The sequence below is a fragment of the Lysobacter arseniciresistens ZS79 genome (genome assembly GCF_000768335.1).
GTDB classification, from domain to species: Bacteria; Pseudomonadota; Gammaproteobacteria; order Xanthomonadales; family Xanthomonadaceae; genus Novilysobacter; species Novilysobacter arseniciresistens.
In genome coordinates this window covers 112,798-169,234 of sequence record NZ_AVPT01000003.1, presented here as the reverse complement: position 1 = coordinate 169,234, position 56,437 = coordinate 112,798, and the positions used below count along the sequence as shown (strand labels likewise).

The 56,437-nt window shown below is 70.9% G+C and carries 50 protein-coding genes and 1 riboswitch (2 of these 51 running past the window's edge); of the genes, 27 read left to right on the top strand and 23 right to left on the bottom strand.

Annotated features, from left to right (window positions below):
- Positions 1-451: the final stretch of a uroporphyrinogen decarboxylase gene (gene hemE / locus N799_RS03120; protein ID WP_036207658.1), read on the top strand. The gene continues 629 nt to the left of window position 1, outside the view; 451 of the gene's 1,080 nt are visible here — the last part of the coding sequence; its start codon lies beyond the left edge, outside the window; the stop codon is at positions 449-451.
- A 30-nt stretch (positions 452-481) separates the two neighbouring features.
- Here the strand turns inward: hemE and N799_RS03115 are convergent, their stop codons facing one another.
- On the bottom strand, positions 482-4,075 hold the full coding sequence (locus N799_RS03115; protein WP_238978705.1) for a hybrid sensor histidine kinase/response regulator: 3,594 nt from the start codon (positions 4,073-4,075) through the stop codon (positions 482-484).
- Between the two features lie 161 nt (positions 4,076-4,236).
- Between N799_RS03115 and N799_RS03110 the strand changes: the two genes are divergently transcribed.
- The 3 genes from N799_RS03110 to N799_RS03100 are packed head-to-tail and all read left to right on the top strand — an operon-like array spanning position 4,237 to position 6,055.
- Complete coding sequence (locus tag N799_RS03110; RefSeq protein WP_036207653.1) at positions 4,237-4,920, top strand: YceI family protein; 684 nt, start codon at positions 4,237-4,239, stop codon at positions 4,918-4,920.
- Positions 4,917-5,489 (top strand): cytochrome b, encoded by a 573-nt coding sequence (locus N799_RS03105; RefSeq protein ID WP_036207650.1) that lies wholly within the window; start codon positions 4,917-4,919, stop codon positions 5,487-5,489. The genes N799_RS03110 and N799_RS03105 overlap by 4 nt, the downstream gene beginning before the upstream one ends.
- Entirely contained in the window at positions 5,489-6,055 is a 567-nt protein-coding gene (locus N799_RS03100; protein WP_036207647.1) for a YceI family protein, read from the top strand. Before N799_RS03105 ends, N799_RS03100 begins: the two co-directional genes overlap by 1 nt.
- Here N799_RS03100 and N799_RS03095 read toward each other — a convergent pair.
- Entirely contained in the window at positions 6,021-6,305 is a 285-nt protein-coding gene (locus N799_RS03095; protein WP_052101126.1) for a glutaredoxin family protein, read from the bottom strand. The two genes, N799_RS03100 and N799_RS03095, sit on opposite strands and share 35 nt — an antisense overlap.
- A gap of 114 nt (positions 6,306-6,419) precedes the next feature.
- Here N799_RS03095 and N799_RS03090 point away from each other — a divergent pair, with 114 nt between their 5' ends.
- Positions 6,420-7,817, top strand: a complete 1,398-nt coding sequence (locus tag N799_RS03090) for an L-serine ammonia-lyase (protein ID WP_036207644.1) — start codon at positions 6,420-6,422, stop codon at positions 7,815-7,817.
- Here N799_RS03090 and N799_RS03085 read toward each other — a convergent pair.
- Genes N799_RS03085 through metX form a run of 3 tightly spaced genes read right to left on the bottom strand, consistent with a single transcriptional unit; the run spans position 7,804 to position 11,305 of the window.
- Positions 7,804-9,015, bottom strand: coding sequence for a homoserine dehydrogenase family protein (locus tag N799_RS03085; RefSeq protein WP_036207641.1), 1,212 nt, complete (start codon positions 9,013-9,015; stop codon positions 7,804-7,806). The two genes, N799_RS03090 and N799_RS03085, sit on opposite strands and share 14 nt — an antisense overlap.
- Entirely contained in the window at positions 9,012-10,232 is a 1,221-nt protein-coding gene (gene metB, locus N799_RS03080; protein WP_036207638.1) for a cystathionine gamma-synthase, read from the bottom strand. The genes N799_RS03085 and metB overlap by 4 nt, the downstream gene beginning before the upstream one ends.
- Positions 10,229-11,305, bottom strand: coding sequence for a homoserine O-succinyltransferase MetX (gene metX, locus N799_RS03075; protein WP_052101162.1), 1,077 nt, complete (start codon positions 11,303-11,305; stop codon positions 10,229-10,231). The genes metB and metX overlap by 4 nt, the downstream gene beginning before the upstream one ends.
- A 68-nt stretch (positions 11,306-11,373) precedes the next feature.
- Positions 11,374-11,494, bottom strand: a riboswitch (SAM riboswitch).
- Positions 11,495-11,605: 111 nt separating this feature from the next.
- Between metX and N799_RS03070 the strand changes: the two genes are divergently transcribed.
- Both N799_RS03070 and N799_RS03065 read left to right on the top strand, forming a co-directional pair.
- On the top strand, positions 11,606-12,739 hold the full coding sequence (locus tag N799_RS03070) for an NHL repeat-containing protein (RefSeq protein WP_036207633.1): 1,134 nt from the start codon (positions 11,606-11,608) through the stop codon (positions 12,737-12,739).
- A gap of 10 nt (positions 12,740-12,749) precedes the next feature.
- Positions 12,750-13,751 carry a peptidoglycan DD-metalloendopeptidase family protein gene (locus N799_RS03065; RefSeq protein ID WP_238978703.1) on the top strand — a complete coding sequence of 334 codons (1,002 nt, stop codon included), beginning with the start codon at positions 12,750-12,752 and terminating at the stop codon, positions 13,749-13,751.
- On the opposite strand, the gene N799_RS03060 is transcribed toward N799_RS03065, so the two are convergent.
- Positions 13,673-14,758, bottom strand: coding sequence for an HDOD domain-containing protein (locus N799_RS03060; protein ID WP_152597790.1), 1,086 nt, complete (start codon positions 14,756-14,758; stop codon positions 13,673-13,675). The genes N799_RS03065 and N799_RS03060 overlap by 79 nt on opposite strands.
- A 177-nt stretch (positions 14,759-14,935) precedes the next feature.
- Here N799_RS03060 and N799_RS03055 point away from each other — a divergent pair, with 177 nt between their 5' ends.
- The 4 genes from N799_RS03055 (at position 14,936) to N799_RS03040 (ending at position 19,487) form a co-directional block, all read left to right on the top strand.
- Positions 14,936-16,540: a peptide chain release factor 3 gene (locus N799_RS03055; protein WP_036207628.1), complete on the top strand. Its 1,605-nt coding sequence runs from the start codon at positions 14,936-14,938 to the stop codon at positions 16,538-16,540.
- An 81-nt stretch (positions 16,541-16,621) separates the two neighbouring features.
- Positions 16,622-17,032: a hypothetical protein gene (locus N799_RS03050; RefSeq protein ID WP_152597789.1), complete on the top strand. Its 411-nt coding sequence runs from the start codon at positions 16,622-16,624 to the stop codon at positions 17,030-17,032.
- Positions 17,033-17,111: 79 nt separating this feature from the next.
- On the top strand, positions 17,112-17,450 hold the full coding sequence (locus tag N799_RS03045) for a hypothetical protein (protein ID WP_152597788.1): 339 nt from the start codon (positions 17,112-17,114) through the stop codon (positions 17,448-17,450).
- 12 nt (positions 17,451-17,462) lie between these two features.
- Complete coding sequence (locus tag N799_RS03040; RefSeq protein ID WP_081974665.1) at positions 17,463-19,487, top strand: AsmA family protein; 2,025 nt, start codon at positions 17,463-17,465, stop codon at positions 19,485-19,487.
- Positions 19,488-19,513: 26 nt separating this feature from the next.
- On the opposite strand, the gene N799_RS03035 is transcribed toward N799_RS03040, so the two are convergent.
- Genes N799_RS03035 through mtgA form a run of 3 tightly spaced genes read right to left on the bottom strand, consistent with a single transcriptional unit; the run spans position 19,514 to position 21,725 of the window.
- Positions 19,514-19,942, bottom strand: a complete 429-nt coding sequence (locus N799_RS03035) for a CBS domain-containing protein (protein ID WP_036207808.1) — start codon at positions 19,940-19,942, stop codon at positions 19,514-19,516.
- Positions 19,902-20,945 (bottom strand): glycosyltransferase family 2 protein, encoded by a 1,044-nt coding sequence (locus N799_RS03030; RefSeq protein ID WP_036207620.1) that lies wholly within the window; start codon positions 20,943-20,945, stop codon positions 19,902-19,904. The genes N799_RS03035 and N799_RS03030 overlap by 41 nt, the downstream gene beginning before the upstream one ends.
- Positions 20,946-20,963: 18 nt before the next feature.
- Complete coding sequence (gene mtgA / locus N799_RS03025; protein WP_052101117.1) at positions 20,964-21,725, bottom strand: monofunctional biosynthetic peptidoglycan transglycosylase; 762 nt, start codon at positions 21,723-21,725, stop codon at positions 20,964-20,966.
- 54 nt (positions 21,726-21,779) lie between these two features.
- On the opposite strand from mtgA, the gene hslO reads away from it, so the two are divergent.
- The 4 genes from hslO to N799_RS03005 all read left to right on the top strand — a co-directional run bounded on the left by hslO (position 21,780) and on the right by N799_RS03005 (position 28,344).
- Positions 21,780-22,709 (top strand): Hsp33 family molecular chaperone HslO, encoded by a 930-nt coding sequence (hslO, locus tag N799_RS03020; protein WP_036207617.1) that lies wholly within the window; start codon positions 21,780-21,782, stop codon positions 22,707-22,709.
- A 105-nt stretch (positions 22,710-22,814) separates the two neighbouring features.
- Positions 22,815-23,681, top strand: a complete 867-nt coding sequence (locus tag N799_RS03015; protein ID WP_036207615.1) for an XOO1806 family protein — start codon at positions 22,815-22,817, stop codon at positions 23,679-23,681.
- 394 nt (positions 23,682-24,075) lie between these two features.
- On the top strand, positions 24,076-26,964 hold the full coding sequence (locus tag N799_RS03010) for a TonB-dependent receptor plug domain-containing protein (RefSeq protein WP_036207613.1): 2,889 nt from the start codon (positions 24,076-24,078) through the stop codon (positions 26,962-26,964).
- A gap of 84 nt (positions 26,965-27,048) precedes the next feature.
- On the top strand, positions 27,049-28,344 hold the full coding sequence (locus N799_RS03005; protein WP_036207611.1) for an aspartyl/asparaginyl beta-hydroxylase domain-containing protein: 1,296 nt from the start codon (positions 27,049-27,051) through the stop codon (positions 28,342-28,344).
- A 60-nt stretch (positions 28,345-28,404) separates the two neighbouring features.
- Here the strand turns inward: N799_RS03005 and N799_RS03000 are convergent, their stop codons facing one another.
- Both N799_RS03000 and N799_RS02995 read right to left on the bottom strand, forming a co-directional pair.
- Complete coding sequence (locus tag N799_RS03000; RefSeq protein ID WP_052101114.1) at positions 28,405-30,186, bottom strand: phosphoenolpyruvate carboxykinase (GTP); 1,782 nt, start codon at positions 30,184-30,186, stop codon at positions 28,405-28,407.
- Between the two features lie 65 nt (positions 30,187-30,251).
- Positions 30,252-30,842 carry a TetR/AcrR family transcriptional regulator gene (locus tag N799_RS02995; protein ID WP_036207800.1) on the bottom strand — a complete coding sequence of 197 codons (591 nt, stop codon included), beginning with the start codon at positions 30,840-30,842 and terminating at the stop codon, positions 30,252-30,254.
- 191 nt (positions 30,843-31,033) lie between these two features.
- Here N799_RS02995 and N799_RS02990 point away from each other — a divergent pair, with 191 nt between their 5' ends.
- Entirely contained in the window at positions 31,034-33,502 is a 2,469-nt protein-coding gene (locus N799_RS02990; protein WP_036207609.1) for an acyl-CoA dehydrogenase, read from the top strand.
- Positions 33,503-33,614: 112 nt separating this feature from the next.
- On the opposite strand, the gene N799_RS02985 is transcribed toward N799_RS02990, so the two are convergent.
- The 3 genes from N799_RS02985 to N799_RS02975 all read right to left on the bottom strand — a co-directional run bounded on the left by N799_RS02985 (position 33,615) and on the right by N799_RS02975 (position 37,552).
- Positions 33,615-34,865, bottom strand: a complete 1,251-nt coding sequence (locus N799_RS02985; protein WP_081974671.1) for an NTP/NDP exchange transporter — start codon at positions 34,863-34,865, stop codon at positions 33,615-33,617.
- Between the two features lie 124 nt (positions 34,866-34,989).
- The gene (locus tag N799_RS02980; RefSeq protein WP_036207605.1) at positions 34,990-36,918 is read right to left on the bottom strand and encodes a M48 family metallopeptidase; all 1,929 of its coding nucleotides are present in this window, start codon (positions 36,916-36,918) and stop codon (positions 34,990-34,992) included.
- Between the two features lie 40 nt (positions 36,919-36,958).
- Positions 36,959-37,552, bottom strand: a complete 594-nt coding sequence (locus tag N799_RS02975) for a LemA family protein (RefSeq protein WP_036207603.1) — start codon at positions 37,550-37,552, stop codon at positions 36,959-36,961.
- Between the two features lie 72 nt (positions 37,553-37,624).
- Here N799_RS02975 and N799_RS02970 point away from each other — a divergent pair, with 72 nt between their 5' ends.
- A complete protein-coding gene (locus tag N799_RS02970) occupies positions 37,625-39,061 on the top strand; it encodes a serine hydrolase domain-containing protein (protein ID WP_052101109.1) in 1,437 nt (478 codons plus the stop codon).
- Positions 39,062-39,185: 124 nt separating this feature from the next.
- On the opposite strand, the gene N799_RS02965 is transcribed toward N799_RS02970, so the two are convergent.
- Positions 39,186-39,725: a hypothetical protein gene (locus N799_RS02965; RefSeq protein ID WP_036207601.1), complete on the bottom strand. Its 540-nt coding sequence runs from the start codon at positions 39,723-39,725 to the stop codon at positions 39,186-39,188.
- 125 nt (positions 39,726-39,850) lie between these two features.
- Here N799_RS02965 and N799_RS15610 point away from each other — a divergent pair, with 125 nt between their 5' ends.
- Entirely contained in the window at positions 39,851-40,087 is a 237-nt protein-coding gene (locus tag N799_RS15610; RefSeq protein WP_160279951.1) for a hypothetical protein, read from the top strand.
- A gap of 434 nt (positions 40,088-40,521) precedes the next feature.
- Here N799_RS15610 and gcvH read toward each other — a convergent pair whose 3' ends face one another.
- From gcvH to N799_RS02935, 6 genes are all read right to left on the bottom strand, one after another.
- Positions 40,522-40,917 (bottom strand): glycine cleavage system protein GcvH, encoded by a 396-nt coding sequence (gene gcvH, locus N799_RS02960; protein ID WP_036207598.1) that lies wholly within the window; start codon positions 40,915-40,917, stop codon positions 40,522-40,524.
- A gap of 100 nt (positions 40,918-41,017) precedes the next feature.
- A complete protein-coding gene (gene gcvT, locus N799_RS02955) occupies positions 41,018-42,139 on the bottom strand; it encodes a glycine cleavage system aminomethyltransferase GcvT (protein WP_036207596.1) in 1,122 nt (373 codons plus the stop codon).
- 94 nt (positions 42,140-42,233) lie between these two features.
- Positions 42,234-42,671 carry an NfeD family protein gene (locus tag N799_RS02950; protein WP_036207593.1) on the bottom strand — a complete coding sequence of 146 codons (438 nt, stop codon included), beginning with the start codon at positions 42,669-42,671 and terminating at the stop codon, positions 42,234-42,236.
- 3 nt (positions 42,672-42,674) lie between these two features.
- Positions 42,675-43,631: an SPFH domain-containing protein gene (locus tag N799_RS02945; protein ID WP_036207591.1), complete on the bottom strand. Its 957-nt coding sequence runs from the start codon at positions 43,629-43,631 to the stop codon at positions 42,675-42,677.
- Between the two features lie 66 nt (positions 43,632-43,697).
- The gene (gene hemP / locus N799_RS16110) at positions 43,698-43,928 is read right to left on the bottom strand and encodes a hemin uptake protein HemP (RefSeq protein ID WP_036207588.1); all 231 of its coding nucleotides are present in this window, start codon (positions 43,926-43,928) and stop codon (positions 43,698-43,700) included.
- 92 nt (positions 43,929-44,020) lie between these two features.
- The gene (locus tag N799_RS02935) at positions 44,021-44,989 is read right to left on the bottom strand and encodes a potassium channel beta subunit family protein (protein WP_036207585.1); all 969 of its coding nucleotides are present in this window, start codon (positions 44,987-44,989) and stop codon (positions 44,021-44,023) included.
- Positions 44,990-45,284: 295 nt separating this feature from the next.
- Between N799_RS02935 and N799_RS02930 the strand changes: the two genes are divergently transcribed.
- The 9 genes from N799_RS02930 (at position 45,285) to N799_RS02890 (ending at position 55,124) form a co-directional block, all read left to right on the top strand.
- Entirely contained in the window at positions 45,285-45,887 is a 603-nt protein-coding gene (locus tag N799_RS02930) for a TMEM165/GDT1 family protein (protein ID WP_052101107.1), read from the top strand.
- Between the two features lie 54 nt (positions 45,888-45,941).
- Complete coding sequence (locus tag N799_RS14275; RefSeq protein ID WP_160279950.1) at positions 45,942-47,075, top strand: GGDEF domain-containing protein; 1,134 nt, start codon at positions 45,942-45,944, stop codon at positions 47,073-47,075.
- Positions 47,076-47,177: 102 nt separating this feature from the next.
- The gene (locus tag N799_RS02920) at positions 47,178-48,476 is read left to right on the top strand and encodes a NupC/NupG family nucleoside CNT transporter (RefSeq protein ID WP_036207583.1); all 1,299 of its coding nucleotides are present in this window, start codon (positions 47,178-47,180) and stop codon (positions 48,474-48,476) included.
- Between the two features lie 11 nt (positions 48,477-48,487).
- Positions 48,488-49,441, top strand: a complete 954-nt coding sequence (locus N799_RS02915) for a ribokinase (RefSeq protein WP_036207580.1) — start codon at positions 48,488-48,490, stop codon at positions 49,439-49,441.
- A gap of 90 nt (positions 49,442-49,531) precedes the next feature.
- Positions 49,532-51,640 (top strand): TonB-dependent receptor, encoded by a 2,109-nt coding sequence (locus tag N799_RS02910; protein WP_036207577.1) that lies wholly within the window; start codon positions 49,532-49,534, stop codon positions 51,638-51,640.
- 19 nt (positions 51,641-51,659) lie between these two features.
- Positions 51,660-52,793 (top strand): PepSY-associated TM helix domain-containing protein, encoded by a 1,134-nt coding sequence (locus tag N799_RS02905; protein ID WP_152597787.1) that lies wholly within the window; start codon positions 51,660-51,662, stop codon positions 52,791-52,793.
- 90 nt (positions 52,794-52,883) lie between these two features.
- Positions 52,884-53,222, top strand: a complete 339-nt coding sequence (locus tag N799_RS02900; RefSeq protein ID WP_036207782.1) for a YegP family protein — start codon at positions 52,884-52,886, stop codon at positions 53,220-53,222.
- Between the two features lie 44 nt (positions 53,223-53,266).
- Positions 53,267-54,265 (top strand): tRNA dihydrouridine synthase DusB, encoded by a 999-nt coding sequence (gene dusB / locus N799_RS02895; RefSeq protein ID WP_036207574.1) that lies wholly within the window; start codon positions 53,267-53,269, stop codon positions 54,263-54,265.
- A gap of 25 nt (positions 54,266-54,290) precedes the next feature.
- Positions 54,291-55,124 carry a class I SAM-dependent methyltransferase gene (locus tag N799_RS02890; RefSeq protein ID WP_036207572.1) on the top strand — a complete coding sequence of 278 codons (834 nt, stop codon included), beginning with the start codon at positions 54,291-54,293 and terminating at the stop codon, positions 55,122-55,124.
- Here N799_RS02890 and N799_RS02885 read toward each other — a convergent pair.
- On the bottom strand, positions 55,118-56,188 hold the full coding sequence (locus N799_RS02885; protein ID WP_036207568.1) for a metal-dependent hydrolase: 1,071 nt from the start codon (positions 56,186-56,188) through the stop codon (positions 55,118-55,120). The two genes, N799_RS02890 and N799_RS02885, sit on opposite strands and share 7 nt — an antisense overlap.
- Before the next feature lie 53 nt (positions 56,189-56,241).
- Positions 56,242-56,437, bottom strand: the 3' portion of a protein-coding gene (locus tag N799_RS02880; RefSeq protein WP_036207565.1) for a UDP-2,3-diacylglucosamine diphosphatase. 626 nt of this gene lie beyond the right edge of the window; the window shows 196 of its 822 coding nt (coding positions 627-822); the start codon falls outside the window, past its right edge; it ends in the stop codon at positions 56,242-56,244.

The window sequence follows — 56,437 nt, the reverse complement described above, 5'->3', positions numbered from 1 at the left end:
CTGGGGCGGCGTGCTGTCGCCGGCGATGTACCGCGAGTTCTCGCTGCGCTACCTGACCCGCATCGCCCGCGAGCTGGAGCGCGGCGACGGCGACGGCGACGCGCGCGCGCCGCTGATCCTGTTCGGCAAGGGCAACGGCCTGCACGTGGCCGACCTCGCCGCCAGCGGCACCGACGCGGTCGGGGTCGACTGGACCATCGAGCTGGGCGAGGCCGCGCGCCGCACCGGCGGCCGGGTCGCGCTGCAGGGCAACCTCGACCCGGTGACGCTGTACGCCAGCCCCGAGGCGATCCGCAGTGAGGTCGGCCGTGCGCTCGACAGCTACCGCGACGGCAACGGCGGCTCGCGCGAAGGCCACGTGTTCAACCTCGGCCACGGCATGTCGCCGGACATGGACCCGGACCACGTGGCGGTGCTGGTGGAGGCGGTGCACGCGCTCAGCGCACGCTGAGGCGGCACTGCGCCGGAGCCGCGCGGTCCGTCAGGACGCCGGCCCGGCCTCCACCACCAGCCGCGCAAGCTCGCCGTCGCCTTCGAGCACCTCGCGCAGCATCGCCCCGGTCACCGGCTTGCGCAGGAAGGCGTCGAAGCCGGCAGCATGGGCCAGCAGCTCGACCTCCGCCTCGGCGCGCGCGGTGATCGCCACCAGCCGCGCATCGAAGCCCTGCCCGCGCAGTTGCCGCGCCAGCGCCAGCCCGTCCATGCCCGGCAGGTCGAGGTCCAGCAGGGCGACGTCGAAGCGCTCCGTCGCGACCTCCGCCAGCGCCGCCAGGCCGTGCCCGGCGTGCACCACCCGGTGGCCCTGCGCCCGCAGCAGGCCGCTGACCACCTCGGCCACCATCGCGTCGTCCTCGACCAGCAGGACCGTACGCGCCGAGGACGTGGCCGGCGGTTCGACCCCGGGGGCCGCGGCCTCGCCGGGTTCGGCCACCGGCAGCGGCAGCCATACCTCGAAGCACGTGCCTTCGCCGGGCGCGCTGTCCACCGTGATCGTTCCGCCCATCGCCGCGGCCAGTTCCTGGCAGATCGCCAGGCCCAGCCCGCTGCCGCCGTAGCGGGCGGCGGTGCGCGCGCCATCGGCCTGCTCGAAGCGACGGAACAGCCGCGCCTGCTGCTCGGCGTTGAGGCCGGGGCCGCTGTCGGCGACCCGCAGCAGCACGCCGTCGCGCGCCTGCCCGCCCACCTCCAACGCGACCCAGCCCGAGCCGGTGAACTTGACCGCGTTGCCAAGCAGGTTGAGCAGGATCTGCCGCACCCGTACCGGGTCGCCGCGCAGGCCGCGCGGGGCGTCGGCGGCGACATCGAGCCGGAACTCCAACCCCCGCGCGCGGGCCAGCGGCGCGGTCAGCGCGGACACCTCGCGCACCAGCGCGCGCAGGTCGAACGGCTGCTCCGCCAGTGCCAGCTTGCCGGACTCGATCCGGGCCAGGTCGAGCGCGTCGTTGACCAGCCGCAGCAGGTGCTCGCCGGCGCCGCGGATCGACTCGGCGTAGTTGCGCTGCAGCGGTGCCAGCGAGGTATCGAGCAGCAGCTCGGTCATGCCGAGCACGCCCGTCATCGGCGTGCGCACCTCGTGGCCGAGGGTGGCGAGGAAGCGGGTCTTGGCCAGCGACGCCTGCCGCGCGACCTCGTGCTCGTGCTGGGCGCGGCGCCAGACCTCGCGCTGGCGCAGGCGTGCGCGGTAGCGGTCTGCGGCTGCCCACAGCAGCAGCACCAGCAGCCCCAGCACGCCGGCCGCGGCCCAGCCGGTGCGCCACCACGGCGGCTCCACGGTGAATGCCAGCACCTGCTCGGCGGCGGCGTTGCCGGCGGCGTCGAACGCCCGCGCGTGCAGCACGTGGTCGCCCGCCGGCAGGCCCGCCAGCACGCGCTCGCCGCTGGCGCCGTGCGACACCCAGCCCTCGTCGTAGCCTTCCAGCCGGGTGAAGTAGCGGTTGGCGCTCGGGTCGTCGAACGACAGCAGCCGCAGTTGCACACGCAGCTCGCGGTCGCTGGCAGCAAGCCGCGGCGGTGCCGTGCGGTCGAGCGTGACCCAGTCGCCGCCGCGGCGCACCTCGACCCGGTCGAAGCGCAGCGCCGGCTCCCGCGCCGGCGGGTCGGGCACGCGGGTATCGACCATCACCACGCCGCCGTCGGCCAGCGCCGCGGTCAGCACGCCGTCGTCGGACAGCACCAGCGCACGCTCGACGAACTCCTGGCTGGTCAGGCCGTCGGGCAGGCCGAAGCGGCGCACGTGCTCGCTGCCCGGGTCCCAGCGGAACAGGCCGCGCTTGGTCGCCAGCCAGACCCGGCCGTCGCGGTCGACCTGCAGCCCCGACGCCTCGGCCGCAGGGATGCCCTGCGCGGTATCGACCCGGGCGGTACGCCGCCACGCCGCGCCGGCACGCTCGTAATGCTCCAGGCCGGACAGGCGCTGCAGCCACAGGCTGCCATCCGCGGCGAAGTCCAGCGCAAACACGCGGTCTTCAAGCTCGATGCCCGGCACCTGCTCGAAGCGGCCGCCCACCGGGTTCCATCGCAGGACACCCTTGCCGTTGGCGACCCACAGATGGCCATCGGGATCGAACGCGATCGCCTCGTTGTCGCCAACGCCCAGGCCCTGGTCGGGTCCGGCATGCACGGTCTCCAGCACCTCGCCGGTGGCCGGATCGCGCCGCTGCATTCCTGCACCGGCGAACGACACCCACACGCTGCCGTCGGGCGCCTGCGCCAGCAGGTCGGCCGGGCCGCCCAGCGATGCATCACCGCCTTCCGCCGTCCACTTCCACAGCTGCTCGCGCTCCGGGTCCATCCGCACCAGTGCGCGCCGCTGGCCCAGCCACACGGTGCCATCGGCCGCTTCCAGCAGGGACAGCGCCGGAAGGCCGCCGAGGCGGTCCTGCAACGCCGCGGCGAGCGGCCTCACGACGCCGTCAGGGCCGATCCGCTCCAGCTGGCCACGCTCGCCCGCCAGCCACGCGCCGCCGCCACGCGCCACCGCAACCGCGACGTACAGCCCGGCGGTCAGGCCATCCTCGATCCCGCGGAACTGCGCGATCCGCCGCCAGTCCGGCGGCAGGTAACCGAGTCCGACGCCGGACACCGGGAACCACATGGCGCCGTCGGGCTGGCCGAGCATCTGGTACATCGGCAGCACCGGGCCCTTGGCACCGATCGGCACCGGCACCGGCACCGCGCCCGCCGCCGCACGCCACAACTGCCGGTGACTGGCCAGCCACAGCTCGCCACCGCGGCCGGCCAGCACCCCGAAGACGGCGTTGGGGTACTCGAACATCACCGACCACGCCGGCTGCCGCCAGCGGCGCTCGGCGGTCAGTTCGAACAGGCCGGTGCTCGCGCCGACCCACAGGCTGTCGCCGACCGGCGTTGCCGAAAATATCGTCGGCGTCGGTTTCTCGCCCGGCAGCGCGACACGCTCGAATCCGTCGCCGGTCCAGCGTGCCAGCCCGGCGGTGGTGCCGACCCACAGGTCACCGTGGGCGTCGACGCTGAGCGACAGGACGATGTCCGACGGCAGGCTGCGCGGGTCGCCATCGACCGGCATGTAGCGGGTGATGCTGCCGTCCGGGTCGAGCCGGTGCAGGCCGCCGCCGAAAGTCCCGAACCACAGTGCGTCGCCCTGGCTGGTGATCGCCCAGACCTCGTCGCTGCCCATCGACTGGTGGGTCGCCTGGCGGTAGTGGCGGAAGCCGTCGCCGACGCGGGGATCCAGAACGCTAAGGCCGCGGCCTTCCGGCGCGACCCACACGCAACCGTCGGGGTCGACGTGCAGCACGGTGACGTAATTGCCGGGCAGTGACGACGGGTCGTCTGGTACGTGGCGCCAGACCCGCATGCCGATGCCGTCGTAGCGGGCCAGGCCATCGTTGGTGGCCAGCCACAGGTAGCCGTCGGCGTCGCGCGCGAGGCTGTTGATGTTGCTCGACGGCAGGCCGTCGGCGACATCGATGTGGCGCAGGGTCGGGATCTCCGGTATCGACGGCGCCGGTGATGGCACGGCACTCCACGCCGGTGCCGACACCGCGGCCAGCAGCAGTCCCGCGGCCACCGCCGCCATACGGTTCGCAACGCGCATCGTCCCCTCCATGGTCGTGCCGCGGCCAGGCCGCGTCCCCGCCGACAGCGTCGGTGATCGCGCCGCCCGCGGCAAGTCGCCGGGGTGGCTCGCCGCCGGTGCAACGCTGCGTAATGCCGGCCGCACGACGCGTCACGCTGGCTGCGCCTAGAATCCCGGCCATGCACGCCGCTCCCGCTCCGACCGCATCCGGCCTCGCGCTCGCCCTGCTCCTGCCGGCGCTGGCGTGGAGCACGGCCACGCCGGCCGCCGAACCCGCCGCGTGGAAGCTCGACCCGGTCCACACCCGGGTGATGTTCGCGGTGTCGCACGCCGGCTTCTCCAAGGCGATCGGCACCGTCTCCGGCAGCGAGGGCGGTCTGCTCTACACCCCGGGCGACTGGAGCGGCGCGCGGCTGGTGGTCGAAGTCCCGCTCGCACGGCTCGACCTCGGCGACGCCGACTGGAACCGCGCCGTCCTCGCCGGCAACCTGCTCGACGCCGCGGACCACCCGACCGCGCGCTTCGTATCGACCACCGTCACCGCCCGCGACGACGACCACGCCGAGGTCTGCGGCCAGCTCACCCTGCGCGGCGCCACCCGCCCGCTGTGCCTGGACGTCACCGTCAACGCGGTCGAGCGCCACCCGATGCCACCGTTCCGCCGCACCGCCGGGTTCTCCGCCACCGCCACGCTGGACCGCAGCGACTACGGCATCGACGCGTGGTCGTCGATGATCGGCGACGCGGTCGAACTGCGGATCGAGGCCGAGGCCACCCGCGCCAGCCGCAGCTTCGCCGAGCGACTGTTCGGCACGGCGGACACGCCCCGGGCCGAAACCGCACCCACAGGGGAACAACGATGAACTGGAAGAACACGCCCGAGCGCTGGGGTCCCGTCAGCCAGCTGCTGCACTGGCTGATCGTGGTGTTGCTGGTGGTGCTGTCGGTGGTGGGGCTGTCACTGGACAGCCTGCCGAAGACGCCGAAGTACTTCTGGGTCTACGACCTGCACAAATCCACCGGGCTGACCCTGTTGGCGCTGGTGGTGCTGCGGATCGGCTGGCGGCTGGTGGCCGGCGCGCCGCGGCCGCTGCCGGGCACGGCGGTATGGCAGGCACGGCTGGCGTCGGCGACCCACGGGCTGCTGTACCTGCTGATCCTCGCCATGCCGCTGTCGGGCTGGCTGTACGACTCCGCCAGCGGGCTGCGGCCGCTGCGCTGGTACGGCCTGGCCGAGGTGCCCAAGCTCAGCGCGCCCAACGAGCAACTGGCCGATTTCGGCCACGAGGCACATGAATGGCTGTTCTGGCTGTTGCTGCTGGTTGTCATCGGCCACGTCGCTGCCGCGTTCTATCACCACATATTCCAGCGCGACGACACCCTGCGGCGGATGCTGCCGCGTCGCCGCCGCACCGCTTCCGGAGGTTCCTGATGTCCCGTTCCACGCCGTTCCGCTCCCTGGCGCTGGGCGCCGCCGTGCTGCTGGCCGCCACGCCCGCACTCGCCACCGACTACGTGCAGGCGCCGGGCTCGACCCTCGCCTTCGCGACCCAGTACGACGGCGAGGTGTTCAGCGGCCACTTCGGCCAGTTCACCACCACGCTGAGCTTCGACCCCGCCGACCCGGCCGCCGCGAAGCTCGACGTGGTGATCCCGCTGGCCAGCGCGAGCACCGCCAACGCCGACCGTGACAGCACGCTGCAGGGCGGCGATTTCTTCGCCACCTCGAAATTCCCGCAGGCGCGCTACGTCGCCCGCGGCTTCCGCGACCTCGGCGACGGCCGCTACGCCGCCGACGGCGAGCTCACCCTGCGCGGCACCACCCGTCCGGTGACGCTCACCTTCAGCTTCACCGACGGCGCGCCGGCGCTGCTGGAAGGCAAGGCGACCGTGCAGCGGCTCGACTTCAACGTCGGCGGCGGCGACTGGGCCGACCTGACCCTGCTGCCCAACCCGGTGGCGATCAGCACGAAGGTGCGTCTGCAGCCGGTGGAGTGACGAAGCAACGGACCGCCTCGGCGTCGAACGGCCAGTCCAGTTCACGCCCACTCGGCTCGTCGCGCAGCACCGGCACGCGGATGCCGTAGCGCGCCTCCAGCGCCGCGTCGTCGTCGATGAACACGCTTTCGAACTCCGGCGCGCGCGCCGCGGCCAGCACCTCCAGCGCGAGGTCGCACAGGTGGCAGTCGTCGCGCTGCAGCAGTGTCAGGCGCGGATGGGTGGCGGGCGTGCGGTCGGGTCCGGGCATGCGTCGGTCGGCGGTCTGGCGCCTGAAGCGCCGGCGTGGCGCCGTAGAATATCGGTTTGGCCGCGCGCCCCGCGTCGGCCCCTGACGCCGACCCGCGGTCGGCCGGAGCGCATCGTGGCTGTCAGCACCTTCGACCTGTTCAAGATCGGCATCGGACCCAGCTCGTCGCACACCGTCGGCCCGATGCGGGCGGCGGCGCGGTTCATCGAGCGCTGGCTGATCGAGGGCGGCGCGGGCGACGGCAGCGACCTGGCCCGCACCACGCGCGTGCGCGCCGAAGTGTTCGGCTCGCTCGCCCTCACCGGCCGCGGCCACGGCACCGACAAGGCCGTGCTGATGGGCCTGGAGGGCCACTGGCCCAACCGGATCGACCCCGACATCATCCCCGAGGCGCTGGAGCGCATCCGTTCGACCAAGCGCATCCGGCTGTTCGGCCGCCACGAGATCGGCTTCGACGAGAAGCACGACCTCATCATGAACAAGCGCCAGAAGCTGCCGTTCCACACCAACGGCATGCGCTTCACCGCCTACGACGCCGATGGCAACGTGATCGCCACGCGCGACTACTACTCGGTCGGCGGCGGCTTCGTGGTCAACCAGGACGAGGCGGCCGAGGACCGGATCGTCGCCGATACCACCGAGGTGCCGTACCCGTTCAACTCCGGCGACGAGCTGATCGCCCAGTGCGACCGCCACGGCATCACCATCGCCGCGCTGATGTACGCCAACGAGCAGGTCTGGCGCACGCGCGCGGAGATCGACGCCGGCCTCGACGAGGTCTGGGCGGCGATGAAGTCCTGCGTCGAACGCGGCATCCGCTCCGGCGGCACCCTGCCCGGCGGCCTGCACGTGACCCGTCGCGCGCCGCTGCTGCACGCCGAGCTGGCCGCGCGCCCCGACGCCGCGACCGAGGACCCGCTGACCATGCTGGACTGGGTCAACCTGTTCGCGCTGGCGGTCAACGAGGAAAACGCCGCCGGCGGCCGCGTGGTGACGGCGCCGACCAACGGCGCGGCCGGCATCATCCCGTCGGTGCTGCACTACTACGACCGCTTCGTCCCCGGCGCCAGCCTGCAGGGCGTACGCGACTTCCTGCTGACCGCCGCCGCGATCGGCATCCTCTACAAGGAGAACGCCTCGATCTCCGGCGCCGAGGTCGGCTGCCAGGGCGAGGTCGGCGTGGCCTGCTCGATGGCCGCCGGTGGCCTGACCGCGGCGATCGGCGGCAGCGTCAGCCGCATCGAGAACGCCGCCGAGATCGGCATGGAGCACAACCTCGGCCTGACCTGCGACCCGATCGGCGGCCTGGTGCAGATCCCCTGCATCGAGCGCAACGCGATGGGCTCGGTCAAGGCGATCAACGCCAGCCGCATGGCCATGCGCGGCGACGGCAAGCACAAGGTCAGCCTCGACAAGGTCATCAAGACCATGCGCGAGACCGGCAACGACATGAAGGACAAGTACAAGGAAACCAGCCGCGGCGGGCTGGCGGTGAACGTCATCGAGTGCTGATCCGAAGCACGTCGTCGAGCAGGGCCGCGGCGGTCACCCCGGCACCGGCGCCGGGGCCCTGGATCACCAGCGGCTGCTCGCTGTAGCGGTCCGACCAGATCGCCAGCCGGTTGTCGGTGCCGGCCCCGCCCGCCAGCGGATGGTCGTCGGCCAGCGCCTCCAGCCCCACGCGCGCACGGCCGTGTTCGAGCCGGGCGACGAAACGCAGCTTCGCGCCCTCCTTGCGCGCCTCGGCGAAGCGCTCGCGCAGTTGCGCGTCGAGCAGCGGCAGAGCGGCGTCGACGTCCTCCCGCGCGCAGGCCGCCAGCGCCGCCGGCACCAGTGATTCGACCTCGACCGCGTCGCTTTCCAGCGCATGGCCGGCGGCGCGCGCGAGGATCAGGATCTTGCGCCGCACGTCCTCGCCGGACAGGTCCTCGCGCGGGTCGGGCTCGGTGTAGCCGGCCTCCCGCGCCTGACGCACGAAGCCGGAGAACGGCCGCAGTCCGTCGTAGTGGTTGAACAGCCACGCCAGCGAACCCGACAGCACGCCGGCGATGGCGTGGACGCGGTCGCCGCCGGCGCGCAGGTCACGGATCGAACGCAGCAGCGGCAGGCCGGCGCCGACCGTCGCGGCGTCGCCATACTCGCTGCCACCGCGCACGCGCGCGGCCTGGATCTGCTGCCAGCGCGGCAGCGAGGTGCCCTGCGCGAGCTTGCAGGCGGTGACGACATGGATGCCCTGCGCGAGCCAGTCGGCGTGGTGGGTGGCGACCCGGTCGCTGGCGGTGGCGTCGACGACGATCCGCGTACCGACGCCACCCAGTGCCTGGCCGACGCTGCCGAGATCGCTGGGAGCGAGGCCGGTTCCGCCCGCCGCCCGCAACGGTGCGCCGGCGCCGCCGGCGTCGCGCCAGGGCAAGACCTGGATGCCCGCTCCATCCGCCGCTGCGGGGCCGCGCCGCAACGCCTCGACCAGCGACGTCCAGCCGTTATCGGCGTCCGCCTCGTGCAGCAACGCCGAGCCGGGAGGCGCCGCCCACTGCGAGTTGGCCACGTAGGCCAGCGACAGCCGCCCCGGCTCGTCGCGTCGACCGGCCAGCCGCTGCAGCAGCGCGGTACCGACCTGACCCACGCCCAGCAGCGCGATCCGCGCGGCCCCATCCGCGGCGCGCGCCGCACGCGCGCGGGGTTCGATCTCCCGCGTCGCGACGTTCATTTGGACACGCTGCATTTGCCCGCCACCACGGCCGCCACGCGCTCCAGCGCGGCGGCGATGTCGGCGCGCAGGTCGTCGACGTGCTCGATGCCCACCGACAGCCGCAGCAGGCCGTCGCCGATCCCGGCGGCGGCGCGCGCCTCGGGCGACATCGCCGCGTGGGTCATCGTCGCCGGGTGCGCGACCAGGCTTTCGACCCCGCCGAGCGACTCGGCCAGGGTGAAGCAGTGCAGGCCGTCGATGAATGCGCGCACGCCGGCCTCGCCGCCGTCGATCTCCACGCTGAGCATCGCCCCGAAGCCACGCTGCTGGCGCGCGGCGACCGCATGGCCGGGATGCGACGGGCGCCCCGGGTAGTGCACCGCGCGCACCGCCGGGTGTGCTTCGAGCAGGCCGACCAGCGCGGCGGTGTTCTCCTGGTGCACGCGCAGGCGCGCATCCAGCGTGCGCAGCCCGCGCAGGGTCAGGAAGCTGTCGAACGGCGCGCCGGTGATGCCGAGGCAGTTGGCCCACCACGACAGCCGCTCGTGCAGCTCGGCGTCGCGCGCGACCACCGCCCCGCCGACCACGTCGCTGTGGCCGTTGATGTACTTGGTGGTCGAGTGCACCACCACGTCGGCGCCGAACGCGATCGGCTGCTGCAGCGCCGGCGACAGGAAGGTGTTGTCGACCACCGCCAGCGCGCCGGCCGCGTGCGCGGCCTCGATCACGAAGCGCAGGTCGGTGATCCGCAGCAGCGGGTTGGACGGCGTCTCGATCCAGACCACCGCCGGCCCCTGCGCCAGCGCATCGGCGAGTGCGCGCGGGTCGGTCAGGTCGACCGTCAACAACTCGAACGCGCCCTTGGCGGCCAGCGCGTTGAACAGCCGCCAGCTGCCGCCGTAGCCGTCGTGCGGCACCACCAGCCGGTCGCCGGGCTCCAGCAGCGTGTGCAGCACCAGCGTGATGGCGGCCATGCCGGTGGCCGTGACCACGCCGCCGGCGCCGCCTTCCAGCTCGGACAGCGCGTCGGCCAGCAGGTCGCGGGTCGGGTTGCCGCTGCGGCTGTAGTCGTAGCGGCGCTTGTCGTTGAAGCCGGCGAAGCTGAAGTTGCTCGACAGCACCAGCGGCGGCGTGACCGCGCCATAGGCGGTGTCGTGGTCGATGCCCGCGCGCACCGCGGCGGTACAGCCGTGCGCCGTCGCGCCGGCGGCCGGTCGCAGCAGGTCGACGCTCATGCCGCCACCCCCGTCTCGGCCTGCGCGTCCGTGAGTGCGTCGGCAAGCGCCTCGGCCAGGATCGCCGCGATCGCCGCGCGCTCCTTCAGGAAGGCGTCGTGGCCGTACACGGACTGCAGCACGTGCAGGCGCGTTTCGCCGCGCAGGCGCTCGGCCAGTTCCACCGCGTCGGACACCGGCACCAGCCGGTCCTCGGACACGCCGACCACCGTCACCGGCACCCGGATCGTCTCGGGGTTCAGCGCCTGCAGGTCGATCGATTCCGACAGCCGCACGAACGCGGTCGACGGGACGCGGCTGGCGTAGGTCGCGCCGCAGTGGTCGAGGTAGTCCTCGGCGCCGACGCGCACGCGGCCATCGACCACCGTCGCGGCCTCGAAGCGGCGGTCGAACTCCTCCGGCGTGCGGTAGCTGAGGATCGCCAGCTGCCGCGCCAGCGCGAGCCCGTGGCTGTCGTCGCACTGCAGCGCGCCCAGCGCGACCGCGCGCCGCTGCAGCGCCCGCAGCGCACTGGCGTGCGGATGGGAACGATGGCAGCCGCTGATCGCGACCAGCCGGCCAAGCCGCTGTGGATGGGCCGCGGCGAACTGCAGGCCGACCATCGCGCCGTACGAGCAGCCGACGAAGGCCAGCAGGCGGTCGATGCCGAGCGCATCGAGCAGCGCGGCGATGGCGTCGGCCTGGTCGGCCGGGTCGACCGGCACGTCGAGGCAGCCGTCGGCGGCGAGCCAGTCGAAGGCGAGGATGCCGTGCCGGCGCGGGTCCAGCGCGCGCCCCTCGCCGCACTGGTCGTCCCACCAGCCACGACCCGACAGCGCGGCGCTGGCGGCGACATGGCGGTCGGCCGAGATGCCACCGGCGACGAACACCACCGGCAGCGAGGGGTCGCCGAGGCGCTCGTAGCGCAGGGTCACCGTGCGGCGGCCGGCGTGGCGCAGATCGAGGATGACGTCGAACTCGCCGCGCACGGCGGGCGGGACATCCGCGCGGGGGCGCGGCGTGGCCGACGGGAACGGCCGGGCGGCGCTATTGCGCTGCCGGGACGTCGGGAGGGAATGGGTCTGCAGGCTCATGGCGGCTTCCTGTTCGTGGAGGAGGCCATCGAGCTGACGGAACACGCGTTCCCCGACGGGATCGCGCGCAACCATCTTCCGGAGACCGGCACGCCGGCGTCCGCAGGAATTGGCACCTTCGCGACGCTTGCACGCCGCTGGGTTGCCCCGGCTTCAAAGGGCCTGTCCCTCAGCCGGTCTCGATGGATGCGGCGGAGTCTGCGCCCGCGATTCCAGTCTGTCAATCGCTTTATCCGGATAAAGCGATTGACCATACGCCACCGTCCGCCGCCCGCCCGCCTGCACTTACACTTCGCCGCCATGAACCCGCGCCTTCTCGTACCTGCATCCATCCTCTTGCTGGCGGCCTGCGCGAGCCGCGCGCCGACCGTCGATGCGCCGGCTCCCGCAGCCGCCGTCGTCGTGCCCGACGCCGCCATGCCCGCGCCCGCGGTGGTAACGCTGACCGAGCACTACCTCAGTCCCGCCGCGCCCGACGACGAACTGGACTCGCTCGCCACCTGGGTCACGCCGGACGGCCGCACCTGGCTCATCGCCACATCCAAGTCCGCCGATCGCCTGCTGGTGTTCGATGCCGACAGCGGCGCGCTGCTGCGCACCTTCGGCGGGCCCGGCGCCGGCCCCGGGCAGTTCGACCGTCCCAATGGCGTTGCCGTGCACGGCGACCACCTGTTCGTTGCCGAGCGTGACAACGGCCGCGTGCAGGTGCTCGCGCTGCCGGGCTTCGAGCCGCTTGGCAGCTTCGGCGAGGCCGAGCTGCGCAGCCCGTACGGCCTGTGGATCAACGAGCCCGCGCCGGGCGAACTGGAGCTCTACGTCACCGACAGCTTCATGTACGGCGAGCGGTTCGACGTGGTGCCGCCGGCGGCCGAGCTCGACCAGCGCGTGCGCCGCTACCACGTCCGCTTCGGTCCGGACGGCGACCTGAGCGCGCGCCATGCCGGCTCCTTCGGCGACACCGGCGCGAGCGCGCTGCACGTGGTCGAATCGATCGCCGGCGACCCCTCGCGCGACCGCCTGCTGATCGCCGACGAGCGCTTCCCGACCGCGGACGGCGGCGTCGGCTCGACCTTGCGCGAGTACCACCTCGACGGCCGCGCCACCGGCCGCAGCCTGCCGCAGGACGTGTTCGCCGCCGAGGCCGAGGGCGTGGCGCTGTGGGCCTGCAGCGCCGACACCGGCTACTGGCTGGCGGTCGACCAGCTGGAACCGCGGACGCTGTTCCACCTGTTCGAGCGCGACAGCCTGCGTCCGGCCGGCAGCTTCCGCGGCACCCGCACCGCGTTCACCGACGGCGTCGCGCTGCACGCGGCCAGCACGCCGACCTTCCCGCACGGCGCGCTGTTCGCGGTGCACGCCGACACCGCGGTGGTCGCGTTCGACCTGCAGGAGATCGCGCGCGGCCTCGGGCTGGCGCCGGAGTGCGGCGGCTGAGGTGGAGCGGTTGCGCGGCCCGGTTGCAGTGCTGGCGCTGGCCGTCGCGGCCATGGCGCCGGTGTGCGCCGACGCCGGGCAGGTCTACCGCTGGACCGACGCCGACGGCATCACCCATTACGGCGACCGCCGGCCGGCGAGCGAGGCGCCGGTCACCACCCTCGCGGTGCCGAGCGAGCCGACCCCGATCGCCGGCTTGCGGATCGAGCCGGTCGACGGCGGCTGGCAGGCCTGGGCCGACAACCGCCTGGCCGGCCCGATCGAGGTGATGCTGCACTACAGCCGCCGCGAGAACGTCGACAGCCGCCCCGCCCTGCCCGCGCGGGCCACCGTGGCCGCCGGCGGCAGTGCGCTGGTGGCGGTGCTGCAGTCGTCCGACCCGGCCCGCGCCACCGCGTTCGAACTGCGCATGGACAGCCTGCCCGGCCACCCCAGCGCGGCCCCGCGCGACGTCGTCTACCGCCTGCCGTTGCAGGCGCCCAGCACCCGCATCGACCAGGGCCACGGCGGCAGCTTCAGCCACGGCGACGCGGAAAACCGCTACGCGGTCGACTTCGCCACGCCCGAGGGCACGCCGGTGCTGGCCGCGCGCGACGGGGTGGTGATGCAGACCGAGGGCGGTTTCGGCCGCACCGGGCTGGACCGCGACCGCTACGCCGGCCGCGCCAACTTCGTCCGGATCCTGCACGACGACGGCTCGATGGCGCTGTACGCGCACCTGCAGCCCGGCGGCGTGATGGTGCGCAGCGGCCAGCGCGTGCGCGCCGGCCAGCAGGTCGGCCTGTCCGGCAACACCGGCTTCAGCACCGGGCCGCACCTGCACTTCGTGGTGCAGGTGAACCGCGGCATGCGGTTGCTGTCGCTGCCGTTCCGAATGGCCGGGCCGGAGGGCCTGCTCGACCTCGGCGCGGCAGGCGATTCAGCTGCGACCGGTTACGCCGCCTCGGCCAGGTTCTCGCCCAGCAGACGCCACTTGGGCAGCTTGTCGATCTGGCCGACCGAGCGCAGGTAGGCCTCGTCGACCTCGGTGCCGGCCACCAGCGCGGCGGCTACGTGCACCGCGCCGGCGACCCAGAAGCCGGACATGCGCATCCGCCCCGGCTGGTGGTGGTTGGCGACCGCCTCGACGATCGGCATCGGCAGGCCCCACAGGCCGAGCAGGTAGGCGCCGGCCTCGGCGAAGTGCGGCGCGTCGGGATTCTGCTCGGTGCCGTCGGGCAGGGTCGAGCGCATGCCCGGCAGCAGGCTGCCGACTTCGGCCAGCAGGCCGGCGGTGGCGGCCAGTTCGGCACTGGAGCCGCCGAGGATCTGCGCGGCCAACCGCGAGGTGCGCAGCGCGCGCGCCTGCATCGCCTCGCGGTCGATGCCGTCGACCTCGGCCGGGGTGCCGAAGGCCTCGGTTGCCAGCACCAGTTGCTGGGTGTTCTGCAGGCCAAGCCGGGTCACGGCGGCGCGGATGTCGGTGACCACGCGGCCGGCCGAGAAATAGGCGGAGTTGCACAGCCGCAGCATCTTGGCGGCCAGCACCGGGTCCTGCGACAGCAGTTCGGCGACCTCGGCGCTGCTGGTTTCCGGGTCGCGCAGCAACTGGGTCAGGTCGAGATAGAGCTTGGGCGGCGGCGGCAGCGACTCGACCCGGCCGATCGCCTCCTTCAACGCGGGGTTGTCGAGCAGTTCGCGCAGTTCGACCACGCTCTCGACCGCCTCGATCAGCTCGCCGGCGTCCAGCGGCCGGCGCAGCAGGCGATGCGCGCTGGCCATCGAACGCAGCGCGTCGGCGTCCTGGCCGTCGTCCAGCAGCAGGATCCGCACCGCCTCGGGATGGCGGTCGCGCAGCGCGGCCAGCAGGTCCGGGCCGCGGCGGTCGCCCACCTGCATCCCGCACACGACCACGTCGACCGTGCCCGGCTCGCCGTCCAGCAGCGGGCCGGCGTCGTCCAGCCAGCGCGTGTTCCAGTCCAGCCCGAAGTCCGAAAGTGCCTGTTCGAGCTCGCTGGCCGCGCCGTGCCCGTTCCCCACGATGACAATCTGCACCCTGAATTCCCCCTCGCCTGCGGATGTCCCGCCTCCGCTTGCGGTATCGGCGGACGCGGCGCCGGCTGAACCGCCGCTTGTGTGACTGGGTGGGCAGTTCCGGGCTCCCGTTATAATCCGCGCCCTCCCTGCAGCCTTCCGGCGCGCCCGCGCGCCGTCGCCATGTCCGACGTTTCCATCGAAGCCCTGCGTCGCCGCACCTTCGCGATCATCTCCCACCCCGACGCAGGCAAGACCACGCTGACCGAGAAGCTGCTGCTGTTCGGCGGCGCGATCCAGATGGCCGGCTCGGTCAAGTCGCGCAAGACCAGCCGCAGCGCCACCTCCGACTGGATGGCGCTGGAGAAGGAACGCGGCATCTCGGTGACCTCGTCGGTGATGCAGTTCCCCTACGACGGCCACATCGTCAACCTGCTCGACACCCCGGGCCACGCCGACTTCGGCGAGGACACCTACCGGGTGCTGACCGCGGTCGACTCGGCGCTGATGGTGATCGACGTGGCCAAGGGCGTGGAGGAACGCACGATCAAGCTGATGGAGGTCTGCCGGCTGCGCGACACGCCGATCATGACCTTCATCAACAAGCTCGACCGCGAGGGCCGCGACCCGATCGAACTGCTCGACGAGGTCGAGTCGGTGCTGGGCATCCAGTGCGCGCCGATCACCTGGCCGATCGGCATGGGCAAGCGGCTGAAGGGCGTGGTCCACCTGGTCAGCGGCGAGGTCCACCTGTACGAGCAGGGCCGCAACTTCACCCGGCAGGACTCGACCATCTTCAAGTCGATCGACGACCCGGCGCTGGAAGCGGCGATCGGCGCGGCCACGCTGGCCGAACTGCGCGACGAGCTGGAACTGGTGCAGGGCGCCAGTCATCCGTTCGACATCGGCAAGTACCTTGCCGGCGAGCAGACCCCGGTGTTCTTCGGTTCGGCGGTCAACAACTTCGGCGTGCAGCTGCTGCTGGACTTCTTCGTCCGCCATGCGCCGTCGCCGCGGCCGCGCGCGACCACCAGCCGCGAGGTCGCGCCGACCGAGGACAAGCTGACCGGCTTCGTGTTCAAGATCCAGGCCAACATGGACCCGCAGCACCGCGACCGCGTCGCCTTCATGCGGATCTGCTCGGGCAAGTTCGAGGCCGGCATGAAGGCCTTCCACGTGCGCAGCGGCAAGGACATGAAGCTGGCCAACGCACTGACCTTCATGGCCAGCGACCGCGAGATCGCCGAGACCGCGTACTCCGGCGACGTGATCGGCATCCACAACCACGGCACCATCTCGATCGGCGACACCTTCACCGAGGGCGAGAAGCTGTCGTTCACCGGCATCCCCAACTTCGCGCCCGAACTGTTCCGCCGCGCGCGCCTGCGCGACCCGCTCAAGCTCAAGCAGCTGCAGAAGGGCCTGGCGCAGCTGTCCGAGGAAGGCGCGACCCAGTTCTTCCGGCCGCTGATGAGCAACGACCTGATCCTCGGCGCGGTCGGCGTGCTGCAGTTCGACGTGGTCGCGTACCGGCTCAAGGACGAATACGGCGTCGACGCGATCTTCGAGCCGGTGACGATCGCCACCGCGCGCTGGGTGCGTTGCGGCAACGAGAAGAAACTGGACGAGTTCCGCGACAAGAACGCAGTGAACCTCGCGATCGACGCGGCCGGCGAACTGGTCTACCTGGCGCCGACCCGGGTCAACCTGCAACTGGCGTCCGAGCGTTCGCCGGACGTCGAGTTCCTCGCCACCCGCGAGCACGCGCACACGGTCGCGGTCGACTGAGCCAGTCTGCAGCACCGCCGCTCACGCGATGCAGGCGCGGGCGGCGCTAGGTTCGGCGCGTCCTCCGCACGGAGACCGCCCATGCCGCATCGCCCCGCACCGTTGTCCGTCGTCGGCACCCTGGTCGGTGCCGGTCTGCTGGCCTGCGCCGCACCGGAGGCACCGCCCCCCGTCGACAGCAGCCCGGCCGCGGCGACACCTTCACCCGCGCCCGTAACCCCCATCGACACGCCCGCCATCGACAGCGGCCCGGCGCTTTACCACTGCGACAACGGCGACGTCATCGAGGTGCGCTTCGGCTACTACGATGCGACCGTGCGCCTCGCCGACGACACCACGCTCACGCTGCCGCGCGCGCAGTCGGCCTCCATGCCGGGTAGCGACGTGTACGTCGGGCGGGCCATCGCGCTGGAGCGCGAGGGCGACCGCTTGCGACTGACCCGCGACGGCGAGGCATCCCGGTGCGGGCGGCGGGCCCCGGGCGCGTCCTGAACGCCCAACAACGCATTCACCCGCGTTTGACCGGCCGCTGCGGAAGGTGGCCTCGACCCCGCACCCGGAGTGGACCGACATGCCAGCCTTCCCCAGACAACTGCTGTTCGCGGCGGTGCTCGGCGCCGTCGTTCTGGCCGGCTGCAGCGCCGAACCCGACGCCGCGCCGGTCGACCCCGCCATGGTGGACACCGATACCGCGAGCATGCGCTACAGCTGCGACGACGGCTGGAGTGTCGCGGTCATGGGCGACACCGTGGTCGCCAGCGCCGCCGACGGCCGCACGGTCGAACTGCAACGGATCGCCGACCGCAGCCCGCCGCTGTTCACCGGTGGCGCGCTCGAGTTCTCGGTCGAGGACGACGGCGCGGTGCTTGGCCAGGACGAAACCGGACCGCTCGCCTGCCGGCCCGAGTGACGTCCGCGGCGGATGGCCACCGACACGCCAGCGGACGCGCCGGGCAAACGCTCCGATCCGCGCGGCAGCGACGCACCGGGCGGCGGTAACGACGGCCCCCGGCAACCGCCGTGGCGGCACGTCACGCGCCACCCGTGGCTGACCGCGCTGGCGCTGCTCGCGCTGGCCATCGTGGTGCTGGTACTGCTGTGGGACTGGAACTGGTTCAAGGGCCCGATCGAGCGCCAGGTGGAAGCGCGCACCGGCCGGGAGTTCGAGATCGGCGGCGACCTCGACGTCGACCTCGGCTGGGTCCCGGTGATCACCGCCGACGGGCTGGCGTTCGGCAACGCGGACTGGGCCGGAACCCCGGTGATGGCCTCGGCGCGCCGGCTGGAACTGGCCCTCGCGATCAAGCCGCTGTTCCGCGGCGAAGTGCTGATCCCCGACATCCGCCTGTCAGCGCCACGGCTCAACCTCGAGACCGGCGAGCACGGCGGCAACTGGAACTTCGGCGAACCCGGCAGTGACACCGACGTCGAGTTCCGCCGGGTCTGGATCGACGACGGCAAGCTGGCCTTCGTCGACGCCGCCAACGACACCGACATCAAGGTCGACGTCGCCACCGCGAAGGCCGAGGACGGGGCGACGGATGGCGACGGGCGCGCACCGCCGATCGTGGTCGAGGGCGGCGGCCGCTGGCAGGGCAACGCGTTCTCGCTGGAGGGCGAGGCCGAGTCGCCGCTCGAATTGCAGAACCCCGACAGCCCCTACCGGATCGACGCCCGCGCACGCGCCGGCGACACCCGCGCGCATGCCCGCGGCACCCTGCTCGACCCGCTGCGGCTGCGCGACTTCGACCTGCAACTCGCGCTCGGCGGCAGCAACCTCGCCGACCTCTACCCGCTGCTCGGCATCGCCCTGCCCGACACCCCGCCGTACCGGCTCGACGGCCATTTCACCCGCGACGGCACCACCTGGTTCTACAACGACTTCAACGGCACCGTCGGCGACAGCGACCTCGGCGGCGACGCCAACGTCGACACCGGCGGCCCACGCCCGTACCTGCGCGCCGACCTGCATTCCAGCCGGCTGGATTTCGACGACCTCGCCGGCTTCGTCGGCGGCGCGCCGGACACCGGCGGCAGCGAGTCCACCAACCCCGAACTGGCCGCGAAGGCCGCCCAGGAGCAGGCCAGCGGACGCGTCCTGCCCGACACCCCGTACCAGCTCGACAAGCTGCAGGCGATGGACGCCGACGTCCGCCTGCGCGCCGCGCGCATCAATTCGCCGTCGCTGCCGCTGGACGACATGGACGCCCACCTTTACCTGGAGAACGGCCTGTTGCGGCTGGACCCGCTCAACTTCGGCGTCGCCGGCGGCGACATCCGCTCGACCATCCGCATGGACGCGCGCGAGTCGCCGATCCGTACCCGCGCGGACGTCAACGCCAGCGGGCTGGACCTGTCGAGCCTGCTGCCGAAGGTCGAACTGGCACAGAACGCGATCGGCCGCGTCGGCGGCCACGTGCAGCTGGCCGGCACCGGCAACTCGGTGGCGGCGATGCTCGGCAGCAGCAACGGCGAGGTCGCGGTCGGCATGGGCAGCGGCCGCATCAGCAACCTGCTGATGGAGATGGCCGGCATCGACCTGGCCGAGATCATCAAGTTCAAGCTCACCGAGGACCGGCTGATCCCGGTGCGCTGCGCGTTCGGCGACTTCAAGGTCGACGACGGCCTGATGACGGTGCGCTCGCTGGCGTTCGATACCACCGACACGATCCTGATCGGCGAAGGCACGATCAGCCTGAAGGACGAGCGGCTGGACCTGGTGATCAAGCCGCGCCCGAAGGACCGCAGCCTGTTCGCGTTCCGCGCGCCATTGCTGGTCGACGGCAGCTTCGCCAACCCCGACCTGCGACCCGACATGGGGCGCATCGGCCTGCGCGCGGCGATCGCGCTGACGCTTGGGAACATCGCGCCGCCGGCGGCGTTGCTGGCGACGCTGGAACTCGGCCCCGGCGAGGATGCGTCCTGCGGCGGGCGCTACGCGAAGTGACGCCGACGCGTCGCGCCGGCACCAACTCAGCTGGCGATGTAGCGCTGCAACTGGTCGAGTTCGACCTGCTGGTCCTCGATCACCGCCTTGACCAGGTCGCCGATCGACACCACGCCGAGCACCTCGCCGCCGGCGACCACCGGCAGGTGGCGGATGCGCCGGTGGGTGACCAGCTGCATGCAGTGGTCGACGGTGTCGTCGACGCCGACGGTGACCACGTCGGCGGTCATGATCTCGCGCACCGCGGTGTCCGCCGACGAGCGTCCCTGCAGCACGATCTTGCGGGCGTAGTCACGCTCGGACAGGATCCCGGCCAGCCGCGCGCCGTCGATCACCAGGACCGCACCGATGCGCTTCTCGGCCATCAGGCGGATCGCGTCGATCACCGGTGCATCGGGGTTGATCGCAAAGACTTCAGGCGCTTTCGCTTCTAGCAGGTGCCGCACGTTGCGCATGGCCGTCTCCTTCGACGAGCTGGACCCTGCCCGAGGATACCCCCGCCGCCGGCTGCCACGTGTCAATGAGGTACAGCGGGCGTTGCTTGGCCTCTTCGTAGAGCCGGCCGAGATACTCGCCGATCAGCCCCAGCGCGATCAGCTGCACGCCGCCGAGGAACAGGATCACCGCCATCATCGTCGGCCAACCCTGCACCGGGTCGCCGAACAGCAGCGCCTTGCCGACCACCCACGCGCCATAGACGAAGGCGACCAGCGCGGTCAGCAGGCCGAGGTAGGTCGCCAGCCGCAGCGGCGCGGTGGAGAAACTGGTGATGGCCTCCAGCGCGAGGTTCCACAGCCGCCAGTAGTTGAACTTGCTGGCGCCGGCGACGCGCGGCTCGCGGTGGTACGGCACCGCCACCCGGTTGAAGCCGACCCAGCCGAACAGGCCCTTCATGAAGCGGTGGCGCTCGCGCAACTGCCGCAGGGCCGCCAGCGCGCGCGGCGAGAGCAGGCGGAAGTCGCCGGTGTCGGCCGGGATCGGCGTCTTCGACAGCCGCCCGATCACCCGGTAGAACGCGTGCGCGGTGCCACGCTTGAGCCAGCCCTCGCCTTCGCGCTCGAGCCGGGTGCCGAACACGTCGTCGAAGCCCTCGCGCCACTTGTCGACGAATCGCGGGATCAGTTCCGGCGGGTCCTGCCCGTCGGCGTCGAGGATCAGCGCGCCGCCTTCGTCCACGTGGTCGAGCCCGGCTGTCAGCGCCAGCTCCTTGCCGAAGTTGCGCGACAGCCGCAGCAGCCCGATCCGCGGGTCGGCGGCGGCCAGCTGCTGCAGCACCACCCAGGTCGCATCGGCACTGCCGTCGTCGACGTACAGAACCCGGCAGTCGAGCCGGTGGGTGTCGCGCAGATCGTCCAGCACCGCGGCCAGCCGCGGCTGCAGCAACGGCAGGCTGTCGGCCTCGTTGAAGGCGGCGATGACGACGGTCAACCGGTCATGCGTGGCGGCGTGGGCGCTCATGCCCGGCATGGTAGCCGGTCAGTCGAGGCGGTCGAGATAGGACGTGCCGCCGATCTGCCGCATCTGCCGCTGGATCGCGCGCGTGCGCCGCTGCACGTAGGGGCCCGGCCTCGCCGCGCTGTAACGCTTGGGGCTGGGGAGCACCGCCGCCAGCCGCGCCGCCTCGGCCGGCCCGAGCCGCGACGCGTCCTTGCCGAAATACGTCCGCGCCGCCGCCTGCGCGCCGTACACGCCGTCACCAAACTCGGCGACGTTGACGTACACCTCGAGGATCCGCGACTTCGGCCACAAGGTTTCGATCAGCACCGTGTACCAGGCCTCGATCCCCTTGCGCACCCAGCCGCCGCCGCTCCACAGGAACAGGTTCTTCGCCACCTGCTGGCTGATCGTGCTGGCGCCGCGCAGCCGTCCGCCGCGCGCATTGTGACGCCGCGCCTTCTCGATCGCCTCCAGGTCGAAGCCGTGGTGGTCGGCGAAGCGCTGGTCCTCCGATGCGATCACCGCGACCGGCAGGTGCGAGGAGATATCGTCGCGGTCGCGCCAGTCGTAGGCGATCCGGAACGCCCCCTCGCCCGCGCCCCAGGCCTGCAGCACCCGCGCCGCCATGAACGCCGAGAACGGCGGGTCGACGAACCGCAGCACCGCCACCTGCAGCAGCGTCGCCAGCGCCAGCAGCAACGGCAGCGCCAGCAGCCAGCGCAGCCACCTGCGGCGCCGGCGCGGTCGGGTCTTCGGGCTCACCGCTTGCACCGGCTGGGCTGGATCCCCATCTGTGATCATCCGTCACTGGCCTGCACGCATTATCCGCGATGCGCCCCCAAGGAACCGCCTCCCATGACCTCATCCGAACCCGCCCTCGGCCAAGCGTCCGACGACCGGATCACCCGGTTCCTGCTCGAACACGCCGGCGTGCGCGGCGTGCATGTCCGCCTGGGTGAACCGTGGCGGACGATCCGCGCGCGGATGCAGGACGTGCAGGCCGACGCGCCCGCGGCGATCGAACTGCTCGGCGAAGCGCTCGCCGCGGCCGCGCTGTTCACCGGCCACGCCAAGGTCGAGGGGCGGCTGTCGGTGCAGTTGCGCAGCCAGGGCGCGCTGCGGACGGTGTTCGCCGAGTGCACCTCGGCCGGTACCGTACGCGGCATCGTGCAGCTGGCCGAGCCGCCCGGCCCCGTCTCGCGCGACCTGGGCACGCTCGGCGACGACGCGATGCTGGCCATCACGATCGAGAACCCCGCCCGCGGCAGCCGCGAGCCGATGCGCTACCAGGGCTTGGTAGCGCTGGAGTCGCCATCGCTGGCGGAAGCCTTCGAGGACTACTTCCGCCAGTCCGAACAACTGCCGACCCGCCTGCTGCTGGCCGTCGACGACGAAGCCGCGGTCGGGCTGATGATCCAGAAGCTCCCCGGCGATGGCGGCGACGAGGACGGCTGGACCCGCGCCGGGGCGCTGTTCGACACCCTCGGCCCGGCCGAACTGTTGCAGTGGCCCGGCGAGACCGTCATCCACCGGCTGTTCCACGAGGACGGGCTGCAGTTGCTTGGCAGTCGCCCGCTGGCCTTCGCCTGCTCCTGCTCGCGCGAGCGGGTGGAGTCGATGCTGGTGTCGCTGGGGGAGGCCGAGGCGCTGGCCGCCGCAGCCGATGGCCCCGCCAGCGTCCGCTGCGAGTTCTGCGCCGAACGCTACGAGTTCACCGAGGACGAGATCCGCCGGTTGCTGAAGGAGCACGCGGCCGATCTGGAAGCGCCGGACCGGTCCCAGTGAGACCGCCTTCACGCGCCGTTGATTGTTAAAGATTCATAAACGACCTAAGATCGATCCACGTGTCACCGGGGAACCAAACCGGACGTTTCCGGTCGTTACATATCGATGGACTCGCGCCTGCTCCGACTGCCGCTGGCTCTGCTGCTCGCCCTGGGCGTGGCAACGGGCGCGCATGCACAGGGCGGCAAGGCGCCGGCCCACAGCGACTCCACCGTGCTGCCGGTATGGAACAACGCCAGCGGCAAGCTTGAAGCGGTCCTGCTGCTCGAGCCGACCGGCAACGCCACCACCGGCGCCCGCTGGCGGTTCGGCCGCACCACCCTCGACGCCGCGTTCGGGCTGGACGCCGGGGACACCCTCGGCCTGGTGTGCGACCGCAAGACCGGGCTGGCCACCGCCATCGGCAACCTCGCCAACCATTGCCTGCTTGCCGCGCTGGAACAGGACGGCAAACCCGGTTCCAGCCGCCAGTCGAGTATCGGCGCCGGCATCAGCCGTGCCGGCACGCGCCTGGCACTCGCCGTCGGTAAGGGCCGCGACACCCTGCCCGCCTGGCTGAGCCCCAACGGCCAGACCGGCCGGCTCGACCAGAACACGCTGACCGTCTACGGCGAACGCAACATCGGCAACGAGGCCACCGTATCGATCGGCGGCACCTGGGCCCGCGCACGCCTCATCCCCGCCGGTGACGTGCCGGCGCTGGCCGACCGCTGGAGCAGCCAGAGCATCACCGTCGGCGCCGACATCGGCAGCTTCGGCGCAAACATCGTCGGGCGCGTGGTCGACACGCCGAGCGAACCCGGCCACTGGGAAGGCCTCGGCGTCGGCCTGACCTGGCGGACGCCGTGGAGCGGCCAGCTCACCGTCGGTGCCGAGAACCTCGTCACCCGGGGCCGCAACCCCTTCTCGCCGAACAGCGCGGACCAGGACGAGGGCACGGTCCCCTACGTCCGCTACGAACAGGACCTCTGAGTCCCGGCGCTCCGCCGCTCCGCGCCACGGCGGCGCCCGTTCTCCTTTCGCATCCACGCCGCCGGTCCCATCCCGGCGGCTTCGCCCTGCGCGCTTGAGCCGGCGATTCGTGCGCGCTTGTGCAGGGGCCTCCGCGCCACGTCGCGGGCAATTTTTTTCATCTGCGCAACGTCGAACCCGCGCGCCAGCGCTGCTTACCGCGCCGATCTCATGTGTATGTTGTTGAATTAATTGGCAAATCCATTGCATCCAAACGCGAGGAAGATATTTATTAACGACACTTTAATTTTTGCGCAAGGGGGACTACCATCGGTCGACCTTGCCGGATTTGGCGTCTTTCTTGACCTCACCGGCGGGGTTCCCATGGGACACCAAGAATCACTTGGAGAGAGAGATGACCTTGAAGACCACCAAGCTCCGCAACGCGATCTCGTTCGCGCTTGTCGCGGGCACCGCCGTCACCGGCACTGCGTTCGCGCAGGACGCCGCCCCGGCTGACCAGGAAGCCACCACCCTCGACCGCATCGAAGTCACCGGTTCGCGCATCCGTTCGGTCGATGCCGAGACCTCGCAGCCGGTCCTCGTGCTCAGCCGCGAAGACATCCAGAAGCAGGGCGTGACCTCGGTCGCCGAAGTGCTGAACCGCATCTCGGCCGCCGGCCCCTCGATCAACCGCACGTTCAACAACGGCGGCGACGGTTCCTCGACCATCTCGCTGCGCAACCTGGGCGCCTCGCGCACCCTGGTGCTGGTTGACGGCCGCCGCTGGGTCTCCAGCCTCGGTGGCTCGGTTGACCTGAACACCATCCCGTCGGCGATCGTCGAGCGCATCGAAGTCCTGAAGGACGGCGCCTCGGCCATCTACGGTTCCGACGCGATCGCGGGCGTGGTCAACATCATCACCCGCAACAACTACGACGGCGCCGAAGCCAGCGCGCACGTCGGCCAGTTCAGCGAAGGCGACGGCGAGCGCACCTCGATTGCCGCCACCCTCGGTGCCAACACCGACCGCAGCAACGTCGTGATCAGCCTCTCGCGCGTCGAGGAAGGCGAAGTCATGGCCGGCGACCGCGAGCAGTCCGCCGTGCCGGTGTTTGGCCGCAACGATCGCAGCGGCTTCTCGGCCAACGGCAAGATCTGGAACGCCGGCCCGGGTGACTTCAGCGAGTTCACCATCGTGCCGCCGGGTGCCACCGGAACCGGGCCTGCCGGCCAGCAGCGCTACAGCCTGGACCAGTTCGTGCCGTGGAGCTCCGCCGAGCATGGTTACAACTACGCGAAAGACAACTACCTGCTGACCCCGCAGACCCGCACCGCCCTGTACCTGAAGGGCCGCTTCGACATCACCGACAGCATCAGCTTCGTCACCGACGCGCTGTACAACGAGCGCCGCTCGGAGCAGCAGCTGGCCGGCTTCCCGCTCAGCGGCGGCCCGGCGCTGGGCAACGCTGCCAACACGGTTCTGAGTGGCGACAGCTACTTCAACCCGTACAACACCCTCTACGGTGGCGACGGCCGTGACGTGACCTGGAGCCGCCGCCTGACCGAGCAGAACCGCGTCTACCAGCAGAACGTCAAGACCGTCCACACCTACGCCGGTTTCAACGGCAGCTTCCAGTTCGCCGATCGCTACTTCGACTGGGACGTTGGCTACAACTTCAACAAGTCCGACCAGGAAGACGCCCAGATCGGCGACGCCAACATGCTCGCCGTCGCTGCTGGCGTGGGTCCGTCGTTCCTTGATCCCGCTTCGGGTCGAGTGGTCTGCGGTACTCCGGACAATCCGGCAACCCCGGACGTGAACGAGCAGAACATCATTGATGGTTGCGTGCCGTTCAACCCGCTCGCCCCGGCCGGCACCATGCCGCAGGAGCAGCTGGACGCCATCCTGTTCACCGCGCAGGACGCCTTCCAGAACCGCAGCGAGAGCTTCACCGCCAACCTCAGCGGCGAGATCGTCGAACTGCCGGGTGGCATGATGGGCTTCGCCGCCGGTATCGAATCGCGCAAGGAGAGCGGCTTCGACCGTCCGGACGCCTTCGTTGCTGCCGGCTACACCTCGGGCAACAGCCGTCTGCCGACTTCCGGTGAGTACGACCTCGACGAAATCTACGCCGAGCTGCTGATCCCGGTGCTGGCCGATGTCCCGGGTGCCCAGCTGCTGGAGTTCAGCGTGGCTTCGCGCTACTCGGACTACAGCAACTTCGGTGACACCCTCAACAGCAAGTTTGGCTTCAAGTGGAAGCCGTTCGAGGACCTGATGGTCCGCGGCAACTGGGCCGAGGGCTTCCGTGCACCGTCGATCCAGACGCTGTACCGCGGCATCGCCGACAGCTACGAGAGCTTCGGTGACATCTGCTCGTCCGACAACCCGGGCCTCACCGCGACCATCGCCGCTGCGTGTGCCGCTGACGGCGTCCCCGCCGACTTCATCCAGCGCACCAACGGTGGCGACGGTTACTTCGGGCAGACGATTTACCCGTTCTCGTTCGGTGGCAACCCGAATGCCGGTCCGGAGACCTCCACCAGCGAGACGCTGGGCCTGGTCTACAGCCCGTCCTACGTGGATGGCCTGAACGTCACCCTCGACTGGTGGAGCGTCGAGATCGAAGGCGCGCTGTCGACCCTGTCGGTCGCCACCATCCTCGACGAGTGCTACGCACAGGGTAACCAGACCGCCTGCTCGCTGTTCACCCGCGATCCGGTCAACTACCAGATCACCTCCATGATCCTGGCGCCGGCCAACCTCGCCGTCATCAACGTGGAAGGCTACGACCTGGGCGTCGACTACCGGTTCCCGGAGACCTCGTTCGGCCGGTTCACCGCCGGCCTCAATGCCTCGTACACCTCCAAGTACGACATCCAGCAGACCGAGACTGCGGAGCCGGAGAACGTCGTCGGCATGTACTTCAACCAGGATCCGAACTGGCGCCTGCGCGCGAACGGTTCGCTGGACTGGAGCATGGGTGACTTCGGCGTGACCTGGATCACCCGTTACTACTCCGGCCTGGTCGAGGATTGCGGCTTCGGTCCGCTGTGCAGTGACCCGGATCGTCGGGTCGACACCGGCCCGGCCCCGCGCAACAAGCTCGGCGCGACCACCTACCACGACGTGCAGGCCCGTTACGAGCTGCCGTGGAACGGAACCGTCAAGCTGGGCATGAACAACGTGTTCAAGAAGCGTCCGCCGACCTCGTACACGGTCTTCGCGAACTCGTTCGACCCGCAGTACGACATCCCGGACTCCAGCTACATCTACATGGAGTACGTGCAGCGCTTCTGATCGAGGTCTGATCAGGGGTTGTTTCGGGGCGGCTCCGGTAACGGAGCCGCCCTTTTTCATTGATCCCGGGCCGGAGTCCACTGCATGACCAGCACCACCACACCCGAGCAACTGCGCGAGGTCGCACACGACGCGGTACGGGGCGGCGACCACCCACGGGCAGCGACGGCGTTCCATGCATTGCTCGACGTCGCTCCGGGGGACACGGAAGCATTGAACTTCCTCGCGATGGCCGCGCTCGCCCGCGGCGATACCCGGTCGGCAAGGCAGTTGCTGCAGTGCGCGCTCGATGCCGCCCCGCAGGACAGTGCGACCCGCAAGAACATGGGCTTGACGCTGCTTCACCAGCGCGCACCCGAGGAGGCCGAGCAGGTCCTGCGTGCCGCGCTGACGGACGAGCCCACGCTGTATCCGGCACAGCTCTACCTCGGGACGGCGCTCGAGCAGCAGTCCCGGACTCGCGAGGCGGTCGCCGCCTATCTCCGGGCCCTGACCGGCGCACAGTCGTCCGGCATCTGGCTCGACGACTCGAATACCCCACCCGCTCTGCGACCCGCCGTGCGGCATGCCATTTCGTTCGTCCGCGACCGGTTCCCGGCGGTGCTCGATGCGTTGATCGAACCGTTGAGCGCGCGCCACGGCGCCGCCGCGGTGGCCCGGGTGCGCCAGTGCATCGCGGGCTACCTGGGTGACCGCTCGATCGCGCCGTCAAGGGCGGACCAGCGACCCACGTTCCTCTACTTCCCAGGGCTCCCCGAGACCCCGATCTTTTCGCGCGAACTGTTGCCCTGGCACGAGCAGCTGGAGGCCCACACCCCGCGGCTCCAGGCCGAGTTGCAGCAGGTCCTCGCGGAGGACGCGCCCCTTGTGCCGTTCCTTGGCGTTCCGCCGCCGGGCGAAAAGTCCACCTACCTCGGCGGCAGCTCCGAGCGACCGCAGTGGGATGGCCTGTTCTTCTACCGCCACGGCCGCAGGGACCCCGAGGCTTGCCGCCGGGCGCCCAACACCGTAGCCGCGCTGGACTCGACCCCCATCGTCCGGATCCCGGGCCACGGACCGGAGGCGCTGTTCTCCGTGCTTGGGCCGGGGTCCCATATCCTCCCCCACACGGGCGTCACCAATACCCGTGTCGTCACCCATCTGCCGCTGCTGGTGCCGGAGGGCTGCACCATTCGGATCGCCGACCAGCGGCACGACTGGCGCGAAGGCCGGTGCGTCACCTTCGACGACACCTTCGAGCACGAGGCCTGGAACAACAGCGACCGGACCCGCGTCGTACTGCTGTTCGATGTCTGGAACCCGCACTTGACCGAGGTCGAACGCGAGGCGGTGACGGAACTCGTGGTCGCCATCGGCGAACTCAAGGGCGACCAGCTCTGACCCGCAAACGGAAACGGGCCCCTCGGGGCCCGTTCCAGGTGACCGTGGTCGCAGCCGCTATCAGTCGAGCGACTCCACCACCCGCCGCTGCTCGTCCTTCAGCGCCTGCGGCATGCGCGGGCCATAGGTGTCGAGGTACTCGCCGATACTGTCGAACTCGGCCTTCCAGCCGTCGCGCTCGAAGCCGAACAGCTTCGCGCGGGCCTCTTCGCCCAGCTCTACGCCATCCAGGTTGAGGTCGCCGGCGGCCGGCAGGTTGCCGATCGGGGTCTCGACCGCGCCGGCCTCGCCCTTCACGCGACCGATCATCCACTCCAGCACGCGCAGGTTGTCGCCGAAGCCCGGCCACAGGAACGTGCCGTCGTCGCCCTTGCGGAACCAGTTGACGTGGAAGATCTTCGGCAGTTTGTTGCTGCCGTTGTCGAACGACAGCCAGTGGCTGAAGTAGTCGGCGAAGTTGTAGCCGCAGAACGGCTTCATCGCCATCGGGTCGCGGCGCATCACGCCGACCGCGCCGGTCGCGGCGGCGGTGGTTTCCGAACCCATCGCGGCGCCGACCAGCACGCCGTGGGTCCAGTCGCGGGCCTCGAACACCAGCGGCACCAGCGAGGCCCGCCGGCCGCCAAAGACAATGGCCGAGATCGGCACGCCCTCCGGGTTCTCCGCTTCCGGCGAGTAGCTCGGGCAGGACCTGGCGCTGACGGTGAAGCGCGAGTTTGGGTGCGCGGCCGGACGCTTGTCGGCGTCGTACGGCTCGCCGCGCCAGTCGGTCACCGGCGTCAGGCCATTGCCGATGCCTTCCCACCACGGCTGGTTGTCGGCGGTGACGCCGACGTTGGTGAAGATCGCGTCGCGCTGCAGGCAGGCCAGCGCGTTCGGGTTGGACTTCTTCGACGTACCCGGGGCGACGCCGAAGAAACCCGCCTCGGGGTTGATCGCGTACAGGCGGCCGTCCTTGCCCGGCCGCATCCAGCAGATGTCGTCGCCGACGGTGGTGATCTTCCAGCCGTCCTTGAGGTAACCCTCCGGCGGGATCAGCATCGCCAGGTTGGTCTTGCCGCAGGCCGACGGGAACGCCGCGGCGATGTGGTGGGTCTCGCCCTGCGGGTTGGTGATGCCGAGGATCAGCATGTGCTCGGCCAGCCAGCCCTCGCTGCGCGCCTGGTAGGAAGCGATGCGAAGCGCATGGCACTTCTTGCCCAGCAGCGCGTTGCCGCCGTAGCCCGAGCCGTACGACTTGATCGTGAGTTCCGCCGGGAAGTGCATGATGAAGCGGCGGTTGGGGTCGAGCTCGCCGGTCGAGTGCAGGCCCTTGACGAAGCTACCCTCCTTCTCGATCCGGGCCAGCGCCGGCGCGCCCATGCGGGTCATGATCCGCATGTTGGCGACCACGTACGGGCTGTCGGTGATCTCCACGCCGCAACGCGACAGCGGCGAGTCGATCGGCCCCATGCAGTACGGGATCACGTACATCGTGCGCCCTTCCATGCAGCCGTCGAACAGCGCATCGATCTTTGCGTGCGCCTCGGCCGGGGCCATCCAGTGGTTGTTCGGGCCGGCATCGTCGCGCTCGGGGGTGCAGACGAAGGTCAGGTGCTCGACGCGGGCGACGTCGTCCGGGTCCGAGCGGTGCAGGAAGCTGTTCGGATGGGTCTGCTCGTTGAGCCGGATCAGGGTGCCGTCGGCCTCCATCCGCCGCACCAGTTCCGCGTTCTCCGCATCGCTGCCGTCGCACCAGTGGACCCGGTCCGGACGGGTCAACGCGGCGACCTCGGCGACCCAGGCGTTCAGGGCCTGGAGCTTGCTGCCGGCAGTCGCGGCGACGGGAACAGCTTCGGACATGGCATTCACGGCATTGGCCTCCAGCCGGTGGTTTCGAGAAGGGAGCGAGCGACCCGCAGGGCCGTTCAGGAGGAAGGAATCAGCGTCGCCATCACGTGCTCGACGTAGGCGTCGAACTCGTCGTGCTGCAGGCGTGCCTGGTGCAGCTGCAGGTTGAGCTGGAGGAAGCCGATGTAGGCCGCGTAGGCCAGCCGCGCACGGTGCTGGGCGTCGGTACGGCCGAGCCCGGCCTGGCGGAACGAGGCGGTCAGGTATTCCATGCGGCGGTCGGACACGCGGCCGATCACCGGCTGCACCGCCGGGTGGTCCAGCGCCTTGAGCAGTTCGGAGTAGATGACGTGCGACTTGTATTCGTGCGCGACCAGGTTGAACAGCGCGCGCAGGCGCTCGCTCGGGTCGGCGATGGCTTCGAGCTGGCCGAACACCTCTTCCTGCTCGACCTTCTCCCAGCGCTCCAGCGCCGCCACCAGCAAGGCATCGCGCGAGGGGAAGTGCCAGTAGAAGCTGCCCTTGGTCACCCCGAGGCGGCGCGCGAGCGGTTCGACCGCGACCGCGGCCACGCCCTGCTCGGCGATCAGGTCGAGGGCGGCCTGGCCCCAGTCATCGGCGCTGAGCCGGCCGTTGCGCTCAGGGCGGGAGGGGGCGGTCGTGGGCATGGTCGTCATCAGGGTGGCGATTGTAACAACCGTACGGCACCGACGGGGGAGCGTACTGATGCCGGGGTGGTGTTGACTCGATCGCGGGAGATTACCATACTCGTCCGTATGTTGGACGGTTCATCTTTCCGCACCGTCCACCTGCAGCCATCTACCCTGTCACTGTCGTCGCACCACTGCTGGAGCGTCCAATGAGCATTGCAGTTCCCTTCCTTGTCCTACTGCTGGTCGGCGCGTTCGCGGCCTACCACCGGCTGCGCCTGCCGGTCTGGGTGGCGCTGACCGCGGTCGCGCTGCTGGCCTGCTGGCTGCTCGGTGCCAGCGGAACCGCCACCGCGGTGGCGGCTGTGGTCACCGCGATCGTCGCGCTGCCGCTGCTGCTGCCGCAGATCCGCCTGCCGCTGATCAGCACGCCGCTGCTGGGCTTCTACACGAAGATCCTGCCGCCACTGTCGGAAACCGAGCGCTCGGCGATCGAGGCCGGCACGGTCGGCTTCGAGGGCGAGCTGTTCTCCGGCCGGCCCGACTGGCAGGTGCTGCTGGACCAGCCGGCGCCCGCGCTGAGCGCCGAGGAGCAGGCGTTCCTCGACGGCCCGGTCGAGGAGCTGTGCCGGATGGTCGACGACTGGGACATCACCCACGTGCGCGCCGACCTGCCGCCGGAGCTGTGGGACTACATCAAGAAGAACAGGTTCTTCGGCATGATCGTGCCGAAGGAATACGGCGGCCTGGGGTTCAGCGCGCTGGGCAACCACAAGGTGATCCAGAAGCTGGCGTCGATCTCCTCCGTGGTCAGCTCGACCGTCGGCGTGCCCAATTCGCTCGGCCCGGCCGAGCTGCTGATGCACTACGGCACCCAGGAACAGAAGGACCACTACCTGCCGCGCCTGGCCGATGGCCGCGAGGTACCCTGCTTCGCCCTGACCGGCCCGTGGGCCGGCTCGGACGCGACGTCGATCCCCGACTTCGGCATCGTCTGCATGGGCGAGTGGAACGGCGCCAGCGTGGTCGGCGTCAAGCTGACCTTCGACAAGCGCTACATCACCCTCGCGCCGGTCGCGACGCTGATCGGCATGGCCTTCCGCATGTACGACCCGGACGGCCTGCTGGGCGACAAGCGCGACATCGGCATCAGCCTGGCGCTGCTGCCGCGCGACACCCCGGGGGTGGAGGTCGGCCGCCGCGCGATGCCGCTCAACAGCCCGTTCCAGAACGGCCCGGTCCGCGGCCGCGAGGTGTTCATCCCGCTGAGCCAGCTGATCGGTGGCGAGGCCTACGCCGGCAAGGGCTGGCAGATGCTGGTGGAGTGCCTGTCGATCGGCCGCTCGATCACCCTGCCCTCGACCGCCAGCGGCGGCGCCAAGCTCGCGGCGGTGGTGACCGGGGCCTACGCGCGCATCCGCAAGCAGTTCGGGCTGTCGATCGGCCGCTTCGAGGGCGTGCAGGAGGCGCTGGCGCGGATCGCCGGCAACGCCTACACCATCAGCGCGCTGTCGGAGGCCTCGGCGGCGGCGGTGGCCCGCGGCGAACTGCCGGCGGTGCCGTCGACGATCTCCAAATACCACTGCACCGAGATGGGCCGCCAGGTCGCGCAGGACGCGATGGACATCCACGGCGGCAAGGGCATCATCCTGGGGCCGCGGAACTACCTCGGCCGGTCGTGGCAGGCATCACCGATCGCGATCACGGTCGAGGGCGCCAACATCATGACCCGCTCGCTGATGATCTTCGGCCAGGGCGCGATCCTCTGCCATCCGTGGGTGCTCAAGGAGATGAAGGCGGCGATGCTGCCCGAGGGCGACGAGCGCGTGCGCGAGTTCGACCGCAACCTGTTCGGCCACATCGGCTTCGCGATCTCCAACGCGGTGCGTTCGCTGTGGTTCGGCCTGACCGCCGCGCGCTTCGGCAAGGCGCCGGGCGACGCCTACACCCGCCGCTACTACCGCAAGCTCAACCGCTACTCGTCGGCGCTGGCGCTGTGCGCCGACACCTCGATGCTGCTGCTGGGCGGCAAGCTGAAGTTCAAGGAGTCGCTGTCGGGTCGTCTTGGCGACGTGCTCAGCCAGCTCTACATCGCCAGTGCGCTGCTCAAGCGCTACGAGGACCAAGGCCGGCCGGAGGCCGACCACCCGCTGCTGGCGTGGTCGCTGCTCAATGCCGTGCACAAGATCGAGGTGGCGCTGTCGGGCGCACTGCGCAACTTCCCGGTGCGGCCGGTCGGCTGGCTGCTGTGGGCGCTGATCTTCCCGCTCGGTCGCCGCGCCACCCCGCCGGGCGACCGCCTCAGCCGTCGCGCCGCGAGCCTGCTGATGTCGCCCAACGAGGCGCGCGACCGCCTCGCCACCGGCGTGTTCACCACGCCGGGGCCGACCAACCCGGCCGGCCGCATCAACAGCTACCTGCCGGCGGTGATCCTGGCCGAGCCGGTCGAGCGCAAGTTCCTCAAGGCGATCAAGGGCAGCGACATCGAAGCGCTGACCTTCAGCGCCCAGCTCGACGAGGGCGTGCGCGAAGGCTGGATCACGGCCGAGGAGCGCCGCCAGCTGGAAGAGCTGCGCGAGATGACCGTCGACACGATCAGCGTCGACGACTTCGACGCCGCCGAGCTGCGTTCGGCGGGGTATCGCGAGGAGCATGAGCCGCGGCGCGAAGTCGCCTGAGCTGCAGCGATCCGGAGACAACGGCGGGCATGTCCCGCCGTTCTCTTTTGGGGCCACCGATCATCGAGGGCCCGCCACCTGCCCCGACGGCAGGAGCCATCTGCCTTCGCCGTCAATCCCCGCCCGGCAGCCGCCGCTGCGCCCGCACCACCCCCCACGCACCCGCGGTGAATCCCAGCGCGACCAGCACGCCGGTCGCGAATACCGCGGTGGTCCCGAGCAGCGACACCGCCTTGTGCAGCCAGACGAAGGTCAGGTCGCCGCCGCGGTAGACGACGGTGTCGATCACCGCCTTGGCCTTGTAGCGCGACTCGCGGTCGACCCGGGTGTAGATGGTTTCGCGACCGGGCTTGGCCAACGAGAACTCGCCGGCGCGCGTCGCCACCTGCACCGCCGCCACCATCAGCGGCAGCGGCGATGCGGTCAGCAGGCAGTAGCCGAGCAGGATCGCGAACGCCGGCACCAGCAGCGCGGGTCCCACGCCGTGGCGGCGCAGCAGCCAGCGCGTCACGAACAGCTGGATCAGCAGGGTCAACCCGTTCACCGCCCAGTCGATGGTCGCGTAGTAGCGGGTCGCGGCTTCCGGCGTCGGGTAGTAGCGCTGCACGATCGCCGCCTGCTCGTTGTAGAGCAGCGTGCCGACGCCGACGCCGAACACCATCGTCACCGCCAGCGCCCGCAGCAGCGGATCGCTCCACACCAGGCGCAGGCCCGCCAGCACCGAGCCACCCATCGCCTCCTCGCCGCTGCGTTCCCCGCTCCGTCGCTCACGCCGCATCGCCCACGGCCGCAGCCTGAGGATGCACAACAGGCAGACCGCCAAGAACCCGGCCGACACCAGCAGCAGGTTGGCGACACCGAGCGGGCCGACCAGCCAGCGGGTGATCGCCGGGCCGACCAGCGCGCCGATGGTGCCGCCGGCGCCGATGTAGCCGTACAGCTGCTTGGCGTGCTCGTTGTCGAACACGTCGGCCATGAAACTCCAGAACACCGCCACCGCGAACAGGTTGAACACCGCGGTCCAGATGTAGAACGCCGCCCCGCGCCCCGACACGCCGCTGTCGAACAGCCAGTAGAAGCCGAACAGGCAGGCGATGAAGACGAGGTACACCACCGGCAGGAACACCCGCCGCGGATAACGCGCGACCAGCGCGCCGTACACCGGCTGCAGCAGCACCATCGCCACGAACACCGCGCTGAACAGCACCTGCAGGGTGTAGTCACCGAGGTCCAGGCCGGTCGCGCCGGCCAGTTCGACCAGCCAGCGCGGGAACACCGTCGCCGGGTCGCCCGAGGCCCCCATCGCGTCGCGCACCGGCCGCAGCACGTAATAGCCGCACAGCAGGCAGAAGAAGTAGAGCATCGCCCACCACAGCGGCGGTGACTCGGCCAGGGCGACGCGGAAGCGCCGCAGGTTGGAGACGTTCGAGGTCACGGCAGGTGGCGGGGCGAGCGATGCGGCACGGTAGCGGAAGGCGGACCGACTGTCAGTGACGGGTCCGTGGTTCGGCGCCGAGCAGCGGCGGCAGCGGGCAATGCAGGATCGCGCAGACGGTGCGCAGCAGCTCGGCCTCGGCCACGCTGACGCGGCCGTCGTGGCTGGCGGCCACCGTCACCGCCTCCACCAGCACGCGCTTGGCCAGCGGATGCAGCAGGTCGAGGGTCGGCCACACCTCTTCCAGCGCCGGCACCGGATGCTGCGGCGCGCGGTAGGCCACGTGCTGATTGGGCAGGATGTGCCGCATCCCGGCGAGGAACGCGTGCCGCGCCGACGCCTCGTCGGCATGGCCGGCATCGGCCACCACCGCCAGCAGCGTGGCGATTTCGCCGGCGAGCGCACCCGGCTTGCGTCGCCCGAAGGTGGCATAGCGGGCCGGTCTCAACGACTCGTGCAGTTGCACCCGCAGCAGGCGGCCGAGGCAGTACTCGAACAGCGACACCTCGCCGTCGGCGCGCGACACCGCCTCGACCGCGTCCAGCAACAGGTCCAGTTGCGGCCGCGGCCGGCGGCGCAGCACCGGGAACGCCAGCTCGACCAGTGGCAGCCGCAGCATCGGGTGCAGGTGCTCGAGGTGGCGGTCGTGCAGCTCGCGCACGTCGCGCGCCACCGCCTCGCCAAGCCGCGCGCCGATCCCGAACAGCTGCCGCTGCGCCACGTCCGCACGCGGGTCGAGCATCAGGCCGAGCACCAGCGCGATCGCCCGGTCGCGATCACGCGCGAGTGCGCGCAACTCCTCGCCCAGTTCGCCGACGACGGCATCGGCGCGGCGGTGGTCATCCCGGTCGGGACTGCCGACCCGGCCCGACACCCGGCCCGGCTCGACCGCCTGTTCGGACCGTGCCGACGGCAGCGCGCCATCGCCCGTCAGGCCCAGGTGCAGGTCCTCCTGCAAGCCGTGCGGCGGGTGGTCCATCCAGCGCGCCGACAGCGTGGCCAGCTGCCGGTCGCTGAAGCCCGGTTCCAGCGCCCGGATGCGCTCGACCAGCGGCGGATGGGTCGCCAACCAGTCCGCCATCCGTCCCTCAAAACCCAGCCCCTCGCCGAACAGCATGTGGCTGACTTCCTCGGCATCGCCCGACGACACCAGCACCGAACCATCCGGCAGCCCGCCGATCTTCTTCAGCGCGCCGGCCAGCCCCGCCGGCTGGCGGGTGAACTGCACCGCGCTCGCATCGGCCAGCCGCTCGCGCTGGCGGCTGACGCCGGCGCGGATCAGCCGCGCGAACAACAGCCCGATCCAGCCGATCACGATCATCACCGCCGCGGCGACCATCACGCCGACCGCCATGCCGGCACCGCGCCGGTCGCGCCCGCCCAGGCCGATGCGGCCGAAGTCCAGCACGTGCCGGCCGATCAGTCCCAGCATCGAGATGCCGTAGAGCACCCCGACCAGCCGCAGGTTCAGCCGCATGTCGCCATTGAGGATGTGCGCGAACTCGTGCGCGACCACGCCCTGCAATTCGTCGCGGTTGAGCCGGTCGAGCGCGCCACGGGTCACCGCGACCACGGCGTCGGCCGGGCCGTGGCCGGCGGCGAACGCATTGATGCCGGCCTCGTGCTCGAGCACGTACACGCCCGGCACCGGCACGCCGGAAGCAATCGCAACCTCCTCGACCACGTTGCGCAGCCGTCGCAGGTCGGGCTCGACGGCACCGGCCGCCACCGGCGTGCCGCCCAGCTGGGCCGCGATCACCTCGCCGCCGCCACCGAGGCTCGCCAGCCGGTACAGCGACCCGAGCCCGATCGTCGCCAGTGTCAGCACCGTCGCGACGACCAGCGCGCCGCCGCTGCCGCCGCTGAGCGCCCAGGCCAGCGCATCGACGGCCAGCACGATCGCCAGCACCGCCAGCGCGAACAGCACCACCAGGCGCGTCGATGCGCGGCGCGCGGCCGCCTGTCGTTCGAAGAAGTTCATCGGCCCGCGTCGGCAGGCAGCGCCCGCACCCGGGCCGGCGTCAGAACCGCACCTGCGGCGCCTGCCGCATCTCCGGCTGGTCCGCAGGCAGCGACAGCGGTGCCGCCGGTTTGAAGCCGAAATTGCCGGCGACGAGGCTGGACGGGAACACCTCGCGCTTGTTGTTGTAGGCCATCACCGCGTCGTTGTAGGCCTGCCGCGCGAACGCCACCCGGTTCTCGGTGCTGGTCAGTTCCTCGGACAGCTGCGCCATCGTCTGGTTGGCCTTCAGGTCCGGATAGGCCTCGGCGACCACCATCAGCCGGCCCAACGCGCCCTCCAGTTGGCGCTCGCCGGCGTCGAGCCGGGCCATCGCGCCGGCATCGCCCGGCGCCGCCTTGGCCGCGGACAGCCCCGACACCGCCGCCGCGCGCGCCTGCATCACCGCCTCGAGGGTTTCCCGCTCGTGCGCGAGGTAGCCCTTGGCGGTCTCGACCAGGTTCGGGATCAGCTCGAACCGGCGCTGCAGCTGCACGTCGATCTGTGCGAAGGCGTTGCGCCAAGCGTTCCGGGCGGTCACCAGCCCGTTGTAGAGACCGATGCCCCAGAACATGAACAGGAGGAACAAACCCAACAAAATCAGGAAGCTGAACATAGTTGCTCGCGTAACCCTGAAAACCGGCGCTATGATCCGGGGGAACCCGAGCATACGCAGGCACCACGACCTATGAAAGACGAAGCCAACCGGCTCCCTCGCATCGGCGGGCGACTGGGTGCGCTCGCGTTCCTGCTGACACTGACCCTCGGTTCGGCCGCCCAGACCACGCTTCCCTGGGGTGGCGATACGGTCGCCGCGACCGGCACCGGCGGCGACGCCGCTTCAACGGACACCCCCGCCGCAGCGACGCAGGCCGCGACCCTGCAGCCGGCCGTCGCCACGACCCCGGCCGCCCGGCAACCCGCCAAACCCGCCGCGCCGCCGCTGCCGGCCGAGTTCGACGTCCAGATGTTCGAGGCGATGGCGCAACAGATCGTCGCCAACCAGCGCGTGCCTGGCCTGGCCATGGCGATCGTGCACGACGGCGAGGTGCTCAGCGCGCGTGGCTACGGCATCACCGATGTCAGCGACGCCGAGCCGGTCGACGCGCACACCGTGTTCCGCCTCGCCTCGCTGTCGAAGGGCTTCGCCGGCACGATGGCCGGCCTGCTGGTCAACGACGGCCGGCTGCGCTGGGACAGCAAGCTCACCGACTACATGCCCGAGTTCCAGCTGAGCCAGCCGGGCGCCGCCAGCCAGATCACCGTGGCCGACCTGCTCAGCCACCGGGTCGGGCTGTCGCACAACGCGTTCGACCGCGACCTCGAGCGCTACGTCGACTACCGCACCCTGACCCGACGCCTCGCCAGCGCGCCGCTCAAGTGCCAGCCCGGCACCTGCTACGCCTACCAGAACGTCGCCTTCAGCCTGATCGGCGACATCGTGTTCGCCACCACCGGCGACTTCTACAGCCAGGAAGTGCGCAGCCGGCTGCTCAAGCCGCTGGGCATGAACGACGCCAGCCTCGGCCTCGAAGGCATCGAGTCGAGCGCCCGCTGGGCCAAGCCGCACGTGCGCGGCCGCGGCCGCGGCGGCTGGGTCTCGGTGATGCCCAAGCCGACCTACTACGAAGTCGCTCCCGCCGCCGGCGTCAACGCCAGCGCCAGCGACATGGCGCAGTGGCTGATCGCGCAGACCGGCCACCGCCCCGACGTGATCCCCGCGCCGCTGCTCGCGACCCTGCACCAGCCGCTGGTCGACACGCCGTACCAGACCCGCAGCTCGTCGTGGCGGCGTGCCCGGCTCGACTCCGCCGGCTACGCGCTGGGCTGGCGCGTCTACGACTACTCCGGCACGCCGCTGGTCTACCACGCAGGCGCCGTGCAGGGGTACCGCGGCATGATCGCGCTGCTGCCGGAACAGGACCTCGGCATCGTGGTGTTGTGGAACGGCGAAAGCTCGGTGCCGACCGGCCTGCTGCCGACCATGCTCGACCGCGCGGTCGGCATCCGCTCCAGCGCCACCGCCTGGCTCGACATCGATTTCGACCAGCAGACCTGGTACGCCCGCCAGGGCCGCAACCCGCCGGGCAGCAGCAGCGCCGAAGCAACCGCCGCGCCGTACTGATCGGGCGCAGCCGCCTTCGCCTTCGCGTCGGCCACTCCGGCCCGGAGCATCCCACCAATGAAAAAGCCCTCCCCCGCCTGGGCCGCGGGGAAGGGCTGATTGCAGTGTTGCGGTATCGGGTGGCCTAGATCATCGGCGCCGGGGTCGCCGGCATCGCGGTCGGGGCCTGCTGCTTCTTGGTTGCGCGACGGGCCGGCTTCTTGGCCGTGGCCTTCTTCGCTGCCGGCTTGCGGGCCGCCGCCTTCTTGGCCGTGGCCTTCTTGGCCGTGGCCTTCTTGGCGGTTGCCTTCTTCGCGGCCGGGCGCTTGGTCGCCGCCTTCTTGGCGGTCTTCTTCGCAGCGGTCTTCCTGGTCGCCTTCTTCGCCGTCTTCTTCACGGCCTTCTTGGCGGCCGGGCGCTTGGTTGCCGCCTTCTTGGCGGTCTTCTTCGCGGCGGTCTTCTTGGTCGCCTTCTTCGCCGTCTTCTTCACGGCCTTCTTGGCGGTTGCCTTCTTCGCGGTCTTCTTGGCGGCGGCCTTCTTGGCGACCGGCTTCTTCACCGCCTTCTTGGCCGCGGACTTGCGCACGGTCTTCTTGGCGGCGGCCTTCTTCGCTGCCGGCTTGGCGGTCTTCTTCGCCGCCTTCTTCGCGGCGGGTTTCTTCTTCGCAGCTTTCTTCGTGGCCATGAGATGGCTCCTCGTCAGTGGTCTATCGGGGTGTACAGCCCAGTACCAAAACGCCGCGGGGTGCGACCCCGCGACCAACCGCCGGCACCATCGATGCCGGAGCGGATCCGTGCCCTTCCACCTGCATGCCGGCGACGCGCCGGTTGCGCATCGCGCGCAAAGAAAAACCCGATCCGCCGATGGCCGACCGGGCTGCATGCAAGGAAAGGTTTCGCGACTTCGGGGGGAACGTTTTCGCGGGGGACAGAAGCGCCGCGTCCACCGTTTCGATCGTCCTGGCGGAGTTCCGTTTTGTCACCCGCGTTGTCGCGCCGTCTTTGCTCACTCGCTTCCGTTGGAAACGTCTGTTTCGCGAAACCTAATCACGGTTTTTCATAGTGTCAACAAGTGCTCGCGATTTTTTTCGGGCGGTTGCCGGGGCGAAAACCACGCCGGTGCACGCGCTTGCCGTCATCGTGTGCGTGACAGTGCACTGGACGCCACGGGCCGGCTCCTTTGAATGACGCTGATAGCAAGGCGCAGCGCGGCCTGCAGCAAACCGAAATATTCGCGCGGCGCAGCGACGCGCACGCTTCGGGCGAAAACACACCGCGAACACGTTGGTGAATTTTTAGCCACCCGCCATTGGCGGCAACGCGAGCGCCGCCGCGCCTGTATCGCAACGCACAAGGCGAAAGTGCGCGGGAATTCCGGCGACCGTCGCGTCGTGCCGACATGCGGGGCAACAAAAAATCCGCGCCGTCGCCGACGCGGATTCGGGGTGCCGGATGCCCGGCACGACCATGACGGTCGTCCGTCAGTGGTCGTCGTTCTCGAGCACTTCGGCGTAGGCGTCCGGGTCGAGCAGGTCGTTGGCCTGGCCCGGCTCGTCCATCTCGACGGTGAACAGCCAGCCTTCGCCGAACGCGTCCTCGTTGATGGTCTCCGGCTTGTCGCCCAGCGCGGAGTTGACCTCGACCACGGTGCCGCTGACCGGCGCGTAGACGTCGGAGGCGGCCTTGACCGACTCGACCACCGCGCAGGCGGTGCCCGCCTCGACGCGGTCGCCGACGCCCGGCAGCTCGACGTACACCAGGTCACCCAGCAGCCCCTGCGCGTGGTCGGAGATGCCGATCGTGGCCTTCCCGTCGGCTTCGACGCGGACCCACTCGTGGGATTTCAGGAACTTCAGGTCGCCGGGAATCTCGCTCATGGGGGTGCTCCGGTTCTGCGGTCAAGTGAAGGGGCGGACAGTGTAGCGAAGGCGTCGCGGCGCGTGCGCACGGGGCGCGGCGGCCGCGGTGCCGGGTGGATCAGGCCAGCACGCCGTCCTGCGGCTGGCCTTCGCGCACGAACGGGAACTTCACCACGCGCACCGGCACCTCGCGGCCGCGGATGTCGACCCGCACTCCGCCCGCGGCGCCCAGCGCGATCTCGCCGGCCGGCACCCGCGCGAACGCGATCGCCTTGCCCAGCGTCGGCGAGAACGTGCCCGACAGGATCTCGCCATCGCCGTGCGCGGTCAGCACCTTCTGGCCGTGGCGCAGCACGCCCTTGTCGTCCATCACCAGCGCGATCATCTGGCGCGGCGCGCCGTCGGCCTTCTGCCGCTCCAGCACGTCGCGGCCGATGAAGTCGCGGCCCTCGTCGAGCGAGACGGTCCAGCCGAGCGCGGCCTCGTACGGCGACACCTGCTCGTCCATGTCCTGGCCGTAGAGGTTCATGCCGGCCTCCAGCCGCAGGGTGTCGCGGGCGCCGAGGCCGGCCGGCTTAACGCCCGCCGCCAGCAGCGCATCCCACAACGCGACCGTGCGGTCTTCCGGCACGACGACCTCGAAGCCGTCCTCGCCGGTGTAGCCGGTGCGGGCGATGAACACCCCGGTGCCGTCGGCCAGCTGCGCGGTGCGGGCGGCGAAGCGGCCGAGCCTGGTGATGGCCGCACGGTCCTCCTCGCGCAGCAGGCCGATGACCCTGTCGCGCGCGGACGGGCCCTGCACCGCGACCAGGCCGAGGTCGTCGCGCTCGGTCACCTTGACGTCGAACGGCGCGGCCTGCCGGTTGATCCACGCCAGGTCCTTCTCGCGGGTGGCGGCGTTGACCACCAGCCGGAAGAAGTCGTCGGCGAGGAAGTAGATGATCAGGTCGTCGATCACGCCGCCGCGCTCGTCGAGCATGCAGGTGTAGAGCGCCTTGCCCGGCCTGGCCAGCTTGTCGACCGAGTTGGCGACCAGCTTGCGCAGGAACTCCCGGGTGCGCTCGCCCTTCAGGTCGACCACGGTCATGTGCGAGACGTCGAACATACCGGCGTCCTTGCGCACCGCGTGATGCTCGTCGATCTGCGAGCCGTAGTGGATCGGCATGTCCCAGCCGCCGAAGTCGACCATCTTGGCGCCGAGCGCGCGATGGCTGTCGTTGAGGATGGTCTTCCGGGTCATGGGGCGTGCACGCGACTGTGGGGAGGGCGGCATTATCGCCAATCGCGCGGGCGGGCGCGTCGGCGCCGTATGGTCGGCGCCGGCGGGGCGCCGGTCAGCTGGCCGGCTCGACCCGCAGGGTCATGCCATCGCTGCCGGTGACGCGCACCGGCGTGCCGGCCGGCAGGTCCGGGCCGGCGACGTCCCAGTACGCATCGGCGATCTGCACGCGCCCGCGGCCGGCAACGATCGCCTGCTCCAGCGGCACCACCCGCCCGACCAGCGCGTCGGCGCGGCGGTTGAGGGTCGGCCGGTCGCTCGGTCGCTGGCGGCCGCGGAAGCGCGTGCGGTAGATCTGGATCGACACGAAGCTCAGCACCACGAACGCGACCGCTTGCGCCAGCAGCGGCAGGTCGAACAGCAGCACCAGCACGAACACCGCCGCCGCCGCGAACCCCAGCCACAGCATGAAGGCGCCCGGCGCCAGCGTCTCGGCCGCGATCAGCAGCAGCGCGATCGCCGCCCACGCCACCGCCGGCCAGCCCCAGCGCATGGCTCAGCGCCCCACTCGAGGCGGCGCGACGGCGTGCGCACCGGCCGGGCGGTCGAGCGCTTCCTTCGCCAGGTCGGCGATGCCGGCGATCGAACCGATCACCCCGGCCGACTCCATCGGCATCAGGACGAACTTCTGGTTCGGTGCCTCGGCCAGCGCCTTGAACGCCTCGACGTACTTCTGGGCGATGAAGTAGTTGATCGCCTGCACGTTGCCGGCGGAGATAGCGTCCGACACCATCTGGGTCGCACGCGCCTCGGCCTCGGCCAGGCGTTCGCGCGCCTCGGCCTCCCGGAACGCCGCCTCGCGCTCGCCCTCGGCCTCCAGGATCGCGCTCTGCTTCTCGCCCTCGGCCTTGAGGATCTCGGCCTGGCGGAAGCCTTCGGCCTCCAGGATGTTGGCGCGCTTCTCGCGCTCGGCCTTCATCTGGCGCGCCATCGCCTCGACCAGGTCACGCGGCGGCGCGATGTCCTTCAGCTCGATGCGGTTGACCTTGACGCCCCACGGGTGGGTGGCCTGGTCGACCGCGGCCAGCACCTTGGCGTTGATCTCGTCACGGCGCGACAGCGACTCGTCGAGGTCCATCGAACCGATCGAGGTACGGATGTTGGTCATCACCAGGTTGAGCGTGGCGACCTCGAGCTGCGCCACCTCGTAGGCGGCCTTGGCCGCGTCGAGCACCTGGAAATAGACCACGCCGTCGACCTTGACCACGGCGTTGTCCTTGGTGATGACGTCCTGGCTGGGCACGTCCATCACCTGTTCCATCATGTTGATCCGGCGTCCGATGCCCTGGTAGATCGGAACCAGGAAGTGCAGGCCGGGCGACAGCGTGTGGGTGTACTTGCCGAAGGCTTCGACGGTCCACTCCCAGCCCTGCGGCACCATCCGCACCGCCTTGAACAGCAACACCACGCCGGCGAACACCACCACGATCGCGAGAATCGTCCCCAGTCCCATGCCCCACCCCCATTTCCCTTTGATGGTGGGAAGTATAGGCACGGCCCGGCGGTGTCCGCGGCGCGTTTACTTGGTCAGGATCAGCTTGTCGTTGCGGGTGTGACGCAGGCGGTAGGTCTCGCCGCCGTGGCGGATCAGCACCTCGCGGGTGCCGCGCAGCAGGGTGGCGCTGTCGAACTGGCACGGGCAGGTATCCACGCAGGCCGATGCCGCGGCCGGCGTCGACGGCGCGCGCCGGGGCGTGGCGCCCAGCGGCAGGTGGAGGACCCGCGAGCGGGGGACGATTTGCAGGGCCATGGGCGAAGCTCCGTGAAAGGAGTCTCGATGATAATGATTCTCATTACCTGTGCAACCCCGGCGTTGTCCTCGGCGTGGCGGCCCTCCGTCGATCAGTTCGCCGCCGCCCTCACCCGGTCCCAGACGGCCTCGTCGACCGTGCCGGCCAGCTCGATCGCGCCGAGGTTCTCGACCAGTTGCGCCACCCGGCTGGCGCCGAGGATCACGCTGGACACGTGCGGGTTGCGCAGGCACCAGGCGATCGCAAGCGGCGCCGGCGCGACGCCGACCTCCTGCGCGACCGCGGTGAACCGCCGCGCGCGGTCGAGTCGCCGCTCACTCTCGTCGCCGACGATGGTCCGCCGCAAATGCGGGCCGAGCGAGCCGAAACGGCCATCCTCCGACACGCCGTCGTTGTAACGCCCGGTCAGCAGCCCCGAGGCCAGCGGCGACCACGTGGTGGCGCCCATGCCGTGCTCGGCGTACAGCGGCGCGTACTCCAGCTCCACCCGCTCGCGGTGCAGCAGGTTGTACTGCGGCTGCTCCATCGTCGGCGCGTGCAGGTGCTGGGCGCGGGCGATCTTGTGGGCCTCGCGGATCTGCGCCGCCGACCACTCCGACGTGCCCCAGTACAGCACCTTGCCCTGGCGGATCAGCGCGTCCATCGCCCGCACGGTCTCCTCGACCGGCGTCTCCGGATCGGGACGGTGGCAGTAGAACAGGTCGAGGTAGTCGACCCGCAACCGCCGCAGCGCGTCGTGGCAGGCGTCGGTGACGTGCTTGCGCGACAGCCCGCGCTGGGTCGGGCGCGGGTCGGCGGCCGCACCGAAGAACACCTTGCTGGACACGCAGTAGCCGTCGCGCGGCAGGCGCAGGTCGGCGATGACGTCGCCCATCACCCGCTCCGCCTCGCCGTTGGCGTAGCTCTCGGCGTTGTCGAAGAAATTGACCCCGTGGTCCCAGGCGGTCGCGACGAGGTCGCGCGCGGTGCCGCGGCCGACCTGCCCGCCGAACGTCAGCCAGGCGCCGAACGACAGTGCTGACAGCTGCAGGCCGGACGAGCCGAGGCGGCGGTACTGCATGGGGCGACTCCATATATAACGGGCACCGGGCAGTGTAAGCCGCGCTGCATTCCACGCCATGCCGCGGACCGGTACAATGCCGCCGCTGTTTCCTCCGGGGAGTAGCCCGACCGCGCCCGCCGCGGTGACGTGCGTCAACATGCTTGGCCGGCCGGCCATGGCGCACGGCGGATCGCCACGCGATCCGGGGCAAGACCGAAGGCAACCACCGCGCGAATGACCCAGGGCGATACCCGCCGGGGCCGGGCCGCGCGGCGGTTGCTTTCCGTCCGCCCGCCCGGCTCCACCCGTCGAAATGTCCCAGCTGCACTCGCTGTTCCCCGATGCCCTGCCGTTCGCGGCCGCGCTGGTATCCACCGGCACGGTCGCCCTGGCCGAGATCGGCGACAAGACCCAGTTGCTCGCCCTGCTGCTGGCCGCGCGGTTCCGCCGGCCGTGGCCGATCATCGCCGGCATCCTCGTCGCCACCCTGCTCAACCACGCGCTGGCCGCCTGGGTGGGTTCGCTGGCAGCCGACTGGCTGCGGCCGGAGGTGCTGCGCTGGGTGGTCGCGGCGAGCTTCCTGGCGGTGGCGTTGTGGACGCTCAAGCCCGACACGCTCGACGACGACGAAGCCGGGCTGCCGGCGCGGGGGGCGTTCATCGCCACCACCATCGCGTTCTTCGTGGCCGAGATCGGCGACAAGACCCAGGTCGCGACGGTGCTGCTGGCCGCGCGCTACGACCCGTTGTGGGAGGTCATCGCCGGCACCACCGCCGGCATGCTGCTGGCCAACGTGCCGGTGGTGCTGCTGGGCAGCCGTTTCGCCGACCGCCTGCCGCTGAAGGCGGCCCGCTACGTCGCCGCCGCGGTGTTCGCCGCACTGGCGGTGTGGGTCGCGGTGCGCGGCCTGGGCTGAGCCCGACGCCCGCCGCGGGCCCACGCTATGCTGCGGCCGGACGCGGGGAAGGTGATGGAAAGCCGAAGCGCACGCGAAGTCCTGTCCGCACTGCTGGCCCGGCCCGACGAGGTGATGCTCGAGATCGGCGCCGGCGGCGAGTTGCTGGTCGCGCGCCTGCGGGTGGTGGTCGCGGCGCTGCTGTTGCTGCTGCCGCTGGCCAACGCGCTCAGCGGCGGCACGGCCAGGGAAACCCTGGTCGGGCTCGGCGGCGCGGTCGGCGTCAACCTGTTCGCGCAGGTGTGGCTGCACCTCGCGCGGCGGCGGCGGCGCTACCGCTGGCTGCCGTTCGCGACGGTGGCGTTCGACGTCAGCGCCACCACCGCGATGCTCGTCGCACTGGCCTTCGTGCACCTGCCGGCGGCGCTCAACAGCATGGTGGTGTGGGGCTGCTACGTGCTCGCGATCGTCCTGACCGCGCTGCGCAGCGACGGCCGCACCACCCTTTTCGCCGGCGCGCTGGCGGTGCTGCAGTACGGCCTGCTGATCGCGTCGGTGTTCGCGTTCGCGGCGTCGCCGGAGCAGCTGCTGTCGAGCGACTACGGTGCGGTCACCGTCGGCGCGCAGGTGCAGCGCCTGATGCTGCTGGCGATCGCGATGCTGATCACCGCGACCGTCGTCTACCGCATGCAGCGGCTGGTCGAGCTGTCCGGCACCGACGGCCTGACCCGCCTGCCCAACCGCACCTGGCTGCTGCACCGCATGCCGCGCCTGCTCGAGATCGCCAGCGAGGAGGAAGGCAGCCTCAGCATCGCGCTGATCGACCTGGACCACTTCAACCGGATCAACGACGAGGCCGGCCACCACGCCGGCGACCGCGCGATCCGCCACGTTGTCGAAGTGCTGAAGGGCATGATCGAGCGCGACGAGCGGCTGGTGCGGCTGGGCGGCGAGGAGTTCGTGCTGGTGATGCCGCAGCCGCCGGGCACCGCCTGGGAGCGGGTCGACGCGATCCGGCGCGTGCTCGGGCAGCAGCCGTTCGACCCCGAACGCGGCACCCTGGAACCGCTGCGACTGACCTTCAGTGCCGGCATCGCCGCCAGTCCGCACGACGGACTGGACCTGTCGAGCCTGCTGCGCCGTGCCGACCGCCGCCTGAAGATGGCCAAGCGCGAAGGCCGCAACCGGGTAATCGCCCGCGACGGCTGACGCCGGGCGCTTCCGATAGCTGAACCGGCGTTCTGTTGCGAGCCGCGCCCCCGCTGCCCTAACCTGCGCGGTCGAGCACGGCGACGGCCGAAGGGGAAGTGAATGGAAGGTCTTGCACGGGTCGCCTTCGGCCTGTTTGGTCTGGCGGTGCTGGTCGGTATCGCCTGGCTGTTCTCGAACCACAAGAAGCAGGTCGACTGGCGGCTGGTGCTGACCGGCATCGTCCTGCAGATCGGCTTCGCCGCGCTGGTATTGCTGGTGCCCGGCGGGCGCGACGTGTTCGACGCGCTCGGCAACGGCTTCGTGCGGCTGCTGGCGTTCGTCAACGCCGGTTCGGAGTTCATCTTCGGCGGCCTGATGGACATCGAGACCTACGGCTTCATCTTCGCCTTCCAGGTGCTGCCGACGATCATCTTCTTCGCCTCGCTGATGAGCGTGCTGTACCACCTCGGCGTGATGCAGGCGGTGGTGCGCGCGATGGCCTGGGCCATCACCAAGGTGATGAAGGTCTCCGGCGCGGAGACCACCAGCGTCTGCGCCAGCGTCTTCATCGGCCAGACCGAGGCGCCGCTGACGGTGCGGCCGTACATCTCGAAGATGACCGAGTCGGAGCTGATCACGATGATGATCGGCGGCATGGCGCACATCGCCGGCGGCGTGCTGGCGGCCTACGTCGGCATGCTCGGCGGCGGCGACCCGGTGGCGCAGGCGTTCTATGCCAAGCACCTGCTGGCGGCGTCGATCATGGCCGCGCCGGCGACGATGGTGGTCGCCAAGCTGCTGATCCCCGAGACCGCGACGCCGCTGACCCGCGGCACGGTCCGGATGGAGGTCGAGAAGACCACCAGCAACGTCATCGACGCGGCCGCCGCCGGCGCCGGCGACGGCCTGCGGCTGGCGCTCAACATCGGCGCGATGCTGCTGGCGTTCATCGCCCTGATCGCGATGATCAACTGGCCGCTGACGTGGATCGGCGAGGTCACCGGGATTTCCGCCGCGCTGGGCCGGCCGACCGACATGGCGACGCTGCTGGGCTACGTGCTGTCGCCGGTGGCGTGGCTGATCGGCGTGCCGTGGCAGGACGCCAACGTGGTCGGTGGGCTGATCGGCGAGAAAATCGTGCTCAACGAGTTCGTCGCCTACCTGCACCTGGCGGAGATCGTGAACGGCCAGAACCCCGGCGTGGCGCTGACCGAGCAGGGCCGCCTGATCGCGACCTACGCGCTGTGCGGCTTCGCCAACTTCAGCTCGATCGCGATCCAGATCGGCGGCATCGGTGGCCTCGCCCCCGACCGCCGGCAGGACCTCGCCCGCTTCGGCCTGCGCGCAGTGCTGGGTGGCACCATCGCGACCCTGATGACGGCGACCATCGCCGGCGTGCTGACCAGCTTCGGCGGCTGAGACCGGCGACCGTGGCCGGCCTAGTCGTCATCGGTTCGTTCAACGTCGACCACGTCTGGTCGCTGCCGCGGCTGCCGCGGCCGGGCGAAACGCTGGCCGGCCACTATCACACCGGCCCCGGGGGCAAGGGCTTCAACCAGGCCACGGCCGGCGCGCGCGCGGGCGCATCGACGGTGTTCATCTGCTCGCTCGGCGCCGACGCCGGCGGCCAGCTGGCGCGGGCGCTCGCCGCCGCCGACGGCATCGACCTGCGCGACGCCGCCAGCGACGAGCCGACCGGAACCGCCGGCATCCACGTCGATGCCGAAGGGCGCAACAGCATCGTGATCGGGCCGGGCGCCAACGCCGGGCTGTCGGTCGCGCACGTGCATGCGCACTCCGATGCGATCGCGCACGCGGCGGTGGTGCTGGCGCAACTGGAGACACCGGCGGACGCGGTGCTGGCCGGCTTCGACCTGGCCCGCGAGGCCGGCGCGACGACCGTGCTCAACCCGGCTCCCGCCGACGCCGACGTGCCGCCGGAACTGCTGGCGCTGACCGACGTACTGACCCCGAACGAGTCGGAGTTCTGCGCCCAGCTGGCCCGTCAATGCGGCGAGACGCTGGACCCCGACGCCGTGGCGGCGCTCGACGGCGCGACGTTGCATGCGTTGTGCCGCAGGTTGCTGCCGGGGGGCACCGTCGTGGTGACGCTCGGCGGCCAGGGCTGCTTCGTGTCGCACCCGGCCGACGCGCGACGCGGCGACGCCGAGGCGGCATTCCGCGTGCCGGCCGCGCCGGCGCGGGTGGTCGATACCACCGGCGCCGGGGATGCGTTCAGCGGGGCGCTGGCCGCGGCGATGGCGACCGACCCGGACGCCGCGTTCGGGCGGCACGTCAGGTTCGCGGGCCGCTACGCCGCCCTCGCCTGCGAACGCGCGGGCGCCGCATCGGCGATGCCGCGCCGGGACGAATTCGACCGGTAGACGGCCGGGAGCGTGGCCCTCGCGACCGCTCACTGTGAAGTGAGACTGATTCGCATTACCATGCCCGGCTCACTCGTTCCCGGAACGCCCATGCTTCGCACTCCCCTCGCTGCGGCACTGCTGCTTGCCGCCAGCCCGGCGACGTTCGCCCAGGACGCCGCCACCGACCTCGACCGCGTCGTGGTCTCCGCCAGCACCAGCCGCATCCCGAACTCGGAAGCGGCGCTGCCCAACACCATCACCGTGATCGACCAGGTGGAACTGCAGCAGCAGCTTGCGGTGACCCAGGACATCTCGCAGGTGCTGGCCAACCTGATCCCGGCGTTCTCGCCGCCGCGGCAGAAGATGACCAGCTCCGGCGAGTCGGTGCGTGGCCGCCAGCCGCTGTACATGGTCGACGGCGTGCCGCAGTCCACCCCGCTGCGCGACGGCGCGCGCGATGCCCACACCATCGACCCGGCGATGATCGAGCGCATCGAGGTGATCCACGGCGCCAACGCGCTGCAGGGCATCGGCGCCTCCGGCGGCATCATCAACATCATCACCAAGCGGGCGCCGCGCGAGGACGGCGAGAGCTTCCACGAGGTCACCGTCGGTGCCAGCACCGCGATGCCCGACGAGGACGACGGTACCGGCTACCGCGCCTCGTACCTGTTCGGCACCAAGCAAGGCGCGTTCGACTTCGTCGGCGGCCTGTCGTATGCGCAGGAAGGGTTGTACTACGACGCCGACGGCAACTCGATCGCGCCCGAGCCGGTCCAGGGCGACCTGATGGACGCCAACAGCCGCAACCTGTTCGCCAAGGGCGACTGGGCGATCGACGACCAGCGCCGGCTGCAGCTGACCGCCAACCACTACCGGCTCGAAGGCGAAGGCCATTACGCCGTGGTCGATGGCGACTACGAGCTCGGCATCCCGGCCACCGCGACCCGTGGCGACCAGCCGCTGGAACCGCCGCAGAACGAGTCCAGCTCGGCCAGCCTCGACTACCGCGACCACGACCTCGCCGGCGGCCAGTTCCAGGCCCAGCTGTTCTGGACCCGCTTCGAAGGCCGCTACGGCAGCAACGCCTATGTCGACTTCTTCAACACCGGCAGCGACGAGATCTGGTACGACCAGTCGCAGATCAACGCCGAGAAACTCGGCGGCAAATTCACCTGGTCGCGCGGCTACATCGCCGACCTGCCGCTGCGGCTGACGCTCGGCCTGGACCTGATCCGCGACGAGACCGAGCAGCGCCAGCTGGCCAGCGACCTGGGCTGGGTTCCGCCGACCACCTACCAGAGCATCTCGCCGCTGCTGCAGGCCGAGTACCGCCTCGGACCGGTGCTGCTCACCGGCGGCCTGCGCCATGAGCGCGCCAAACTCGAGGTCGACGACTTCGTGACCCTGCCGCAGTACGGCACGCAGTCCGTCGAGGGCGGCAGCCCGGACTTCAGCGAGACCCTGCCCAACTTCGGCGTGGTCTGGGAGGCCACCCGCGCGCTGAAGTTCTACGCCTCGTATGCGGAGGGCTACAGCGTCGCCGACATCGGCCGCGTGCTGCGCGCGGTCGACGAGCCGGGCCAGAGCGTCGACACCCTGGTGTCGCTGTCGCCGGTGATCGCCGACAACCGCGAGCTCGGGCTGGACTACGACGACGGCCGCTGGCTGGTCCACCTGGCCGCCTACCGCTCCGACTCCGACTTCGGCTCGCGGCTGGCGTTCAACACCGCCACCGGCAGCTACGAGGTCAAGCGCGAGGCGACCGAGATCGAGGGCTTCGAGGGCAGCGTCGGCTTCCAGCTCAACGATGCCGCGCGGCTGGGCGTCGCCTACGCGCAGGCCGACGGCCGCTACGACAGCAACGCCGACGGCCGCCTCGACAGCGACCTGCCCGGCGCCAACATCTCGCCCGACCGGATGACCGCGTACTGGCAGCACCAGTGGCTGCCGAACCTCTCCACCCGCGTCCAGGCCAGCCACGCGGAGGACCGCGAGTTCGAGACCCGCGGCGTGGTCGACAGCCGCTTCGAGGGCTACACCACCTTCGACCTGCAGGCCAACGTCGGGCTGCCGGTGGGCACGCTGGCGCTGGGCATCGAGAACCTGTTCGACCGCCAGTACATCCACTACAGCTCGCAGATCCGTCCGAGCGACGAGGACTACTTCGCCGGCCGCGGGCGGGTGTTCAGCGCCAGCTGGTCGCACCGGTTCTGATCGCCGGATCGACCGCCTGATGGACACGCCCGCCACCGCCACCGCCAACCCGGTCGCCACCGCGCGGCCGGCGATGGCGCGCACGCGGGCATGGCCACGCGGGCTGCGGGCGACGCTGTCGTGGCTGCACCTGTGGGTCGGGCTGGTGGCGGGCACCGTGTTCGCGCTGATCGGCCTGAGCGGCAGCGTGCTGGTGTTCCACGACGACCTCCTGCAGTGGCAGCACCCCGAGCTCACCGGCCACGAACTGCGCGCCGACGGCGACGTGCTCGCCCGCATCCTGCGCGAGTGGGAACCCCGCGGCCTGGGCAGCGTGCACCTGCCCGAACCCGACGGCGTGCCGACCTGGCAGGGCTACTTCGGCGACGGCCGGCGCGGCTACTTCGACCCCGCCACCGGCGAACTGCTGTTGATGCGCAGCGCCGACGACGACTGGTTGATGTGGCTGCACGACTTCCACATCGAACTGCTGGGCGGCGACGCGGGCAAGCAGGTGCTCGGCGTCGTCGGCTGGATCGCGGTCGGCCTGCTGCTGACCGGCCTGTACCTGTGGTGGCCCAAGGCCGGACGCTGGCTGGCGCAGCTGAAAATGCACCGCGGCCCGCCGGTGCGGCGCTGGCTGAGCTGGCACCGCAGCAGCGGCGTGCTGTTGCTGCCCTTGCTGCTGCTGGCGACGTTGACCGGGGTCGGGATGATCTACCACGCCGGCTTCCGCGCGGTGCTGACCGGCACCTTCGGCGGCGACGCTCCGCCGGCCGCGCCGCAGCGCGCGGCTCCCGAAGCGCGTGCGACCGACTGGCCGCGCGTGCTCGCCCTGGCCACTACCGCCCTGCCCGACGCCCGCCTGACCCGCACCGGCGCGCCCGACCCGGGCAGCGACGTCATCGCCTTCCGCGCCCGCAGCCACGGCGAATGGCATCCCAACGGCCGCAGCCTGGTCTACATCGACCGCGCCGGCACCCGCGTGCTGGCGGCGCACGACGCCACCGGCCAGCGCCTCGGCGCGCGCATGACCGAGGCGATCTACCCGCTGCACATCGGCTCGGTCGGCGGCGCCGTCTACAAGTGGGCGACCGCGCTGGCCGGGTTGCTGCCGGCGTTCCTGCTCGTGACCGGCTTCCTGTTCTGGCGACGCCGCCGCGGCAAGCGTTGACCGGCCGGCACTTTTGTAGTCAGGTTGGCGGGCACTCACGCAGGCTCTACGAAAGTGACCACGGGCATCCGCCCCAGCGAGGAGGAAGTGATGGCAGGCAAGTTCGAGATTTCGCGCCGCAGCAACGGCGAGTTCCAGTTCAACCTCAAGGCCGGCAACGGCCAGGTGATCCTCACCAGCGAGGGCTACTCGGCCCGTTCGTCATGTGAGAACGGGATCGAATCGGTGCGCCGCAACAGCGCCGACGATGCGCGCTTCCAGCGCAAGACCTCCAGCAACGGCAAGCACTACTTCACCCTCACCGCGACCAACGGCCAGGTCATCGGCAGCAGCGAGATGTACGCCGACGCGTCGGGACGCGACAACGGCATCCGTTCGGTGCAGGACAACGCCCCCGCAGCGGCCATCACCGACCTGACGGCCGCCTGACGGCCCCGGAGCCGTCCCGTCCGGGGGCGACTAGAATGCGCGCCATGCGCATCGGCCCCCATTCCATCGACCCGAAGGTGGTCCTCGCCCCCATGGCGGGGGTCACCGACAAGCCGTTCCGGGTGCTGTGCAAGCGCCTCGGGGCCGGGCTGTGCGTGTCGGAAATGACGACGTCGGACCCGCGCTTCTGGAACACCGCCAAGTCCCGCCACCGCATGGACCACGACGGCGAGCCCGACCCGATCAGCGTGCAGATCGCCGGCACCGTACCGCGGGTGATGGCCGACGCGGCGCGCCACAACGTCGACAACGGCGCGCAGATCATCGACATCAACATGGGCTGCCCGGCCAAGAAGGTCTGCAACGCCTGGGCCGGCTCGGCGCTGATGCGCGAGCCGGCGCTGGTCGCGGACATCCTGGAGGCGGTGGTGGGCGCGGTCGACGTGCCGGTGACGCTGAAGATCCGCACCGGTTGGGCCGCCGACCATCGCAACGCGCTGCAGATCGCCCGCATCGCCGAGGCCGCCGGCATCGCCGCGCTGGCGGTGCACGGCCGCACCCGCGACCAGCAGTACCGGGGCGTGGCCGAGTACGACACCATCGCCGAGGTCAAGGCGACGCTGTCGATCCCGGTGATGGCCAATGGCGATGTCGACTCGCCACGCAAGGCCCGCGAGGTCCTCGACTACACCGGCTGCGACGCGGTGCTGGTCGGTCGCGCCGCGCAGGGCCGGCCGTGGATCTTCCGCGAGATCGCCCATTACCTCGCCACCGGTGAAACCCTGCCCGAACCGACCCTGGCCGAGGTCCGCGACCTCCTGCTCGGCCACCTCGAGCACCTGCACGAGTTCTACGGCGAGGTGTCCGGCGTGCGCATCGCCCGCAAGCACCTGGGCTGGTACGCGAAGGACCGGCCGGAGAACGCCGCGTTCCGCGCCGTGGTGAACCGTGCCGACAGCGCCGAGGCACAATTGCGCCTCACCCGCGACTACTTCGACGCCCTCGTGGCCGGCGTCGCCCCCGAACTGCCGGCCGCCGCCTGAGCGCCCGGCCCACTCCGCTACCGACATGATCGACTCCTGCAGCGCCACCGACTTCCCCTACCTGCACGGATTCTCGGAAACCGAGCAGGCCCGCCTGGTCAAGCAGGCGCGGATGGCCGAGCCGGTCGTCTTCCGCGACATCGACTACGCCGGCGCAAAACGCCTGCTCGAGGTCGGCAGCGGCGTCGGCGCGCAGACCGAGATCCTGCTGCGGCGCTTCCCGGACCTGCACGTCACCTGCGTCGACCTCAACCCGGCGCAGATCGGCGCGGCACGGGCGAACCTCGGCGCCCGTCCGTGGCTGGACGGCCGCTACGCGATCCAGCAGGCCGACGCCACCGACCTCCCGTTCGAGCCGCGCAGCTTCGACGGCGCCTTCCTGTGCTGGGTGCTGGAGCACGTGCCGGCGCCCGCCCGCGCGCTCAGCGAGGTGCGCCGGGTGCTGCAGCCCGGCTCGGTGGTGTACGTCACCGAGGTCATGAACGCCTCGTTCCTGCTCGATCCGTACTCGCCCAACACCTGGCGCTACTGGATGGCGTTCAACGATTTCCAGATCGAAAGCGGCGGCGATCCGTTCGTCGGCGCCAAGCTCGGCAACCTGTTGCTGGCCGGCGGCTTCCACGACGTCACCACCGAGGTGAAGACCTTCCACTTCGACAACCGCGAGCCGGCCCGGCGCAAGGCGATGATCGCGTTCTGGGAGGAGCTGCTGCTGTCGGCGGCCGACCAGCTCGTCGCCGCCGGCAAGGTCACGCCGGAGGTGGTCGCCGGCGTGCGCGAGGAGATGCGGCAGGTGCAGAACGACCCGAACGCGGTGTTCTTCTTCTCGTTCGTACAGGCGCGCGCGGTCGTCTACTGAGCGGCGCCGACGGTCGCCGCAGCGCCGGCGGCGTCGGGACGGCGGTCGGGTTCCATCACCGTGCCCGGCGTCCAGATGCGCTGCCACAGGGTGGCCAGTTGGCGGCCCGCTTCCCACGGCCACTGCAGTTGCCGGGCCGGCACCTCGCGCCAACCCTCGCCGTCATGCTCGGCCACCACGAAGCGGAAGGTGTAGTCGGGCTCCGCCCCCATCCGCAGGTCGCTCAGCACCAGTTGCCCGTCGTGCCGCTCGGCCTTCATGAAGCCGCGGTTGAACCACGCCAGCCGCTGCACCGACGGGTAGTCGTAGACGGCCGCCAGCGCACCCACGTCGGTGCGGTACTCGCGGAAGCGGATCGGCCCGCGGTCGGCGACCAGCGAGTACTCGCCCTCGACGAAGCCCTCCGGCGTCATCGCCACCACCCGCCACAGCAGCGTGTTGAACGGCGTCGGCACCGAGAACCGTGGCGCGTCCTGCAGGTTCAGCGCCGCCAGCGAGCGCTCGGCGACGCGCTCGACCTGCCACTTGGCCAGCACCGACGTGCCCAGGTAGGCCGAACTCAACGCCAGCCCCGCCACCAGCACCCGTGTGCCCAGCGCCCGCCCGCGCGCGAGCCACGCCACCACGCAGCCGGCCAGCAGCCACGCGGTGTACAGCGGGTCGATGATGAACACGCTCGACCACATCGCCGGCCGCGCAGCGAACGGCCACAGCAGCTGGGTGCCATAGACGGTGAAGGCGTCCAGCAGCGGATGCGTCAGCAGTGCCAGCTGGATCGCCCAGAACCACCGCCGCGGCGCCTGCGCGACCCGGCCGCCGCGGCCGCGGCACCACGCCCACACCGCCCACGCCACGAACGGCAGCACCAGCAGCGAGTGGCTGACGCCGCGATGCCAGGTCATGCGCTCGACCGGGTCGTCGGTCAGCAGGTTGATCGGCAGCACGTCGAGGTCGGGCAGCGTGCCCAGAGCGGCGCCGGCCAGCAGCGCCGCGCGGCGATGGCCCGGCGGCGCGATCGCGGCAGCCACCGCCCCGCCGAGCAGAATCTGTGTGATCGAATCCATCGGGCAATGCTAAGGCAGCCGGCGCGACTCCGCGGCAACGCCCGGTGCGGCGTTCATGCGGCGCGCGTGGTCGCCTCGCGTGGTGGCGGTGCCGCTGCCGGCAGCGACGCCAGCACCTCGCCGCAGTGCGACAGCAGCCGCAGGCCGCCGGTGTCGTCCTCGGCCAGCGCGGTCAGGCTTTCGACCCAGTCGCCGTCGTTGGCGTAGACCCGGCCGTCGCGCACCAGCAGCGCGGCCTGGTGGATATGG

Excerpts from the sequence above, each read along its gene's own strand:
- N799_RS03100 (WP_036207647.1), top strand. The coding sequence starts at position 5,489 with ATGTCCCGTTCCACGCCGTTCCGCTCCCTGGCGCTGGGCGCCGCCGTG.
- N799_RS02910 (WP_036207577.1), top strand. The coding sequence starts at position 49,532 with ATGCTTCGCACTCCCCTCGCTGCGGCACTGCTGCTTGCCGCCAGCCCG.
- N799_RS03000 (WP_052101114.1), bottom strand. The coding sequence starts at position 30,186 with ATGTCCGAAGCTGTTCCCGTCGCCGCGACTGCCGGCAGCAAGCTCCAG.
- N799_RS02885 (WP_036207568.1), bottom strand. The coding sequence starts at position 56,188 with ATGGATTCGATCACACAGATTCTGCTCGGCGGGGCGGTGGCTGCCGCG.
- N799_RS02985 (WP_081974671.1), bottom strand. The coding sequence starts at position 34,865 with ATGCTCTACTTCTTCTGCCTGCTGTGCGGCTATTACGTGCTGCGGCCG.
- N799_RS02905 (WP_152597787.1), top strand. The coding sequence starts at position 51,660 with ATGGACACGCCCGCCACCGCCACCGCCAACCCGGTCGCCACCGCGCGG.
- N799_RS02920 (WP_036207583.1), top strand. The coding sequence starts at position 47,178 with ATGGAAGGTCTTGCACGGGTCGCCTTCGGCCTGTTTGGTCTGGCGGTG.
- N799_RS02950 (WP_036207593.1), bottom strand. The coding sequence starts at position 42,671 with ATGCGCTGGGGCTGGCCGGCGGTGGCGTGGGCGGCGATCGCGCTGCTG.
- hemP (WP_036207588.1), bottom strand. The coding sequence starts at position 43,928 with ATGGCCCTGCAAATCGTCCCCCGCTCGCGGGTCCTCCACCTGCCGCTG.
- hslO (WP_036207617.1), top strand. The coding sequence starts at position 21,780 with ATGACCTCATCCGAACCCGCCCTCGGCCAAGCGTCCGACGACCGGATC.
- metB (WP_036207638.1), bottom strand. The coding sequence starts at position 10,232 with ATGAGCGTCGACCTGCTGCGACCGGCCGCCGGCGCGACGGCGCACGGC.
- mtgA (WP_052101117.1), bottom strand. The coding sequence starts at position 21,725 with ATGATCACAGATGGGGATCCAGCCCAGCCGGTGCAAGCGGTGAGCCCG.
- N799_RS03110 (WP_036207653.1), top strand. The coding sequence starts at position 4,237 with ATGCACGCCGCTCCCGCTCCGACCGCATCCGGCCTCGCGCTCGCCCTG.
- N799_RS02975 (WP_036207603.1), bottom strand. The coding sequence starts at position 37,552 with ATGTTCAGCTTCCTGATTTTGTTGGGTTTGTTCCTCCTGTTCATGTTC.
- N799_RS03010 (WP_036207613.1), top strand. The coding sequence starts at position 24,076 with ATGACCTTGAAGACCACCAAGCTCCGCAACGCGATCTCGTTCGCGCTT.
- N799_RS02900 (WP_036207782.1), top strand. The coding sequence starts at position 52,884 with ATGGCAGGCAAGTTCGAGATTTCGCGCCGCAGCAACGGCGAGTTCCAG.
- gcvH (WP_036207598.1), bottom strand. The coding sequence starts at position 40,917 with ATGAGCGAGATTCCCGGCGACCTGAAGTTCCTGAAATCCCACGAGTGG.
- N799_RS03095 (WP_052101126.1), bottom strand. The coding sequence starts at position 6,305 with ATGCCCGGACCCGACCGCACGCCCGCCACCCATCCGCGCCTGACACTG.
- N799_RS03085 (WP_036207641.1), bottom strand. The coding sequence starts at position 9,015 with ATGAACGTCGCGACGCGGGAGATCGAACCCCGCGCGCGTGCGGCGCGC.
- N799_RS03035 (WP_036207808.1), bottom strand. The coding sequence starts at position 19,942 with ATGCGCAACGTGCGGCACCTGCTAGAAGCGAAAGCGCCTGAAGTCTTT.
- N799_RS03050 (WP_152597789.1), top strand. The coding sequence starts at position 16,622 with ATGCCGCATCGCCCCGCACCGTTGTCCGTCGTCGGCACCCTGGTCGGT.
- N799_RS03040 (WP_081974665.1), top strand. The coding sequence starts at position 17,463 with ATGGCCACCGACACGCCAGCGGACGCGCCGGGCAAACGCTCCGATCCG.
- N799_RS03045 (WP_152597788.1), top strand. The coding sequence starts at position 17,112 with ATGCCAGCCTTCCCCAGACAACTGCTGTTCGCGGCGGTGCTCGGCGCC.
- metX (WP_052101162.1), bottom strand. The coding sequence starts at position 11,305 with ATGAGCCTGCAGACCCATTCCCTCCCGACGTCCCGGCAGCGCAATAGC.
- N799_RS03115 (WP_238978705.1), bottom strand. The coding sequence starts at position 4,075 with ATGCGCGTTGCGAACCGTATGGCGGCGGTGGCCGCGGGACTGCTGCTG.
- N799_RS03030 (WP_036207620.1), bottom strand. The coding sequence starts at position 20,945 with ATGAGCGCCCACGCCGCCACGCATGACCGGTTGACCGTCGTCATCGCC.
- N799_RS02935 (WP_036207585.1), bottom strand. The coding sequence starts at position 44,989 with ATGCAGTACCGCCGCCTCGGCTCGTCCGGCCTGCAGCTGTCAGCACTG.
- gcvT (WP_036207596.1), bottom strand. The coding sequence starts at position 42,139 with ATGACCCGGAAGACCATCCTCAACGACAGCCATCGCGCGCTCGGCGCC.
- dusB (WP_036207574.1), top strand. The coding sequence starts at position 53,267 with ATGCGCATCGGCCCCCATTCCATCGACCCGAAGGTGGTCCTCGCCCCC.
- N799_RS02930 (WP_052101107.1), top strand. The coding sequence starts at position 45,285 with ATGTCCCAGCTGCACTCGCTGTTCCCCGATGCCCTGCCGTTCGCGGCC.
- N799_RS02965 (WP_036207601.1), bottom strand. The coding sequence starts at position 39,725 with ATGGCCACGAAGAAAGCTGCGAAGAAGAAACCCGCCGCGAAGAAGGCG.
- N799_RS03105 (WP_036207650.1), top strand. The coding sequence starts at position 4,917 with ATGAACTGGAAGAACACGCCCGAGCGCTGGGGTCCCGTCAGCCAGCTG.
- N799_RS02990 (WP_036207609.1), top strand. The coding sequence starts at position 31,034 with ATGAGCATTGCAGTTCCCTTCCTTGTCCTACTGCTGGTCGGCGCGTTC.
- N799_RS02970 (WP_052101109.1), top strand. The coding sequence starts at position 37,625 with ATGAAAGACGAAGCCAACCGGCTCCCTCGCATCGGCGGGCGACTGGGT.
- N799_RS15610 (WP_160279951.1), top strand. The coding sequence starts at position 39,851 with ATGCCGGCGACGCGCCGGTTGCGCATCGCGCGCAAAGAAAAACCCGAT.
- N799_RS02995 (WP_036207800.1), bottom strand. The coding sequence starts at position 30,842 with ATGCCCACGACCGCCCCCTCCCGCCCTGAGCGCAACGGCCGGCTCAGC.
- N799_RS02980 (WP_036207605.1), bottom strand. The coding sequence starts at position 36,918 with ATGAACTTCTTCGAACGACAGGCGGCCGCGCGCCGCGCATCGACGCGC.
- N799_RS02890 (WP_036207572.1), top strand. The coding sequence starts at position 54,291 with ATGATCGACTCCTGCAGCGCCACCGACTTCCCCTACCTGCACGGATTC.
- N799_RS02945 (WP_036207591.1), bottom strand. The coding sequence starts at position 43,631 with ATGGGACTGGGGACGATTCTCGCGATCGTGGTGGTGTTCGCCGGCGTG.
- N799_RS03015 (WP_036207615.1), top strand. The coding sequence starts at position 22,815 with ATGGACTCGCGCCTGCTCCGACTGCCGCTGGCTCTGCTGCTCGCCCTG.
- N799_RS03005 (WP_036207611.1), top strand. The coding sequence starts at position 27,049 with ATGACCAGCACCACCACACCCGAGCAACTGCGCGAGGTCGCACACGAC.
- N799_RS14275 (WP_160279950.1), top strand. The coding sequence starts at position 45,942 with ATGGAAAGCCGAAGCGCACGCGAAGTCCTGTCCGCACTGCTGGCCCGG.
- N799_RS03070 (WP_036207633.1), top strand. The coding sequence starts at position 11,606 with ATGAACCCGCGCCTTCTCGTACCTGCATCCATCCTCTTGCTGGCGGCC.
- N799_RS03055 (WP_036207628.1), top strand. The coding sequence starts at position 14,936 with ATGTCCGACGTTTCCATCGAAGCCCTGCGTCGCCGCACCTTCGCGATC.